Below are 57671 nucleotides of genomic sequence, written 5' to 3' on the forward strand. Positions count from 1 at the left end.
AACTGCTTTATTTTAACTGCTGAAGATCTCTCCCCCACATTTATATGAAAGAACTTCTAAACAAAACTGTTTAGCCCATCAATGGTTAATACATTAATATCCCCATAAATATAAAGGATAAATTTGCTCAACCATATCCCCTTGCATTCATAGAGTGAACCTTCAAAGAACGCCTCATCTATGAGTTTTGAGGGTTTGAGAAACCTTCAAAACCTATAAGCAAAATTCGCAATAAAACCTATCAAAATAATCATTATGATAATTTAAAAGCACATGCTTCATTTGTCTTTTTTCCATAAAACGAATAGCAGATTTCACTATTTTGCTGATCTTATCCCATGTCATGGGCTGTGGATAAGCAGCATTTAAAAAACCTTTTGAAAAAAATTTATCCGCTTTGAATGACTTTACCTCTTCTGATACTCGCTATTTATTCTAAATGGATTTAATTGAATTCATTATTAAAGCATTAAAAGATTTTGCTGATATCAAAGCAGGTACCTTAGGCGGCTTTATTGAAAAGGAAGATAACCTCTCTCATGAGGGCAATTGCTGGGACTATGATGAGGCTCTTGTGTTTAAAAATGGTCACGTTTATGAAAATGCTAGGGTTTATGGCAATGCCAAGGTCTGGGGTAAAGCCTATGGCAATGCAAAATTAAACAGTCAAAGTAAAGTAAGTGTCGTTCCAAAAAAATGTAAGGTTTATGAAAACGATAATGTTGTCAATATAACTGATAAAACAGAATAAAAATAGATATGGGGGGCGTGCCTTTTTATGGTGTATAAACGCATATAAAACGCATTGCTATAAACATATCATAAAAGAGAGAGTAAAATAAAAAAAAGCCGCGCCAAGTGATATGACGCGGCTTTCAAATAGCGATTCTTATTGATTAAAATGAATCATCCACAATGGAGTAATCAGTGCATATATACAAAACGTATCATATTACAAGTGCTTTATGAGAGATATAAAACTTATCAAAAGGAATGTAAATGTTGCGTATGATCTTTAATCACTCATTTGAATGAGAGAGCCTATAAACGCTTTTATGGCTATCAAACGTATCAATCATAACGTCTTTATCTTTAAAAAATAAAGCACATTATCAAAATGCTTGGTAGCTTTATCAAAACCCGCTTTTTACATTTACGAGCGTTGGTTTTCAAAACAATCTCTCATAAGACAATAAACAACTGATTTTATCAAACGCAAGGCTTTAAAAACTGTTATAAACATCAGTTTCAAACGTTTAAACATGCATTTAGAAAAGCTTTCATAAGCGTATTTTCATTTTGCACTCAAATGTAACTTCTTTGCAATTAATTGCTCTATATTTGGCTAGCAAAATTAAGTAAAATCCCATGCCTTATGATGTTAAAATATTTTTGAATTTTGCTTGCTTATCTTTGTCTCAATAGCTGCCCCCAATTTTGGGGTGAGTAAATCACTCAGTCCATATTTGGGCTCTGTGCTTTTAAACGGTAACTTTTAAAACATTTTTTAGTACCATGTCTAAGTAGATAGTATTCTACTGCTATTGCATTGTTCGTTTCCATTTTTTTGTGGAAGTGAATACAGTTTCGTTTTTAAAAATTAGCATAGCTGTTGTGATGATACTATATTTATGCTGCTTACTTATCGTTTCTAAATTTTTAGAAAGCGTTTTTAAAAGCGATCTTGTCTTTAAATCCTTTTATGTAATCTTTAAAATGTTCGGTGTTATGATGATGCTGTTATAACAGCTTTCTATTTTACGCTTCTCAATTTTGAGAAGTGTAATTTTATGTTTTTATCATGTGATAACAATCCAATCTTTAAAACAAGATGTGATCTTTAAACGTATGTTATCGATAATTCCAAACAATTAAATTTTAAAACAATGTAATTTGTGCTGTGATAAAAACGTATCATAAATTTATAAACTGTTATGAATGATATCTGCTTTTCATTTGAATGACACATGCGTTATAACATTTACATGATGATTTGCTTTTTATGGTCTATTTATACATAGCAATCTTATATAAAAAATAGTCAAATGAATCATGCATAAAAGTGTGGATTCTTATAAAAGAATTACACTCCAACTATTGACTTTATTGTGTTTTTTAGTATTACATCTTATATGACCGATAAGAGATGACCTTCGATCTCACCAACATCCGCACATAGCGTATGAAATCCACCGATCTTTTCAGAATTATCCTTTGTATAGCCATCAGGAGCCGTCGGATTTTGCGAAAGCTCAAAGGATAGCTCATTCGTCTGATCTTTTAAGATGAGATATATATAATAATCCTTTCCTGCTTCAAGATCTTCGTCAAAAGTCATCCTTCCACGCCCTAGAACGCGGTAAAAGATGGACCTATCCCCATTCTCTCCACCATGATAAAAGCGAAAACATGCCCCGTCATTGATCACAACACCTTTTCTATTTTTCGGATCGGCTTCCAGAATTCTGTCAGGTTGATGAAAACGCACATTCTCTAAAAAATTAGTGGAAAGAGAACCTACCTTACTTTGAAGTTCAGAAAGACTGTCACTGTTCCTCTGTGCCTTCTCTTGAACTTCTGTCAATGCACTCTTCGCTTCTTCCGCTAACACTTTTGCCTCAGAGGCGGCTGTATTCGCAGAATTTGTCGTTGCTGTCACCGTGTCTAATGAACTCTTGACCTCTCCAAGCCCTTACTTTGTCGTATCAGCCTCTTCTTTTGCTTGCTCCGCAACATTTATCGCTTCTTCCGCTGTTATCTTCGCAGTCTCAGCTACTTCCTTGGCTTCTACAACCAAAGGTTCTACCTTATCTGCCTTAACCTGCACCGCTTCACAAATGATCAGATCAAATTCTGATAAACCGTATTTCTCTTGCGCATCCGCAATCACTTGGATTAATTGGTAAGTAGCAAACACCACGGTCATTGCATTCGCTAAGACTTTATTTGTTTTTTTTCAAAGCTTCTGAACATCTGTTGGTAGCTGATAGAGCCAAGATCTGAGACATCGAGTTCGACAACAGCATCTTTGTTTTACGACTCTTGCCAACTTATGTATCAGAATACACCACAAAGGAATGAAACAGTACTTCTATATAGCGTGTCCATTCTCTTATCGTTTGTGACATCAAAGCCAGAAAAGGCACGAGAAACAAAACACGCTCTCCAGTTCCGGCTATTTGTTGTGCTATCTTAAAGCTGGTAAAAATCTTCTCCGTTCCAAATGCCATAATAAGTTTGCCACGGTCTGCTTCTTTTTAACCATCACAGACTTTCTCATACTTTTGGATTTGTTGAAAAGTTATCCCTAATTGGTGCCCTAATTGCTTTTACGACATTCCCAGCATTTTTTTGAAAGCGATTTTTTGCCTATAGAAATGTCGTTAAAATGTGGCTTTTTGCTTTTCACTTTCAAGTCCCCCGCCGGTTGCGAGCACCCTCGCATTAGTATTCCGAGAGCCTGAAAGTATTGAATACGAACCAGATTTTTACTTTTAGTGCTCATAGCACCTAGACATAGAAAAATATCCCATAATTCTGAGACACCCACAGAGTAGGCTCATTTATGATCGAACTTTAGGGCTTTCAGCCCCTACTAATCGCTGCGTAGACGAGCAAAATCACTCTTTAAGTAATAAAGTAATTTCAGGAGATTAGCAATCAAAATGAAAATAATCTCAAAGACTATAAGATTGAGCACTCTTCAAAAGAGGATAATGCGAAGGGCTGTCATCGTGGTTAGTCATTAACCCACATAATGCTTCTTTTCCAGAAAACGCAAAACGCGATATAAGAAAAAATGTTGTTTGCAAAGTTTTCTCTTGCCTATACAAAGAGAAAATGAAAAATTTGGAGGGCTCCCATGATAAATGACATCTACTGTGTTGGATACAATTATGTTGAACATGTTCATGAACTAGGTAATGTTGTTGAAGATGAACCCGTTATCTTTAGCAAGCCAAAAAGTTCACTCGTTTTAGGCAATGAAATTTATCTCCCTAATTTTTCCAAAGAAATACATTTTGAAACCGAAATTGTACTCAAAATCTCAAAGGACGCTTTCATGATCATGGAGGAAGAAGCAGAAGAATGCTATGATGCCGTAGCAATAGGTCTTGATCTCACCGCGCGGGATTTGCAAACAAAACTGAAAGAAAAAAAGCTTCCTTGGCTTTTATCGAAAGGATTTAAAGGCGCTGCATACGTCTCTGACTTCATAAACAAAGAAAAAATAAACAACCCAATAACCTTTGCAATGAAGTTGAATGGCGAAACAAGACAAGTTGGCAATACGAAAAATATGATCTTTAGCTTTGAGAAGATAATCTCATTTTTAAGTCACTACATTCAGCTAAGACATGGTGATCTCATATACACAGGCACTCCACAGGGTGTCGGAAAACTTTCTCAGTTTGACAGAATAGAATTGTATCTCGAAAATCAATTAATTTCAGAGCTAAAAGTAAAATGAATCATCAAATACTGACCTTTTTCATTGTTTCATTTTTTTTAGTCATCTCACTGGGGCCGAATATGGCCCTTATCATCGATAATGCAACGAGATTGGGAAGAAAGAACGCATTTGTAAACGTTTTAGGATTGTGTACAGCAACATATGTGCATGGGGCATTTTCCATACTAGGTGTATCAGCGCTCATTCTCAACAACAAAACGCTGTTTTTTTTAGTAAAACTCATGGGTGGCAGCTATTTATTATACATGAGCTTTAAATCAATTAAATCTGGAATACACAGCTTAAATTCAAAAGAAAGAAGTTCAACGAATGAAAAGCATGCTACGAGTGAAACAAAGCTTTTAACCAGCTATATGGACGGTTTTCTGACACAAATACTAAACCCCAAAGTATCTATATTTTACATAGCAGCTTTTCCAAAATTCTTAGCTTCTGGAGGTAGCATTAAAAAAGGTTTTGAACTTGTCACAATACATTCTTTCAACATCTTTGCATGGTTTACTTTAATGACCATTTTTATATCATTTGCCAGTACCGCCTTAAAAAAGCAGCGGGTAAAAGGCTCGATTAACATTGCGACAGGAACAGTTTTATCTCTGTTTTCTTTTTTCATTTTCTTTGGATAGTTTTATCTTTGATTACAAATTGTAAAGTTAATAGAGCAATCTTTTCCTGATTCTGTCTCTCACTATGAATAGCTCAATCTCTAACAGAGCTTATACAATCCCCAGTTCTTTTTTTCTTTATATAACTGAATTACGTTGCATTTCTTTATCATACTCTCAAGGACGTTTGTGTAAACAATGTGAGTTTCTCGCAATATTTTATAAAATGTTACCAATATCTAAACAAAATCCTTATTCATCACTTTTAAAAAAATAAGCTATGATATTCCTCTTTTCGTTTATGAAACAAAAGTAACTTTTTGATTTATGATAGCACCATACAAACAAAAAAATGATTTAAAAATCATTTTAATTTTCCATTAAAAATTGTTTCTTAAACTAAGATGAGAACTCTCGAGTGCTATTTGAGCAAAAAGTAAACTCTCACCATTATGAATAATAATAAATAATGCACTGATTACAAATAATAAGTTTCAAAAAATTATAAAAACTCCTGACAACTTTCTGAAATAATTTTAAAAGCCCCACGTCTTTTAATGAACAATTAATTTGTTATTCATAACAATAAAAAGCTCCCCATTCAAATATCTGTTACGTTATTTAAGAGGACAACATTCTCTTTTTTCAAAAGCATATTCCTAAAACATATTCTTTTCTTTATCCACACAAAATCATAAAAAACGTTTTTTTCCTTTACACCTCATTTATATCATGCTTCGATACAAAATAATGCTTTTTTAGTGTAATTTAATCTCAAAATAATTAAAGGGAACCCCCAAAAAATGAGCTACAAACAAAATTTAAAAGATAATTCTCAGAATAAGTTACAGCGTGGACTACACAACCGACATGTACAACTTATAGCCATTGGTGGTGCTATTGGAACAGGTCTCTTCATGGGGGCAGGAAAAACAATTAGTGTAGCAGGTCCTTCCATCATACTCGTTTATGCTATTATCGGTTTTGCTCTATACTTTGTCATGCGTGCTATGGGAGAATTGTTGCTTTCTAATTCACAATACCGATCTCTTATTGATTTTTCAACCGATATGCTAGGACCGGGAATCGCTTTCTTTGTTGGCTGGAGCTATTGGTTGAGCTGGGTTGTAACTGGAGCTGCTGACATTATTGCCATCATCACTTATATGAACTTTTGGTGGCCAACACTCAATCCATGGTTTACCGTTTTTACCTGCATTAGCGTCTTTTTAATCTTTAACCTCTTTGCCGTAAAACTATTCGGTGAACTTGAATTCTGGTTTGGTCTTATCAAAGTCGTCGCAATTTTAGCATTAATTGTTGTGGGATTTTATATGATCGTTACGGGCTTTACCTCTCCCAATGGTACGGTTGCTTCTCTCAATCACGTATGGAACGATGGCAATATCTTTCCGCGAGGAATGACAGGTTTTTTTGCTGGATTTCAAATTGCTATTTTTTCTTTTGTTGGTATAGAAATTGCTGGAACAACCGCTGCTGAAGTAAAAGAACCTAAAAAAGTGCTCCCCAAAGCAATTAATGCAATACCGGTCCGTATTGTACTCTTTTACATTTTTTCTCTCGCTGTAATTATGTCTGTCACACCTTGGGATCAAATTGTTCCAGATAAAAGCCCCTTTGTCTCGATGTTTTGGCTTGCAGGCATTCCGATAGCTGCTGGCTTGGTAAACTTTGTCGTTATCACCTCAGCTGCCTCTTCAGCAAATAGTGGTATTTTTTCTACCAGCCGTATGATATATGGACTTGCAACACAAAAAGGTGCCCCTCCAATTTTAGGTAAACTTTCCAGATACCATGTTCCAGCCAATGCTCTATTCTTTTCCTGTTTATGTATTTTAATAGGGTATACAATTGCCTCACTCTCTCCAAGCCTCATAAGTGCTTTTACAATTGTGACAAGCATTTCAGCTATTGCATTTTTATTCGTATGGTCTGTAATTTTGATTAGCTATATTGTGTATCGTCGCAATCGCCCTCATCTACACGCTGAATCCATTTATAAAATGCCAGGAGGTGTTATCATGTGTGGGATAATTTTAGTTTTCTTTGTTTTCATGCTCTATTTGTTGACATTAGAAGCTGATACTCTACTAGCCTTAAAATATAGTATATTCTGGTTTGTTTTCTTAGGTATAATGTATTTTATGTTTGTAAAGAAAAAAATAACTCAAGGTAACAAATAAAGTCTATACATAAAAACATCTCAAAAAAGGGTAATTTTAGTTACCCTTTTTCTACTTAACCTCCTCCCCAAACATCAAAAAACGACGATTCCTACCGGCACCGGTTTGTAAACAATCCGGCTTATTAAGGGGGAATGCTGCTGATCATTTATATGGTTCACCTACATAAGGCTCTATGGGCTAGCCCTGCCCTGAACACTCACCACCCATTCTAAAAATACTTAATGCGTAAAATGTTATATGCTTTATATCACTACTCTACACAACAGTATTTTACTGCACAATAGGATAAGAAACGAGCTATTCTGTAAAAAATTCTCTATAAACTTCACTGACATTGTTTACTAATAAAACATGAGATTTATCTAAAACTTTCCCCCCCCAAAAATTTATATTCAATTTTTTATCAAAATTAAAAATATAGCTCTAAACAGAATATATCTTAATAGCTATCTGCAATAAAAAAAGATTCTATGAAAATATTTTTCTATTTGTAATAAATTTTAAATATTAATACTTAAATGTAAATTTAAAATATATTTTTTAATGTTTCAAATAATAGTTTAAATATTTAAAATTATTTTATTTATATACAAAGTTTTATATTTAATAAGTTTACAATTTTATTTATATTTTTATATAGATAACAATATCTATAAATAAATAAATTTAAATATAAAGATATTTATATAAAAATTAATATAAACAAATATACATAAATATAAATTATTATTTATATACATATAATATAATATATAATATAAATTATATTATATATTATATATATTACTTATGTATAAAACATAAAAAATCAAAAAAATATAATACAATTTATCTTTTGTTTCTTATATATAAAATAATTATTCCATTAATTAATAATGTTTTTGCTTTATTCACATATAGTCATAGAAAAAAATTCCTTTACTCCTTAACCATAGCGTGTTCCGATAGAAGGAATTACCTTTTTTTAGGGTAATTTTTATTTAAAAATAACTAAGGAGAACTCCCCAAAAATGAACAAACAAAATTTAGAAAAAAAACCTAAGAAGAAATTGCAACGTGGACTACATAACCGACACATACAACTTATAGCCCTTGGTGGAGCGATTGGAACAGGTCTCTTCATGGGATCAGGAAAAACAATCAGTGTAGCAGGCCCCTCAATTCTACTCGTTTATGCAATTATTGGTTGTGCTCTATACTTTGTCATGCGCGCTATGGGAGAGTTATTGCTTTCTAATACACAATACCGATCTTTTATTGACTTCTCAACCGATCTTCTAGGGCCATGTGCCGGATTCTTTATCGGCTGGACATATTGGTTGTGTTGGATTGTCACTGGAACTGCTGAAATTATTGCTATTGTCACTTATACACACTTTTGGTGGCCTGAGCTCAATCCGTGGATTCCTGTTATAATTGGTCTTATGTCCTTTTTAATTCTTAACCTCGTCGCCGTAAAACTATTTGGCGAACTTGAGTTTTGGTTTGGTTTTATCAAAATCGTAGCAATTCTAGTCCTAATCGTTGTAGGATTTTATATGATCTTTACCGGTTTTGTCTCTCCAAACGGTACGGTTGCTTCTCTTAGCCATATATGGAACGGTGGGAATATTTTTCCGCGAGGAATTACAGGCTTTTTTGCTGGATTTCAAATTGTTATTTTTGCTTTTGTTGGCATTGAACTCGCTGGAACAGCTGCTGCTGAAGTAAAAGAGCCTCAAAAAGCTTTACCACAGGCTGTTAATTCAATACCAATCCGCATTGTATTCTTTTATATATTCTCTCTTCTTGTGATTATGTCTGTGACGCCGTGGGATCAAATCAGTCCAGAAAAAAGCCCATTTGTAACAATGTATGCACTTATTGGTATCCCAACTGCTGCAGGTTTGATGAACTTTGTTGTCCTCACAGCTGCCGCCTCTTCAGCAAATAGTGGAATTTTTTCTACCAGCCGTATGATATATGGGCTAGCAACACAAAAAGGTGCTCCTAAATTTTTAGGAAAACTTTCTCGTAACCACGTTCCAGCCAACGCATTATTCTTTTCATGTATATGCATCTTATTTGGTTATGCCGTTGTATCGTTATCTCAAACACTCATAGCTGCTTTTACAATTGTTACGACAATTGCCGCAACTTTGTTTATATTTGTATGGTCTATCATTTTGATCAGCTATATCGTCTATCGCCGCAATCGTCCTCTCCAGCATACTGTCTCTCCTTATAAAATGCCAGGAGGTGTTGTTATGTGTTGGGCGCTTCTTGTTTTCTTTGCATTCATTATCTATTTATTGTCATTAGAAGCTGACACTGCCATAGCTTTAAAATACACTCCAGCATGGTTCATATTTTTAGGAATTGTATACTTTCTTTTTGGGAAAAAGAATTATGCAAAAAATTAAAAAATAAAGCTTATATTACAAAAAACATATAAACAAAAAACATATAAAAAGGGTAACTAAAGTTACCCTTTTTATATTTATCTATAAAATTATAAAAGCTATTGACAAAATATCTCTGTAGAATCTTCAATTACGCTCTTTATCAACCAAAGCATTCGATTTTATCCAAGGCATCATAGAACGAAGTTTTTTACCCACTTCTTCAATAGGATGATTATCATTTAAACGCCGCATACTTTTAAAATGAGCAGCACCAGCTTTATATTCTTGAATCCAATTCGATGTAAATTTACCCGTTTGAATATCTTTCAATATACGTTTCATTTCTGCTCTGGTTTCATCCGTAATCACACGTGGACCAGACATATATTCACCCCATTCAGCTGTATTAGAAATCGAATAATTCATATTTGCAATGCCCCCTTCATACATGAGATCAACAATCAGTTTAACCTCATGCAAACACTCAAAATAAGCCATTTCCGGTGCATAACCTGCTTGTGTTAATGTTTCATAACCTGCTCGAATCAATTCAACAAGACCACCACAAAGAACCGCTTGTTCACCAAAAAGATCAGTTTCGCACTCTTCTTTAAATGTTGTTTCAATCACCCCAGCACGTCCACCACCAAGTCCACATGCATAAGATAATGCTACATTATGTGCATGCCCTGAAGCATCTTGCGCCACCGCTATTAAGCAAGGAACACCACAACCCCGTTGGTATTCATGACGAACTGTATGCCCTGGACCTTTAGGAGCAATCATCACAATATCAACGTTTTTTTTAGGTTCAATCAAGCCAAAATGAATGCTCAAACCATGCGCAAAAGCAATCGCTGCCCCATCGTGTAAATGATCATGAATATGTTCCTTATAAATATCAGCTTGCAATTCATCTGGTGTTGCCATCATGATGAGATCTGCCCATTTTGCTGCTTCAGCAACACTCACCACTTCAAAACCATCAGCCATGGCTTTTTTAACTGTTTCCGACCCTGAACGCAAAGCTATTTGCACATTTTTAACACCAGAATCTTTCAAGTTTAAAGCGTGCGCACGCCCTTGAGAACCATAACCAACAATGGCTACTTTTTTCCCTTTAATGAGATTAACATCCGCATCACGATCATAATAAACACGCATAAAAAATTCCTTCTTTCTCTATTTAAACTGGATTTCAGATTATTTTTATTCAATAAGAAACATTATCTACAGTGCATCACACACTTATAAAGACAAAAAAAACCGCTTATAAGAACACAGCAATTGAATAATTTTAAAGTTTACATATTGCATAGAAAAAACTGTAGTCCCCAAACATTCCTAAAACATATACGGATCCCCAAATAAACTTCAACTGCTATTCTACAAAAACAATAATTACACAAAATAAGATTTCTAAAGAAAATTTAGCTAATATTCTACTCTTTTATCGTGCAACAACGCTATATTCTAAAAATTAAGATACAACATACAATCTTTAACATGAACCAAATCAATACGGATAGCAAGAAAAATTACAAAATAACAAGTATTGTTTTAATACAACCTTCAAAAGCATATACAACAATATCTTTAGAATAATAGAGAGGATGTTTTTACTTTTTACGTTCTTTTAATATCCACGCCTCTCACACGAAGAAGCCCCCATACGGCTATTATGTTATCCATTTATGGCGCCTTATAAAAAAATTTTAATATGCTCAAGCCCTTTTCAAGAATTCCCTATAATAGTGTAAGATTTATTGCACATCACTCTCTTTACTTCATAAAGCTACAAGTCGATATCATCATTCTATTTAACAGCTCCTATTGCATTAAGCTTATTCATAAGGAGATTTTACGTTATACTATTTACAGATAACCCAAAAATGAGCTCAAATATCAAGAAAATTTGTGTATTGATCCATTAAAATCCTACGCACTCCTTTATAAGGGAAATACTTTCAAAACCCTACTTCTTCTCCATTCAAAGAAATTATAATAAGAAGATTTTAAAACTTCCTCATAATGGATAGTACAAATAAAAAACATCGCATGCACTCAAAAACAAAAGATAGAAAGCAACCAATAAATAGAGGAACAATAGAATATTTATAATGCACGATAATAGTGCTATTTATCTCAACATATATAAAATTGTTTTTTAAGATAAATTGGCAAACCTCTATAAAAATTTCTTTTCCAATTTTTATAGAGAGAAAAAGATTACGATAATAACCGGATAAAACGCTGAACAGTCTCATGTATTCCATACTCTAATGCATCAGCAATGAGCCCATGGCCAATAGAAACTTCATCAAGCCAAGGAATATTTTTGACAAGAGCAGGAAGATTCATAAGTGTCAGATCATGCCCTGCGTTTATACCTAACTGCAATTCTTTTGCTCTTCTTGCTGCTAAAACAAGTTTATTGAGCTCTTGATCTTGTTTTGTTTTATCCTGAAATGCACCACCGTAAGGTCCCGTGTAAAATTCCACACGATCAGCGCCCATTGCTTTAGCAATATCAAGACCATCGACAGTAGGATTAGCAAAAAGGGATACACGAATCTTTCTTTTTTTTAAATTCTGAATAATAGGTGCTAAAAATTCTGCATCATGAGCAAAATTCCACCCATGATCAGACGTTGACTGATCTGGATCATCAGGAACAAGGGTAATCTGGTCCGCATAATTTTCAGCGATATCCAAAAATTGATCACTTGGATAACCTTCAATATTAAACTCAGCAGTAGGAAAAGTGTTCTTTATTAAACAGTATATATCTGGCAAATCCGAAAAACGAATATGCCTTTCATCAGGGCGCGGATGAACCGTCAAACCTGTTGCTCCAGCAGCAAGCGCTATATGCCCAATATTCGTTATACTTGGCCACGGAAGATTACGTCGATTACGCAAAACAGCAACAGCATTAAGATTAACCGAAAGTTTTACCGCCATGCCCATTTCCATTTTTTATAGTGTGTAACAAGATAGAAAAAAGGCATTTTCCATCTGAAACTGAGATGATACACATATTTTCTCTATCGAACAATCGTTAAACGCTCTGCTGCGCGGGTAATTCCCGTATAAAGCCAGCGCGCATACATATCACGAAATGCAAAACTTTCATCAAACAAAACGACATTATTCCATTGAGAACCTTGCGCCTTATGAACCGTTAATGCATACCCATAATCAAAATCATCATATCGCTTTTTTAATTGCCATGAAATTTCTTGATCAGGGTTTTCAAACGCTGCTTTTAAAAGTTTAATCTTTGCTACCCCACGCTCACTTTCTTCTGGTTTCACAAGAAGATTAATACTTGGTTTAACGGTCTCCTTCTGTGAAGTCATCACCTTCCATAAAGAGCCATTCAACAAACCTTTAATCGGATCATTTCGCAAACACACCAGCTTATCTCCCGCTTGTGGATAATCTGCTGTAAATCCCTTTAACACACGCAAACGCTGATTATAAAGGTGGCGTGTACGATTAACCCCTACCAAGACCTGATCAGCATCCAAAACCAATTGTTGATTGACCTCTTTACGTGTCACAACGCGCGCTTCTCCATAGTCACCATAAGCAATATCGCGTCCTTCACGTACATCCATAGCAAGACGTATAATCGGATTATCTCGCGCTTGCCGATGAATTTCTGAAAGAAGAAAATCTGGTTCTCCATTAGAAAAAAAGCCTCCACCTGATATAGGAGGCAATTGACCTGGATCACCAAGAACAAGAATTGGCGTTCGAAAACTCATTAAATCACGGGCCAATTTTTCATCTACCATCGAGCACTCATCAACAATAATGAGTTTAGCTTGTGCAGCAGCACTTCTTCGATTTAACGTAAATGTTGGAGCAATAGACTTTTTTCCTGTTATTTCATCGGAAACTTCCTCTTCTCCACGCGGACAATAAATCAGCGAATGAATCGTACAAGCATTGCTTGCACCTTTAGAACGCAAAACCTGCGCCGCCTTCCCTGTAAAAGCAGCAAATTGAACAGAACCATCAACTGTCTCTGCAAAATAGCGTGCAAGCGTCGTCTTACCCGTCCCCGCATAGCCAAAAAGGCGAAAAAGAGGAAAACGCCCTTCCTTCAACCACGCGGCAACAGCCTTCAATGCATTATCCTGTTCCGGCGAAAACTGCATAGCTTACCAACATAAGATTTGCATAAAAAGAGCAGTATTTTGAAAAAAAACGACTATCAAGAAAAACCTTTTTATTAAGAATTGCTGACACACGCCCATCTAACAACTTTCGTAGCACAATTATCAATTATTTACCCATTGTTTTTTCAAGATATTGTAACAATCTAAATTTTATCTATACATCGATCTTCTTGGTAACACCTTATGCGTATCAAATAAAATATCATTTTTTACAACAGTAACACCAACAATGGAAGATGCATATCTTAAATTTAAAATAACACCTATATACGCTTTTTCTAACCAAAATTTAGAATGAGAAAAAGAGCATTGCAATTGCAAAACCCTCACTAGAAAAAATGTCCTTAACAGGATAAGAATAATGTAATTTTTGAACGCTATTTTACACAATCAATCAGCTTTCTTGCACATAAAAATAAAGTACATCCACTATTACGAAAGAATAATTAAATATATCAAAAACCTTTTGGCAAAAATAGAAATAGCTCTCAACAAAACGACTTAATCCTATGATGATACACCTATAAAGTTCCTATCTCCCTCTCATCATGATTTTAATAAATTTACTCTTCATGCTACAAATAAGTGATATCTCAACGAATAAAGAGAGACATCACACTTATATGAAGCACGCTTTATCTCGCACAAATACGTAGCTTTTTCTGTTTCAACAATAAAATATGGTTCGTAAGTATGGCCTTCTTGGTGGTCTATTATAGAAAACTGGGACATGGCTTTAGTCCAGCGTAGCACTTCAGGTTCGTCCTCTAGAATATGAGAAAAGCGCAATTCTCCATCTACTGAGTCAAACTTTTTCTTTTTGTCGCAATGTTTTAAAGTTTATAAAAACTAACTGATTAATGCTATTCTTATTGCTAGAAATAACAATAAATCAAGGGATATAATTTGTTAATAGGCTTGGCGTTATGTCAAAATATCAGCGATGAGATTGCTTTTTGGTTGTTTTAGAAATGAAATAATGAGCTCAAATATTGATGAATGAAACGGGAGGTTTAAATTGAAAATATTAATTCCAGATGACTATCAAAAAGCCACCCTAACATTACAGTCTATTACAAAATTAATGACATCACATGAAGTGCTGGTTATAAATAATTTAGCTAAAGAATGTGATTTAGAAGATAAGCTCAAAGAGATAGATATTCTTATCTTAATCAGAGAGCGGACTATAGTTGATAGAAATCTTCTCCTGAAACTGCCAAATTTAAAATTAATCTGCCAAACAGGCCCTATAGGTTCACATATTGATATAGAAACTTGTAGAGACTTAGGAATTGAAATATTAGACGGTGGTGGAGATCCAACTTCTGCTGCTGAATTTGCGTGGCTCTTAATTATGTCTGCGCGTAGAAAACTCTGTAAATCTGTATCTGATATGAAAAAAGGACGATGGCAAACAACATTTGGCAACCAAATGAAAGGGGCTACTCTTGGAATATTCGGGTTTGGCCGTATTGGTAAAATGGTTGCTCAATATGCTCAAGCTTTTGGCATGTCCATTTTGGTTTATGGGAGCGAGCGTTCAACGCAAGAAGCAAAAAATTTAGGTTATCATTTTACGCATTCAAAAGATGAATTTTTTACACGTCCTGACGTTATATCCGTCCATTTACGTTTAAGCGATAAAACCAGAGAAATCATAAAATTAGATGATCTATTGAGCATGAAACCTCATGCTATTTTTGTCAACACAGCGCGTTCAGCTTTGGTTGAAAAAGGGGCGATAGAAAAAATACTAAGTTTGGAAAATTCAATTTACTTTGCACTGGATGTTTATGACAGCGAGCCAGTATATGAAAGCAAATTATTGCAATCAGATAGAGTTCTTTGCACACCGCATCTGGGCTATGTGACTGAAGAAAGCTTTGAGAATTATTTTGAAAAAGCTTGCCAAAATATAGCATCTTTTATAAAGAGCACTTAATGCCGGCTGAGCCAATGTTTGTAAAATTATCTTATATCACTAGCATATCAAATTTGTACGACACATAATAGCTTATTTCCTTAAATTAAGCATATTCCTTAGCTTTCATATTCATACCAATCGTATTGACAGATTTTTATGTAATCAGCATAAAATACCTCATTTATTATTGCAATCATTATTAAAAAAGGCTACTTCATTGGAATACACTTTAATTGGAGGGGGCATAGTGGGCAATAATAAATTTATAGAAAAAAATTATTATAGATGGATTGTATTACTTGTTGCCACGATCGCTCAAGCATCAGCCTGCTTCTTTGTTCAAGGGATTGGTCCTTTAGCTGAATTTTTTAAGAAGGATTTCTTGCTTAGTGACTCTCAGATAGGTTTACTATCTTCAGCAGCACAGTTCCTACCTATTATTGGATTACTTGTAGCTGGTGAATTACTAGACAAGTTTAACGAGCACTATATTATTGGAGTTGGCGCGATCGGCGTTTCTGTCGCTCTTTTGTTGGAAGCAATCGCAGATAACTATATTTCCCTTTTGGTTTGTTTGCTAATTGTAGGGGGATTTATAGTTCTGCTCAACTCGGTAGTGCTAAATCCGTTTCTTCATGGTTTCCACAATCGCAACGCGGATTTGCAATGGGAATAAGGCAGGCGGGGCTACCATTAGGTAGAGGCATTAGCTGGGTATAGTTATTCCTGCGAGTGCCCTTGTCTATGGCATACAAGGTGCGTTTTTGGTCGGTACCATAGTTTCTTTTTTAGGTGGATGTATATTTATTATTTTTATCACTCACCAGCAAAAGTTATCACTATCGTTCCAGAAAGCAAGGCAAAAGTTTCGTTCTATGCAAATGTAAGGTCACGTCTTGCGATGTGGCTGCGCCGCATATGAAGAATAATATTTTTTCAAACGTTTCACTTGTGATCGTTTAATATGTTTTAACCATTTTTATAACGATTTATTTTTATAGAATCTATCACCTGTCTCTAGATAAAAGTGCTTATTTATTTTTTGTTTCACAGGCTTCTGGTGCCTTAGGAAGAATTATTTTAGCAGCGTGGAGTGATCATTGTAGAAAAGGACGATTTTTTCCTGTCTTGTTTTGCATGATTGCAATCGTTTTTGGATTTTTAATATTAATTTTGAGCATGAGTGGATCGATAATTTATTTAACTATTTTATCTGCTTGGTTAGTTTTTGGAGGAATGGGATAGTATGGCCCTTGGGTTGCTTATATTGTAGACTCTTCGCCGAAAGAAAGCGTTGGCTTTTCTCTGGATTTAGGAATGTCTATAAATCAAATCGCAATCATTACTGCTCCACGATTATTTGGATTAATCCAAGATTTTACAGAAACTTATTTACTAACATGGCTGATTTTAATTATTGTTTTTTCACTTTTCTTAATAAGAAAGTAGGGAAATATAATTGGGGAGGAAATTATAATGATAAATGAAAATACTTTTGAGTTGAGCAATATCGAAAGAGACAAACTTTGAGAGGCTTTAGACCATGTTATTTATGATCCATACGGGTGGTATTGAATATTCGGTTGAGCTAAAAAATAGCATTTTCGCTGCTACCCCATAGAATATTAACAATTCTTATGAACCAAAAGGTGTCTATTACTCCCAGACCATATCTAATCTTTGAAAATCTTCCAATTGATAGACAAATTAATACGTCACCTAATCCTTATAATTTAGATGCGTCTTGTAAAAGTGGCTATATTAGCGAAAATTTAATTATGATGTTTTCTTTATTGATCGGAGAGCCTTATTCAATTAAGTTTGAAGGCGAACATATAGTAAATAACATAGTTCCTTTAGAGGATAATAAAAAAGATTATACAGGATTAGGATCTGAAGTTGAGTTAGATTTTCATACAGAAAATGCTGCACTAAAATTTATAACGAGTTTAAATTTATCTCCTAAAGGGGATAATTTTATCTGGTGTTCGCAATGGTGTTGATGGCCCGTTAACGAGAATATCTGATACACGTCTAGCTTTAAAACTTTTAAGTGAGGAGGATTTGAGGAGCTTAAGGGATAATTTATATATAATTAATGTTCCCTATAGATGGAGAAAAAATGGGGTAACCTCTACAAGTAAAGTGCCCCTAGTTCAAGGGGACGGTGAATTCCCAGATATCAGCGCTGTTTTTTATCCAGGCATGTTAGAGCCACAGTCAAAAAAGCCAAGAAAGCTTCAGATCATTTTTATGAAGCTATTAAGGCTGTATCTTTTGGAATTGATGTACAACCCATAAGATTATTATACATTGATAACAGAATGGCTCTACACTCTAGAGATAAATTTTATGGATCATTTGATCGTTATGAAAATCCAATGCGGTGGATTCAAAGAGTGTTTGTGTCTGCAGATTTATGGAATCATAGATATGTAGAACAAATAAAAGAAAGAGTATTTGATTTTCAATGCTAATGTCCTGATAATGATATAATGGTGAGTATTATTCTGATTTATATATATTGACTACATATCTCATATGTATAGATTCCTCCCGCATAATCAGGTGAGGCTACTACCTGATTATAGGCTATGGTGGCCAATTGATTTTCTATGACTGCATTTGCTTTTTGTTATATTTGCCCTTCTTTTCAAGTCGCTAGGGGATTCTCCTATCAAGCCCTTGAAAGAGTGATTTGGAGTAATTTCATAATGCGAAACCAAAACATAGTGACAAACTTTTCTATTGTTTTCACAAATATGACGGTTTGCATGGTTGCACCCTTCAAGCAGTGTGGCTTTTTTTCTTGCACGATGAAATCATTCATATATGAGACAACATAATTAATTTATAACAGATAATTCAATGTATTATCTAAAAAATGCAACGAAATAGCTATTAATGTGAACATATGAATTAAAAAAACAAACATCGCGTACAAATAAATTCAAACATACTTGTGCACACGACTTATAACATTTTTTAGATGAACAAATAATAATACACCCCATGTCTTTAAACAAAGAATGAAAATCATAAAATGAGCTCTAAGGATAATAAGAACTCTCCACAAAGAAGTGACAGAGATGAAGACTCCAAAGACTTCATCATCACCATCCTTCAGCATTTTGTTAACATATTCATTTTATACAAGAATCTTTCCCGCGGAAGAAATAGCATTTGCAATAGCTTCTTCGCTTGCCTCATCGGGTAATAACATCTCATTATGAGCACATCCCGATGGGATCATAGGAAAACAGTTTTCTAAATGATAAACACGACAATCAAAAAGAACAGGCTTATCACAGTCAATCATCTGCTGAATTTTATCATCAAGTTCATCGGGTTTTGAACAATGAATTCCCACGGCTCCATAAGCTTGTGCCAATTTCACAAAGTCAGGCATAGATTCCGTATAAGAATGAGAAAGACGATTACCATGCAGCAATTGCTGCCACTGGCGGACCATTCCCATATACTGATTATTTAAAATGAAAATTTTCACCGGTGTGTCATGCTGAATAGCTGTTGCAAGCTCTTGAATATTCATCTGAATGGAGGCATCACCAGAAATACACACAACAAGCGCATCAGGATGCGCTATTTGAACACCTATAGCAGCAGGTAAACCATATCCCATCGTTCCAAGACCACCAGAAGTCATCCAATGTTTTGGTTCATCAAAATGATAATACTGCGCTGCCCACATCTGATGCTGCCCGACATCCGTTGTAATATAAGCATTCGCATCTTTGGTAAAAGCATACAGCCGTTCAAGAGCATATTGCGGCATAATGACATCTTTTTTCTCCGCATATGCCAATGAATTACGAGCTTTCCAACGGTTAATTTGCGTCCACCACGCCTCACGGACTTCACTGTTAAACGCTGGTTGCTGTATCTTTAAGAGTTGCGTCATATCTCCTAAAACACAAGCCACATCACCAATAATTGGAACTTCTGCTTTTACAATTTTATTGATAGAAGAAGGGTCAATATCAATATGAATAATACGCGCATGAGGTGCAAATGCATCAAGGCGCCCGGTGATACGATCATCAAATCGTGCTCCAACAGCTAACATGACATCACAATCATGCATGGCCATATTAGCCTCATAGGTTCCATGCATTCCAAGCATTCCAAGCCAATTTTTACCGGAAGCAGGATAAGCACCAAGTCCCATTAATGTTGAAGTAATCGGAAAATCCCCCAATTGAACCAAATTACGTAAAAGCTGTATAGCTTTCATCCCCGATGAAATAACACCACCACCAGAATAAATAATAGGGCGTTTTGCCTCAACTAAAAGAGAAACGGCAGATTCAATAGCCTTAGTATTCCCTTTCAACGATGGAAAAGAATGTAAAGACTCCTGAACTTGAGGTGCTCTATAAAATCCTGAAGCAAATTGAACATCCTTAGGAATATCAATCAAAACCGGCCCAGGACGACCTGATTGAGCAAGAAAAAAAGCTTCATGAATAATAGCCGCAAGATCATTGACATTTTTAACCAGCCAATTACGCTTCGTACAAGGCTTTGTAATTCCAACTGTATCAGCCTCTTGAAAAGCATTTGTTCCAATCACCGTTGTTGACACCTGCCCAGAAAAACAAATAAGAGGTATCGAATCCATAAGAGCATCTTGCAAAGGTGTAACAGCATTCGTTGCCCCTGGACCAGAAGTCACAAGCATAACCCCTACCTTCCCTGTGCTGCGTGCATAGCCTTCAGCTGCATGCCCTGCGGCTTGTTCATGGCGCACCAAAATATGCTGGAGTGTATCTTGGTGATAAAGAACATCAAAAATAGGCAAAACAGCCCCACCAGGATAACCAAAAATATGTTCAACGCCTTGATCTATAAGAGCTTGAACCACTATTTCAGCGCCCGACATTATTTTTCCATCTGCACTCTCTTGCTTTCTTGGATCATTTCTCATTTTTCCCACTCACCTACTTTATAGGACAATAAAAAAGCCCCTAACGGAGCCCATAAAAAAAGCCCCCAAAGGAGCCCATTACACAACACATACTGTATGATTACCCCCATTATTCCAACGTATAAAATATATAAAAAATTCCTTGTAGAGAGATTTCTAATTCCATTGATACCATTCGTCAATAAAAAATTATATTTTCTAAAAAATTTCTTTTTCACGAATTATCTTTTATCTTTCGATAAGTTTCTTTGCAAAGCTCTAACTCTTTTATCAAAAAGTAAGCATCCATTCTTCATCAAATTGATTACGAAACCATGTCATTTGTCTTTTTGCATATCTCCTCGTTTGTATTTTTACCGCTTCAAGAGCATTCTCAAAGCTTCTATATCCATCCAAATAAGCCATAAATTCAGGTATACCAATAGCCTTCATTGCTGGTAAAGAAGGGGAAAGTTTAAGTTTTTTCATAGCCACCACTTCTTCTAAAGCTCCTCTTTCAATCATAGAATCCAAGCGTTTATGAATACGTTCATAAAGCAGAGAACGTGGTGGCATGAGAAGAATTTTTTCGGTCAAATTCGGCGCAATGATAGGTGTTGTTTTTTGTTTCTGCCACCAACTGAGCGTCTTACCGGTTGCATCATAAACTTCCAAAGCACGGACAATACGCTGTCTATCGTGCGAAGAAATTTTTTCAGCAACAACAGTATCAATCTGCAACAACTGGCGATAAAGACTTTCAGGTCCCTCTTTATCAAGCAGCAAACGCCACTTCTGCCGCACAACATCTGGAACATAAGGAATTTTTGAAATCCCCTCTAAAAGAGCACGAAAATAAAGTCCTGTCCCACCAACAAAAATAACTGATCTTAAAGAAAAAGTAGTCAATAGCTTCTCGACATCACACAACCATTGCCCTACCGAATAATTCAAAATAGGACTCACATGACCATAAAGATAATGGGGAACAATCGCGGTATCAGCCTCCCCCGGCCGTGCCGTTAAAATATTTAAAACATCATAAACCTGCATTGAATCAGTATTAATAATGAGAGCATTTTTTTCTTGAGCCATTTGCAAGGCAAGTTCTGACTTCCCACTTGCCGTTGGCCCCGCTATTAATGTAACTGTTCTCTGTGCCATGAATAGCAATTTCTCCCAATCAATAATTTATTACAACATGCAGACACCCCCAAAGCCTTCCTGTATTTTCTCTCCATTATCATAGAGTAAATACTTCAAACAAAAAATACGAACACAAATTCCCCTTAAGACAAAGCCCCTTATGAAACTTATAAAAAAGAAAAAATGGACTTAATAACAACACCAAAGGAATTTCCAAGCATTTTTTGCTATCGTAATTCAATAACAAACCACAGCTATAATAATTCTGTCCGTTAAGGCCATTAAAAATATACTCTTTGTCATCATTTATGAAAATAATACTAAGTTTAATCTATACAATCAAATAGCTTTATTTTTTCCTATAAAAATAGCATGCTACGCCGGTTTATAATAAGAGCCTCATAAAGTATCATATCAATACCATTTACTTGCGCATCACAAGCAGAGATAAAAATGGACTTAAGAAAGGTGTACCAATATCTCTTATGCAGCACTTCAAAGTCTAGGCTGTTACAATATTGAGAACTGAAAAATACTATGATGACACCAATTTATACTTTGATATTCAGCATAAAGATATAATGATTTCCAATGGATTTTATATTGCACACCCCATACTCTCTATCGTGAAATGAGCTTGAGAAATATTGGACATCACATGGCTGACTTGCAAAATATCCCACACACTAAGGCTGATAAAAAACAAAAAATAATTTTTTAAGGATCAATCCATTAGGAGCGTTACGAACCGTAACTCTCCATCTGGACGCGCTACAATAAATAGAGCATTTTTGCGTCCAGCTTCACGTAATTTATGAATACGTTTTTTAGCCTCATCAATTGTTGTGATAGAACTCTGATTGATATCAACAATCACTTCACCAACGCGAATACGCTTTTTATCCGCTGCACTATTTTGTGCAACAGATGTCACCACTAGTCCTCGAAGTTTATCTGAAATTGAATAACGATGACGCAAATCCTCTGTCAGTTCAGATAACGTCATTCCCATAAATTGCATTGTCGCGTTTTTCGACAGATCTTGATTTTTTTTATCATCAACTTCTTCTGTATCTTCATTTGGATCTGTTTCAATCAAACGTCCAAGCTTAACTTTTACTGTTGCTTCTTGCCCATTGCGTAAAATAGTAACGTCCACCACTTTTCCTTCTGAACTTTCTGCAACTAAACGCGGCAAATCACGTGCATGCTTAATTTTGGAATTACCAAAGGAAAGAATAACATCTCCAGTTTGTAACTGGCTATTATCTACATTATTTTCTTCCGTCTGTTCTATTTTACCAGCCACCAATGCTCCCACAGCATTGTCCAATTTTAAACTTTTTGCAATATCCTCTGTTACCGGCTGAATACGAATAGCCAACCAACCACGCCTTATTTCTCCAAAATCACGCAATTGATTAATAACAGAAAGAGCCATATCCGATGGAATAGCAAATCCAATACCGATAGATCCTCCCGAAGGTGAAACAATTGCTGTATTAATGCCAATGACTTCACCATTTCTATCAAATAACGGCCCACCAGAATTTCCCCGATTAATTGCTGCATCTGTTTGAATAAAATTATCATAGGGACCAGCATTAAGATCACGGTTACGTGCAGAAATAATACCAACCGTCACACTTCCACCAAAACCATAAGGATTACCAATAGCCATAACCCAGTCACCAATACGTGCTTTTTCTGAGTCACCAAAACGCACAGCTTTTAATTTTTTACTTCCTGCATCGACTTGAAGCAACGCCAAATCAGTTTTGCTATCCTTTCCAAGAAGCTTTGCCTTTAGTTTTGTACCATCCGTAAAATTAACTTCAATATCATCAGCATCTACAATAACATGATAATTTGTAACAATAATCCCTTTTTGCGCATCAATCACAAAACCAGAGCCTAAAGAACGCACCTTTTGAAATTGACTATCTTTTTGACCATCCTTGGGTGTAAAAAAATCACTGAAATATTCCTCCAGCAATGAATCTTTTGGGATAACGGGTACCGAGGTGTTTGCATCCTGTTCTGTTCCTTCAACAGTCTGCGCCGTGGAAATATTCACAACTGTTTCCAAAAGCTCAGAAGCTAAATCAGGAATAGAAAGCAATGCCTTGCTTGTCTCGGCTCCCCAAGACAAACTCACTGATCCTGATAGAAACAAAGTCACACAAAAAACAACTCTTGTGATAAAAAACTTTAAAAACGTATTTTTACTCACGATACTTCTATCCATGACATGCCTTTAATCAAAGATGCAAAGAGCCCCACTAAATTTATCTACGTAAAACCAGCACGGCTCGATACTCTCTACCACTTTTACCATAAAAGAAAATGGTCACAGATCATTCTTTTCATGCAAAATCTCGTATCTGCAATCCATTATTTTATCTATTCTCTCCCGATTTTGGATCAGTTTTACTGAGGCCAGTATTCATTGTCGGTAAGAATGCTTTATTTGCCTGCGGCGGATTACGAAAATAGAAAAAGAAATCCTCATTTGGAGAAATTACCATCGGTGTTTTCTCTAAATTCTTGTATTGTTCCATCGCCAACCAAAAATCGTAAAAAGACGGATTAGCCTCCCTCGCATTCAATAAAAGACGAATACTTTCAGCTTGACCTTCACCACGGGTAATTTCAGCATCACGCTTTGCAGCTGCTACAATTTCTTCATATTCACGATTAGCTTCTGCCACAATACGATCTCGCTCCTGCTGACCACGAGCCCGGATATTTTCCGCAGCAGCTTCACGTTCAGCTGCCATTTGCCGATAGACATCTTCTGAAACAGCATCAGTCAAATCGGTTTTACGAATACGCACATCAACAATGGTAATACCCAACGAGCCTGCATCTACAGAAAATTGCTTCTGTACTTCAGCCATCATCGCGCCTCGTTCATCCGATAAGGCTGCTTTAAATTCTCGCTTACCATAAACAGCACGCAAAGCGTCAATAAACCGTGGTGCAAGGTTTTCACGTGCCGCAATTTGTGGACGCCCAGAAGCAATGCGCTGTAAAAACAACTTAGGATCTGTAATACGGTAAATAAAGAACGCATCCACCTCATAATACGCACCACCACGAACCTGTACAGATTGTGTAGGAACATCGTAACGCAATAACCGATTATCAACAATGATCATCTTATCGATAAAGGGCGCCTTGAAATAGATTCCAGGATTAGATTCTACCTGAACAATTTGTCCAAAACGCTTAATTGCTACTTGTTGACGAGGATAGACGATAAATACGGACATCCACAAAATCATCAAAACAAACACTATAGCACTAAAAACAAACAAAAAGCGAGATTGCTGCATAATTAATCTCCTCCAGAAATACGAGAATCTAAGAGTAACGCAGGACGCGCTGCTGTTGCCTTTACTTTTTCCGATGACTTGCTACGCAACAATTCATTCAAAGGTAAATAAGGCACCGCTGGAGAATTTGCCTGATCAAGAACCAGCTTATTTGGTGAAGAAAGAATCCGCCCCATCGTCTCCATATAGAGACGGTAGCGAGCAGCTTCTGGTGAAATCGCAGCCTCTCGAGCTATCGCCTGAAAACGTTCAGCACGCCCTGTTGCCTCTTCAACCATTTGTGCCTTTTCACCTTTTGCGATTTCCCGTGTGCGTGAAGCTTCACCATTTGCTAAACCAATTTTCGTAAAACGCACACGATTCCCCTCTTCAATCATTCTTCCACGTTCCTGCTCCGCCTGCTGAACAGAATTAAACGCAGCAGCAACCTTTGTCGGAGGAGCAGCTTCACTGATAGAAACACGGCTTATTTCGACACCAAGTTGATATTTATCCACAGTCAACTGGATAATCTTTCTAACGTCATTAGCAACTTCTTCTTTCTTGTCACGTAAAACATCATCAACCGGCCGCGAACCAATGACCTCACGCATTGCACTCTCAGCAACTTGGCGGACAGTTCCCTCTTGATCATTCACATTGAATAAAAACTGACTAGGGTATGAAATCCGATAATAAACGGAAAAATTAACATTAACGATATTTTGATCACTCGAAAGCATTAAACCATCACTTTGTTGCGCCTGACCGGGCTTCCCACCAATCGCGATTGTTTTTTCCGTTAAAGGGACTTTCATATAGGTCTCAATTGGCCAAAAATGAAAATGCAACCCATCACCAATAATGCCTTCTTTAGGGATGCCAAAGCGCAACTCTACCGCTTGTTCATTTTGCTGAACAATATAAATTGACTGGTATAGCCAAAAAAACACAATAAGCAGAAGGAATAAAACAGAAAAACTGCTTCTCCCGAATTGTTTAAACTGATCCTGCCCTTTGCGCAAAATTTCATTAAGATTAGGACCATTTTCGCCACCATTACCGCCACCAGAACCAAAGAGATTCTTAGCTGGTGTTTTTTTGTCACCACTGTTTTTATCGCCACTCCACGGGCCACCACCATTTTGATTTGTCCAGGGCATTATCACCTCTTTAACTGATTACCACTACTCGAACACCAACCATTTGCTTGATCTTATAGGGTGTCTCTTACCTCATTACAATACAACTGATAAACCCTTCCACTTCATATTACAAAAAATTATTTCCGCTCATAAACAACAAAACGTGTCGGATGACTATCTTTATCCCCTTTTGGAATATCTTGTGTTTGCACAATAGTCCACTTTTCTTTATCAAAAACAGGAAAAAAACTATCACCTTCTATAGAAGCTAAAACTTCTGTAAGAAATATTTTATCAGCCATATGCAACCCTTGTTGAAAAATTGCACCACCACCAATAATAAAAATTTCCTCTACATCATTTTGAGAAGCAACGCTTGTTGCAAGAGAACAAGCTTGCGATAAAGAGTGAGCAACAACAGCCCCCTCAGCACAAAAGGTACAATCACGCGTAATGACGATATTTGTACGCCCTGGTAAAGGTCTCCTAATAGAATCCCAAGTTTTTCTTCCCATAATAATGGGCTTACGCAACGTCAAAGCTTTAAAGCGTTGCAAATCCGTCGATAAATGCCACGGCATGGCACCTTCACGACCGATAACACCATTTTCTGCAACAGCAGCAATTAAACAAATGGAAATCGTCATATTGCTACCGGCGCTTTAATATGGGGTTGTGCTTCATAATTAAGCAACTCAAAATCCTCAAATTGAAAAGAAAAAAGATCTGTTACCGCTGGATTTATGCGCATACATGGCAAAGCATTTGGTATACGAGACAATTGATATTTTGCCTGTTCAAAATGATTAGAATAAAGATGAGCATCTCCCAGAGTATGAATAAAATCGCCTACTTTAAGACCGCTTACTTGCGCAATCATCATCGTTAGCAATGCGTAGGATGCAATATTGAATGGAACACCTAAGAAAATATCCGCCGAACGCTGATAAAGTTGACAAGATAATTTCCCCTCCGCAATGTAAAATTGAAAAAGACAATGACACGGAGGCAACGCCATTTCCTCTATTAATGCAGGATTCCAAGCTGATACAATCAAGCGACGAGAATCTGGCGTTTCCTTAATCATCGTTAAAAGATTGTTAATTTGATCAATATGGCGTCCATCAGGAGCGGGCCAAGAACGCCACTGATAACCATAAACAGGACCAAGATTTCCCTTTTCATCAGCCCACTCGTCCCAAATTGACACACCATGCTCTTTCAACCAAGCGATATTTGTATCGCCTTTAAGAAACCACAAAAGTTCATAAATAATTGAACGTAAGTGTAGTTTCTTTGTTGTCAACAACGGAAATCCTGCTTGTAAATCAAAACGCATCTGATACCCAAAGATAGATCGCGTTCCAACACCCGTTCGATCTGTCCGATCAATACCCTGATTTAAAACATGAGATAAAAGAGCAAGATATGATTTCATGAGGGTATTATGTCCGATTCTTCTTATTATAGAAAATAAAAACTGTAAAATCCGTACAAACATAATTCAAATCTTTTTCCAAAAACATCTTACACAAGAAATTATCATGATCTAACTAAATTTTTGATGCAAAAGATAAAATACTATAGACAGCTTCTAAAAAAATGACATAAATGAACAAAGATGGATGAACATCAAATAAAGGGATCGACTATGGAAAAACAAGAAGCTTTAAAACCACATGATACAAGAAAACGTATCTGGGCTATCGTGTCCAGTGCATCAGGTAATCTAGTAGAATGGTATGACTTTTATGTTTATTCCTTTACATCTATTTATTTTGCATCACAATTCTTTCCCTCAGATGGCAATGACGTTACGCAACTTTTAAAAGCGGCGGGTGTTTTTGCTATTGGTTTTCTTATGCGCCCAATCGGCGGATGGCTTTTTGGCTTCATTGCCGATCGTTACGGACGCAAACGCTCAATGCTTATCTCTGTTTTTATGATGTGTGGTGGTTCGTTCTTAATCGCCCTACTTCCTACCTATGAAACCATTGGAATGGCAGCAGGAATTCTTTTACTTTTACTCAGAATGCTTCAGGGGCTTTCTGTTGGTGGTGAATACGGTACAACAGCAACTTATATGAGCGAAATCGCCCTCAAAAATCGCCGCGGATTTTTTAGCTCTTTCCAATATACCACACTGATTGGTGGTCAACTTCTAGCCAGTCTCGTTATATTCATTTTAGCGCTTTATCTCACCGAAGATCAGCTAAAAGCGTGGGGCTGGCGTATTCCATTTGCCATTGGTGGATGCGGCGCAATTGTTGCGATTTATCTACGCCGCACACTCCATGAGACAACGACCAAAGAAAGTCGTTCTAGTGCACAAGCTGGTAGTATTAGGGGACTTCTGAGCAACCACCGAAAAGCTTTCTTTCTGGTTATTGGCTTTACAGCTGGAGGATCGCTCACATTCTACACCTATACGACTTACATGCAGAAATATCTGATCACAACCACTGGCTTTGATAAACATACAGCCACAACAATCATGACGGCTGCACTCTTTGTTTTCATGTTACTCCAACCCCTCTTTGGTGCTCTTGCAGATAAAATTGGAACAAGAACTTCACTCCTTATTTGGAGTGTCTTATCTATTATCTTTACCATTCCTGGACTTAATATGATTGGTAGTACTGATAGTACATGGATTGCTTTATCAGTCATTACTGGAATGCTCTGCATTATGAGCTTTTATACATCTATCTCTGGCATTGTAAAATCAGAAATGTTTCCTGCTTCAGTACGAGCAATAGGAGTTGGGCTCTCTTATGCTATTGCCAACGCACTGTTTGGCGGTTCTGCTGAATATGTCGCACTTGGATTAAAAGATCTTGGATATGAATCTGTCTTCTATTTTTATATAACCGGCATGATGATTATTGCATTCATTGCTGTTCTCTTAATGCCAGATGCTCGCAAAAAAGGGTATTTACAAGGAGACGATATTCATTAACCTTTAATGTTAACAAACAAGGATTTTAACAAAAAAGCCCAGAGTACTGGGCTTTTTTTATATCCTTTCCGATAGAAGTTTAAAGCTCACAATTTTTTATCCCTTCAAACACTCTAAAGAAGCAATGTTCCCTCCTGCACACGCCGCTTATAAAAATAAATGGCTTCATATTATTATGTAATAAATACTTCTTTAGCTGAATTTAATTCACTGAAGATAAAAAACGTTTGATTTATTTTAATATTCCCATGCCCACTCAAAATCGAAGAAAAGTGATTATCTTTCAAGATAATTTTATCAATAATAAAGATTACACTCATGATTTTGTTTAATACGTTCTTAATAGTACCCCCTCATGCAAAACAAATTCTTTCATGAAAATAGAAAATACCATTATATTATGAATTCGCACACTTTTTTGAGAAACATTTCTCAATGCACCCAACTCCATTTCACAACGACACCCGTGAATGACATAACGTAAAAGCCCCGTAAAATATAAACATGAACATTACTCTCTTTACACTTAATAAAAGTGCAAGCCGCTATCATTATACTTTTGACGAACTCTTAATATTGTACTCCCCCTTAACACTTAAGCTCATTCATAAAAAGTATTTTAACAGATACACCAACCTCGCATGAAATAGTCAATAACATCATTTTACGAAACAACATCAAGCATATAAACTAAAGAGTATCATATCTTCATAAACACTCTGCATATGCAAATAATTCACAATCAAACAAAAAATAATATTTCCTTAAGGATAGTAAAAAGCGTATGATTTACGCAATGTAACAACACCATGAGCCCAAAACACCACTGATAGCTCTAGAAAAAATCTTTATGTTTCCCTAAAAAATTATCATGATACAATGGCGTTTTTATAATGCACATCGTAAATAGCTTTAAAAAGAAGAAAAGTTATAAATCTAAAAGGGGAATACTTCATGAATAATCAAACAACTTTAGATCCACATGATACAAGGAAACGTATTTTTGCTATCATATCCAGCGCATCAGGAAATCTGGTAGAATGGTACGACTTTTATGCTTACTCCTTTGCATCGGTTTATTTTGCATCACAATTTTTTCCTGAAGATGAAGATATTGTTACACAACTGTTAAAAACGGCAGGAATCTTTTTTATTGGCTTTCTTATGCGTCCAATTGGAGCATGGCTCTTTGGATACATTGCGGATCGTTATGGACGTAAACGCTCAATGCTTATTTCTGTTTTTATGATGTGTGGTGGCTCTTTTCTCATTGCCATACTTCCCACTTATAAAACCTTGGGAATAACAGCAGCATTTCTTCTCCTTTTAGTCCGTATGTTTCAAGGACTTTCCGTTGGCGGTGAATATGGTACAGCAGCAACTTATATGAGCGAAGTTGCGCCCAAAAATCGTCGTGGTCTCTTTGCTTCTTTTCAATATGCAACAACGATCTCAGGTCAACTTCTCGCAAGTTTTATAATATTTATTTTAGCCATTTACCTTAACGAGGATCAGTTAAAAGCATGGGGATGGCGTATTCCCTTTGTCATTGGTGGCTTTGGAGCAATCGTTGCAATTTATCTGCGTAGTTTGCTTCATGAAACAACAACCCACAAAAGCCGCTCTGAACAACACGCTGGTAGTCTTCGAGAACTTTTTCGCAATCATAAAAAAGCTTTCTTTTTGGTTGTTGGCTTTACAGCTGGTGGATCTCTCACATTTTATACATACACCACTTATATGCAAAAATATCTGATCACAACCACGGGCTTTGATAAACAAACCGCAACAACGATAATGACTGCCGCCCTCTTTGTTTTTGTGCTACTCCAACCCCTTTTTGGTTCCCTAGCCGATAAAATTGGAGCAAGAGCTTCACTCATTAGTTGGGGGGCATTATCCATTATCTGCACCATTCCTGTACTTAAAATGATCGGTAATGCCCATAATCCATGGACAGCACTCTTAATTATTATTGGAATACTCTGTGTTATGAGTTTTTATACGTCCATTGCTGGTATCATAAAAGCAGAATTGTTCCCTGCTTCAATCCGAGCAATTGGTGTTGGATTTGCTTTTGCCATTGGCAACGCACTCTTTGGCGGTTCTGCTGAATATGTAGCGCTTGGATTAAAAAATATGGGATACGAATCTGTTTTCTTTTTTTACATCGTTGGTATGATGGTCATTGCACTCATCTCTATTCTTCTTATGCCCGATATAGATAAAGGAGGATATCTCGATAAAGACGATAGACTTCATTAAACTTATTTTCTGGATAAAAAAAGCCCAAGAAATTGGGCTTTTTTTGATCTCCTCTCCACCCTAGTAAAGAACGAAAAGCCCGCCCCGCATTCGTCTTACAAACAACTCAGTTTCTTTTAAATTGTCTATAGTTACTGCCCTCTTTATGTAATTTACTTGATAAGATTCTATGGGCAGCCCTGCCCTAAATATTTATCACGATATCTAAAAAACACCTCATACGGAAAACCTTATCTGAGGCTTACCTCACCCTCCTAAATGATGATGTGTTATGATACAATAAGATAATTAAGGACACAAAATCCCCTTTTACATTACTTAAGCTTTTTGAAATATTTTCAGTTTTGGGGCTTTCTGCTCATAAAGACCATCTCTTCTATAATCTTCCGGTATGCCAATAATTGCATTCTTCTCATAAAGTTTAAAGGTATCTTGATCTACTTTTCAATGTCCTCTCCCTTTAAATGCAACGTGATAACTTTTTATTCTATAACACAAGTAAAAATCTTAAAACGAATGACAACATAACTCTAATAAATCATCTTAAAGAGTTTCCCTAAGAAATTGTTATAATACCATTGAATTTTTCTGGAAATCATAAACAATTATGTTTAGAAAATATGAACTATAAATCCAAAAGGGGAACAATTCATGAAAAATGAAACAACTTCAGCATCACAGGATGCAAGAAAACGTGTTTTTGCTATTATAGCAAGCGCATCAGGAAATCTCGTAGAATGGTATGATTTTTACGTGTACTCATTTGCATCAATTTATTTTGCATCACAATTCTTTCCCTCCGATGGTGATACGATTACACCACTGTTAAAAACCGCGGGTGTGTTTTTTATTGGCTTTCTTATGCGCCCTATTGGAGCTTGGTTTTTAGGATTTGTCGCCGATCGTTATGGACGTAAACGCTCGATGCTTATATCCATTTTTATGATGTGTGGTGGCTCTTTTTTCATCGCCATACTTCCCACCTATGAAACCTTAGGAATAACATCAGCAATCCTTTTACTTTTAGCTCGGATGATGCAAGGACTTTCAGCGGGTGGTGAATATGGTACAGCAGCCACTTATATGAGCGAAGTTGCTCTCAAAAAACATCGTGGGCTTTTTGCTTCTTTCCAATCAGCCACCCTTATTACAGGTCAACTTCTTGCCAGCTTCATTATATTTATTCTAGCATCTTATCTCTCTGAAGATCAGTTAAAAGCATGGGGATGGCGTATTCCTTTTGTAATTGGTGGATTCGGGGCAGTGATTGCGATTTATCTGCGTCGTTCTCTCCACGAAACAACCACGAAAGAAAGCCGCTCTCACAAACACTCTGGCAGTCTTAAGGAACTTCTCACCAAGCATACAAAAGCCGTTGTCGTAATTGCATGCTTTGCATCAGGAGGATCACTCACCTTTTACACCTTTACGACTTATATGCAAAAATATCTGATCACAACCACCGGCTTTGATAAACATACCGCAACAACGATTATGACAGCTGTACTATTCATTTTCATCCTATTCCAACCCATAGCTGGTATCATAGCCGATAAAATTGGAACAAAAACTTTACTTATTATTTGGAGTATACTCTCTGCCATCTTTACATTTCCTGGACTCTGGATAATCGGTAATACGCATAGTATATGGGTTGCCTTTTCCGTCATTATTGGCTTGCTCTTCATTATGAGCATGTATACATCCATCTCTGGTGTCGTCAAATCAGCAATGTTTCCCTCTTCAATACGCGCATTAGGCGTTAGCATCTCTCATGCCATTGGCAACGCCTTATTTGGTGGTTCTGCTGAATACGTTGCGCTTGGATTAAAAAAGTACGGTCATGAATCACTCTTTTATTTTTATATAACCGTCGTGATGATCATGGCATTCATTGCTCTTCTCTTTGTCCCGAGTATGCGTAAAGGAGGCTACCTCCAAGAGGATGAAAAACATTAACCCTTTTTATCAACGAAAAAGCCCAAGAAATTGGGCTTTTTTTTATCATTATCACAAATTTAATATTGTTTAAATTTTATGAAGTGCATTAAGGTGCTTAGCAACTAGATAATAAAAAGTCACACGACTTTTTCTACGCTCTCCAGACATCATCTCAGCCACTTTTGAAACAGCCATTTTAGCACTCTTCTCATCGGCTTCTAAAACATCTTGAACCCATTTTTCAACACGTTCTAACTCTTTTGGATCCGATGTAGCAACAAGCGCTGCATCCTGCTTTTTCATCACTAAAGCTAAACGACGGCTAAGTCGTTCTACTGCTGCTTCATCGGGATTTGAATCATATAGTTTAATATCTGCTAGATTATTTGTCATTTTGCATCATCTCCTCTCCAAAAATGAGCGGACTATACTTTACAGCCGCATCATATAGCTCCATAAATAATTAGAGGATTAAAAATATTAACAACCCCCCTTTTCCTAAGACTGTTCTTCATCTATATTTAGAGGGCTGGTTTACCAGCTATGGTAATAAATGGACGGTGAAATAAACCTATTGGACCCGGGGGCGGTACCCGGCGCCTCCACCAAAATATAAAAAATCAAAATTATATTTTGGTGGGGGCGAAATAGGATCGACAAGGGTGTAAAGATCGCTCTTTTACTCGGCATTGTACCACCGTTATCGGGCTAAATGAGTAGTTGCAAATGACAACTATGCGGAAGCACGTCTCGCCGCTTAAGGTGGTGTGAATGTTTCAATTTAAGTCTTAAACCGTCGCAGGTTTAAGCGGGGTTCGGAGGCACCTGGCAACAGAAGCCTTCACTTTTTTAAATGTTGTTGATTGATCTTTCAGACATTATCAGACATTATTTACCATAGAGTTTCGTATTTATTCGATTTATTGAGGTGCATCGTAGAAAAAATCTGCTAATTTAAAATATATTCTGTCACACAATATCAATACGCCCCATTCTGCTACGTGAAATAAAAGGAATAAACTTCGATGGTTAAAGATCAAATCCGTTACGATATTCTCGTTCAGGATGCGCTTCGTGGAGTTATCCGTAAAGTTTTATCGGAAGTTGCCAAAGCAGGTCTTCCGGGAAATCATCATTTTTTTATAACTTTTTTGACAAATGCCCTAGGCGTTAAAATTTCTCCTCGGCTAAAAAATCGCTATCCCGAGCAAATGACAATCGTCTTACAGCATCAATTTAGAGATCTCAGTGTTTCAGAAACAGCTTTCGAAGTAACTCTCTCTTTCAGGGAAATAACCGAAAAGCTCGTGATTCCTTTTACTTCCATTCAGGTCTTTTATGATCCTGTAGCAGCATTTGAAGCAGCATTTGATCTGCCCTCAAATCTGACCTCTGGAGAAAGTGAAAATTCAGAAAATACCTCAACTACGCCTATTACCTTATCAAACAAACAAAAAATAGAAAATACGCTTACAAAAGAACAAAATCTCAGTACAAATAAAGAACCTTCAAATAACGATGCAAAACAAAATCAAAGTGCTGATGTTGTCTCTTTAGATTCCTTTCGGAAAAAATAATTTTTCTCATGACTGAATTGATTAATCTTCGCCAATTTCGAAAACAAAAAAAACGTACAGAAAAATCTCTTTGTGCTGAGCAAAATCGTTATCGTTTTGGACGAACAAAAACTGAAAAAAATTTTGAGCAGCAAAAATCTTTAAAAATGCAAAAATTTCTTGATCAAAATCGTTTGCGAAACGACGAATAAAGGTGGAAAAATGCACGAAAATAATTCTATCGATTGGTCAAAAGTCATTCCACGAAAGATATCTGTTCGCGTTGATGGACACGCAACAAGCGTCTCTTTAGAACCACCATTTTTAGATATTCTAAAAGATATAGCCCGCAAAAAAGGACAATCTTTAGCCTTTATTATTACCGATATTGATAGCAAAAGACCACAACAAGTAAATCTTTCGGCTTCGTTACGCGTTTATGCCCTTCAAAGCGTTCTCACCCAAAGCCTTTAATGGTTGTGCTTATTTTTTACGTTCTCTTTCTGTCTGTTCAACTGAAACTGTTGTGACTTTTTAAGAGAAGTTTTTTTAATCTAGAACTTCAATAAAAAAAAGACTACAAAAGAGATATAATGAGTAATTTTTCTGATCATACCATACCTTTCTTTGAAGAAGATTCCCCTCCAGACCATGATAAGAAGAGCTCTGGTTTTTTCTCCCATACTCTAAAAGAACAAAAATCATATAACACAGACTATTTAGAACAACTCAATCCAGAACAGCAACAAGCTGTTATGAATACTGAAGGACCTCTTTTAGTTCTTGCAGGTGCTGGTACAGGAAAAACACGCGTTTTAACAACCCGTATTTCTCACATTTTACGCTCTGGACTTGCTTCTCCTCAGCAAATACTTGCTGTCACTTTCACCAACAAAGCAGCCCGTGAAATGAAAACACGTATTGGTGAACTTATTGGAGAAGTTGTTGAAGGTATGCCTTGGCTTGGAACCTTTCATTCCACTGGAGCTAAAATTTTACGCCGTCACGCAGAGCTTGTTGATTTAAAAAGAAACTTTACAATTCTCGATAGCGATGATGTTCTTCGACTTTTAAAACAACTTATTCAAGCTGAAGGATTAGACGATAAGCGTTGGCCCGCACGAAACCTTGCCATGATGATTGATTCTTGGAAAAATCAAGGACTTTCACCAACACATATCTCAAAAAGTGATGCTCATTCCTTTGGTAACGGCATGGGACGTGAACTTTATCACAGTTATCAAAATCGATTAAAAGATCTTAATGCTTGTGATTTTGGTGACCTTCTACTTCATTCTATCTCTATCTTCCAACATAATCCAGATATTCTTCGCGAATATCATTCTCAATTTCGTTATATTCTTGTCGATGAATATCAAGATACAAATACAGCACAATATCTTTGGCTTCGGCTTTTGGCCCAACATCCTCAAGGTCAACATGTTAATCTTTGTTGTGTTGGCGATGATGATCAATCCATTTATGGATGGCGTGGTGCAAAAGTCGAAAACATATTACGTTTTGAAAAAGATTTTCCTTCTGCTAAAATTATTCGTCTAGAACGCAATTATCGCTCAACATCTCATATTCTTAAAACCGCCTCCCATCTCATTGCTCATAATGAAGAAAGACTGGGAAAAGTCCTTTTTTCTGCTCACGTAAAGAGTGAGGAAGAAAAGGTAAAAATTCATTCAGCATGGGATTCGGCAGAAGAAGCACGAGCAATCGGAGAAGAAATCGAACGTGCACAACAAACCGGTCATGCATTAAATCATATGGCTATATTGGTACGCGCATCATTTCAAATGCGTGAATTTGAAGATCGCTTTGTAACGCTTGGCCTTAATTATCGCGTCATTGGTGGTCCTCGTTTTTATGAGCGAATGGAAATACGTGATGCCATGGCTTATTTACGCGTTGTTGTCCAACCCACTGATGATTTAGCTTTTGAGCGTGTTATTAATACACCCAAACGCGGCATAGGAGATGCAACCCTGCGCATTCTTTATGAGAGTGCACGTGCACGTGCTGTTCCTCTCTTTTCTGCTGCCGCTGACATCATTGAAACAGATGAATTAAAGCCTAAGGCACGCAGTGCGTTACGAAGCCTCATTGAAAACTTCCGCCGCTGGCAAAATATGCTTCAAGACACTCCTCATAGAGAACTTGCCGAGATCGTCCTTGATGATTCTGGTTATACAACCATGTGGTTAGAAGATCGCTCACCAGAGGCTCCTACAAGACTAGAAAATCTTAAAGAAATGATTCGTTCCATGGAACAATTTGAAAATCTTCAAAGTTTTTTGGAACATGTTGCACTCGTTATGGAAACGGAAAATAATGAAAATATGGATGCAGTCAACATCATGACACTTCATTCAGCCAAAGGACTTGAATTTGAAACAGTTTTTCTTCCAGGTTGGGAAGAAGGACTCTTTCCCCACCAGCGCTCATTAGATGAAGGTGGACGTTCAGGATTAGAAGAAGAACGGCGTCTTGCTTACGTAGGTCTAACAAGAGCAAAAAAACATTTGCATATATGGTTTGTATCGAATCGAAGAATTCATGGACTTTGGCAACCTGCTCTTCCCTCCCGTTTTCTAGATGAATTACCAGCAGAACATATAGAAGTTGTAGAAATGGAAACATCCTATGGTGGTTATGGAAAATCTTCCTTTCAATATCACGATTCTTTTTATAATGACTATGCAACACCAAGACAAAAGCGTGCACAAAAAAACAAGAATATTGAAGGAAAAATTATCACGCAATCAATCTCTCATGCACCATCAGATTTTTCTGTCAATGATCGGATTTTTCACATAAAATTTGGTTATGGTTATATTACAGCAATAGACGATCATAAATTGACAATAATGTTCGAAAAAGCCGGAGAAAAGCGTGTACTAGATAATTTTGTAAACAAAGCTTAATTACAAGCAAACCATGATCCGTTTTTCCAAGAGATCATTTTGTTTTATTCTGACTATCATTTCCATTTGCGAACAAAGGCTTCAATGGGCAAATTTTGCATATCAGGCAATGCGTCGTGAATTTTATCAAGTGGCCAATCCCACCAAGCCATATCTAAAAGGCATTCTATCACATGATTGGGAAAACGCATCCGCAATCGCTTAGCAGGCACCCCAACGACAATCGTATAAGGCATAACATCTTTCGTTATAACAGCGTTCGCGCCAATGATAGCGCCATGACCAATTGTCACTCTAGGCATAATAACCGCACCATGTCCAATCCACACATCATGCCCAATAATAACACGTTTTGCACAACGCCTTTCACGAAAACCACTATCTAATGCCATATAACGAAAATATTCGTTTGGACGATAGGTTATTTTATGCGTTGAAACGCGCTCCATAGGATGCTCCAACGCATTCATCCGTACATGAGATGCAATAGAACAAAAACGCCCAATATCGCTATAAATAGCCTCACTATTACGCTCTAAATAAGAAAAATCTCCAACGGTTACATCCCGTAAAATCACCCGCTCATTAATTTCCACATAGCGCCCTAATTTACAACCATGCAGCCGCGCTGTCGTATGGATACGAGGTTCACTTTCATGAAATCGAAGATCTTTCTCAATATTCATACATCTTTCACCAATGTTTTATCAATAGATATGGAAAGACATACCAATCAAGCCAATAAAATCAACCATGAAACAAACATTGCAAAACAAACCTGCCGATGTTACAATTTCTCGATCTATCTAAGAGAGTCAAACTATGAAAAATGTAATACGCATCTTGGGGCTGACAATCATATTTCTTGCAGGTGTTTTTATTTATGATACGCTGACAAATAAGCCTTTAGGTGATAACTTTACTCTCACTGATTCTAATGGAAAAAATATTACTGAGGCTGATGTTCGAAGCAAGCCTTCAATAATTTTTTTCGGCTTCACTATGTGTCCTGAAAGCTGCCCTACCACACTGATGAATCTTGATCGATGGCTTACAGCCCTTGGGCCTGAAGCTGATAAATTAGGTATATGGTTTGTGACTGTTGATCCTGAACGTGACACACCAAAAGTACTCCATGATTATCTCAGTAATTTTAACAATAAAATTGTTGGCATTAGTGGAGATCCTGATAAGGTTCATAAAATGGTCAATTCTTTCAACATCGTTGCTGAAAAAGTTCCTGAAACAGATGGAAACTATACATATAACCATACAGCAGCAATTTTTTTACTTAAAAAAGGTGGAAAATTAGCTGGCGTTATCCGTTATGACACGAAAGAAAGCGATAGCGAATTAAAAGATGAAATCGCCATTGAACGGTTAAAAAAACTCGTCTTAAACTAAAAAAACCGATCAAAAGAAAGAACAGCATGTCGCAACAAATTCGCCTCTATTATACTGCTTCTAAAAATGAAGCAGAACGGTTCTATACCCTTATAGAAACAGCCTTTGACGAAGAAGGTTATCCTCTTGCTCTTACAGAGATAGATGAACAAAATGCTGTATATGAGCTTTCTCTATATGTCGATCAAGACAATCAAGAGAACGCATTAAAACATTTTGCAAGCGTTCTCTCTATAGATTTTGATAAAATTAATATGGAAGTTTTACCCAACATTGATTGGGTACAAAAAAGCCTAGAAGGACTAAAACCTGTGCAAGCTGGTCCTTTTTTCCTTCATGGAAGTCACAACCGAAACGCCATTCCAGCAAATGTTCTCCCTATTGAAATTGAAGCTAATCAAGCTTTTGGCACCGGACATCATGGAACAACAGCCGGTTGTTTAGAAATGATTGCCAAAGTCATGAAACACGAAAATCCAAAAAATGCCCTTGATCTTGGTACTGGGAGCGGTGTACTAGCCATTGGTATAGCAATGCTCAAACCAATTACTGTGCTTGCATCCGATATTGACCCAATTGCTGTTCAAGTTGCACAACACAATATCGAATTCAATGGTGTCAAGGAATATATTACAGCTATTACAGCAACAGATTTTGCCCATGATGCAATTGCATCACGAACCCCTTTTGATCTCATCGTTGCCAATATCCTTGCTAATCCGCTTATTGAACTTGCGCAAGAAGTGGTAAAGGCACTTCAAAAAGGGGGATCACTTATACTCTCTGGAATTCTTGAAGAACAACATGCCCATGTTTTGGAGACTTATATAAAACAAGGAATGAAGCATATCGAAACATACCACCGGCAAGGATGGGTTACGATACATCTGAAATAAAATAAAAGAAAAGGACGTCGTTATGTATCAATCTTTTGAGGCGACAACAAATCCTGCTTATGCAGCAGAACGCATTTCTTGCCTTCGTAAAGAACTCGATCACCTTGGACTCGATGGTTTTCTTGTTCCGCGGTGTGATGAGCATCAAGGAGAGTACGTCCCTCCTCATGCTCAACGCCTTAGCTGGTTAACCGGCTTTACTGGATCAGCTGGGATTGCACTGATTTTAAAAAACAAAGCCATCATATTTACAGATGGGCGATATAAGCTCCAAATTCGCCAACAAACTGATCCTGATATTTTTAATTATGAAGATCTCATAACTTGTCCTCCCTCACAATGGCTTGAAAAAAATGGTCAAAAACTTTCTATTGGCTTTGATCCATGGCTCCACACGATTGCTGCCACCAATGCATTGAGAAATGCATTAGAAATGAAAGCAGGTGGAAAACTTGTAGAAGTTCAACATAATCCCATTGATTTGCTCTGGCATAATCAACCAAAATTACCACAATCTGCCTTATCAATTCACCCTCTCAAATATGCTGGGTGCGATACAGATGAAAAACTCGCTTTGATTTACAAAGATATACAGCAAACTCATGCAAATGCTTTTATTTTTACAGACCCCTCTTCCATTGCATGGACATTCAATATACGGGGCAATGATGTTTCCAACACGCCTTTTTCCCTTTGTTTTGCTCTCATTCCACTTAACGAAACACCAGCTTTATTCATTGACAGCAAAAAACTTGGTGTAGAACAGAAACAATATCTAGAACGTTATGCAAAATTATATGAACCAGAACAGCTTATTCCCAAGATCAAAGAGTATGTTCAAAAAGGGACAGTGTTTGCCTTAGATCCACAGCTAACATGCGAAAAATTACGAACTGTTATTGAAGAAAAAAATAGCTTTTTTATCACACTTACCGATCCTGCTTCTCTACCACGTGCCATTAAAAATGACACAGAACTCAATGGCGCACGCAAAGCGCATCTACGCGATGGTGTTGCCCTAACCCGTTTTTTTTCTTGGTTAGATAAACAAATACCAGGGTCAATAAGTGAAATTTCTGCTGCTCAAAAATTAGAAGAATTTCGCATAAATACAGCAAAAGAAATGGGAGAAAAACTTAAAGATCTTTCTTTTGATACAATTTCAGCAGCAGGAGAAAATGGTGCCATTATTCATTATCGTGTAACAACGCAAACAAATAAACAACTCAAAGCCGGTGAACTTTACCTCGTTGATTCAGGTGGACAATATCGTGATGGCACGACTGATGTCACACGCACCGTAGCAATTGGGAATATTGGAGAAGAAGAAAAACGCTGTTTTACGCTTGTCCTCAAAGGCATGATTGCTCTTTCAACTATCAGATTTCCAAAAGGCACACGAGGGCAAGACCTTGATGCTCTTGCACGCATTGCATTGTGGAAAGCTGGTTTTGATTATGCCCATGGCACCGGTCATGGTGTTGGATCTTATCTTTCTGTCCATGAAGGACCGCAAAATATTTCTCGCAAAGGGTGCCAAGAACTCATCTCCGGTATGATTCTTTCAAACGAGCCAGGCTATTACCGCGAAGGCGCTTTTGGTATCCGTCTTGAAAATTTGATGATTGTGAAACCAGCACAAAAAATTGATGGCGGAGATATAGAAATGCTCTCGTTCGAAACACTCACACATTGCCCCATTGATCGACGGTTAATCCTTCCAGAGCTTTTGACACAAGAAGAACGACAATGGCTCAATGATTACCATGCGCGCGTTTATCAGATGAATGCACCTTACTTAAATGAAGAAGATAAAAAATGGGCAAAAGAAGCAACAATGCCCCTTTAAATGAAGCAACCTATAACTTTTACTCTTTCTACAAAACACAGGATTTTCTCTTTTTAAGGGAAAAATATGTATCTGCGTCAGGAAATATGAAAAATATTTCTACAAGATACTTCAAGTTTTTTGCTGGTATGGTAAACGCTAACCTAGGTGAAGCAAGATGAGATACACCTATACGTGGTAATACTTATCTTGGCGATCTCCATCTAGACATTATTATATCCCTATTTCCTTTATATGGAAACTTTCGTTATATTTTGTAATTTTCCGCGTTATATTTCTATTACGTCATTATAATTGGTTTATTACGGCATTTTGGATTAAATTATACATATTTATTTACAATTTTTACCTTGCTTCACAATGATAATTTATAAATTTTACTAATAATAACCTTGTATATTCTTCATCATAATAGTTTAAGTTTAATATTTAAGCTCAACGTTAATTATTTTAAATAACGTAATAAATATTAAAATATATGGCGCTCTGTTTTTGCAAAAAACAGCCACTATTATCCCTCTTTTTGATTTCATCCCCCAAAAAATGTAAGAGAGATAATCATACAAACAGCATACGATCTTCTAGAAAACATCCTCTAAACATTATGTTTCTCAATCAGCTGTAGCCAAGCCTCTTCATCGATAACCTCAACACCTAATTCCTCAGCTTTAGCCAATTTGGAGCCCGCTCCAGGTCCTGCAACAAGAAGATCTGTTTTTTTAGAAAGTGAACCAGATGTTTTAGCCCCCAATCGCTCTGCCAATGCTTTTGCTTCATCACGTGACATATGCGCCAAAGTTCCTGTAAAAACAATGATCTTCTCCGCTATTGGTGAAGAATCTGCTATGATAGGCTCCTCATCAAGAGGAGTTACTTCTTCAAGCAAAACAGATAAAATCTCACGGTTATGCTCTTCTTGATAAAAATCAACAATTGCGCTCCCTACCTGTGGTCCAATTCCTTCGATATTGGTAAGCTCTATCCAAGCCTCATTTCCTTCTTCATTTTCCTTATCACATGGCATAAATGCTTCCATAGCCGCAGTCTCAAAAGCTGTATAATTTTTATAAGCACGTGCAAGGCGGCGTGCATTCACTTCGCCAACATGACGAATCCCCAATGCAAACAAAAAACGGCTCAAAGGAATTTCTCGGCGCGCATTAATGGCATCATACAATTTCCGCACTGAAACAGTACCAAAACCTTCCATATTTTCCAAACGTATCAAAGACTTTTCTTGGCGCCGTTGTAAAGTAAAAATATCGGCTGGTGTATGAATACAAAGCGCCTCATCTTGAACATGGAAAAAAAACTCTACCTGTTTTTTACCCAAGCCTTCAATATCAAAAGCATTGCGTGAAACAAAATGACGAATACGTTCAATTGCTTGTGCAGGACAAATAAGCCCTCCTGTACAGCGACGCACGGCTTCTCCCACTTCACGAACAGCATGACTCCCACAAGCTGGACACAAATGAGGAAAAATAAAAACAGCAGCATCTTTCGGGCGTTTTTCAATGATAACATCAATAACTTGAGGGATCACATCACCAGCACGTTGTACAATCACGCTATCACCTACACGGATATCACGTCCTTCACGAATGGGCTCTCCTTTATGACCAATTCCCTTAATATAATCCTCATTATGCAAACTAGCATTGGTCACCACCACTCCACCAACAGTAATAGGCGTAAGACGTGCAACAGGTGTCAAAGCTCCCGTGCGACCAACTTGAATGTCAATATCTTCCAAAAGCGCTATCGCTTTTTCTGCTGGAAATTTATGGGCGATAGCCCAACGCGGCGAACGAGAAACAAACCCCAAACGCTTTTGGAGCATCAAATCATTAACCTTATAAACAATGCCATCAATATCATAGCTTAAAGAATGACGGCCTTCTTCGATATCGTGATAATACGAAATAATTTCTTTTACTGTCTTAAAGACTTTTGTTAATGGATTGATAATAAAGCCATATTCTTTTAGCTTTTTCATCATCTCCATTTGACTTTCTGCCAATATTTCACTCACCTCACCACAAGCATAAGCAAAAAATTGAAGTTTTCTGCTAGCGGTTATCCGTGAATCAAGCTGACGGAGTGAACCAGCCGCCGCATTTCGAGGATTGGCAAAGGTTAACTTGCCCTTCTCTTGTTGGTTGATATTCAGTGCTTGGAAATCTTCCCGCCCCATATAAACTTCACCACGCACCTCAATGATATCAGGAAAATCACCTTGCAAAACTTGTGGGATATCAGCAATTGTTCGGGCATTTGCCGTCACATTTTCACCGACAGTTCCATCCCCACGCGTTGCCGCACGCACAAGCCGCCCCTTTTCGTAGCGTAAAGACAAAGATAAACCATCAATTTTTGGCTCCGCTGTTATTTCCAACACTTGTGTTTCTGGAAGCCGTAAAAAACGACGAATACGCTCAACAAATTCAGTAACATCTTCAGAGCTAAACGCATTATCAAGTGAAAGCATAGGCTGTGCATGAACAGATTTTTCAAATTTTTCAGAAATTGGTGCTCCAATTTTATGTGAAGGAGAATCAATACGTATAAGCTCTGGAAAAAGAGCTTCAATTTCTGCATTACGACGACGTAAAGCATCATATTCTGCATCAGAAATTTCAGGCTGATCATCACGATTATAAAGCACATCATGACGTGCAATCTCTTTTGCCAACCACTCTAATTCACGTTCTGCTTCAACAGCTGTGAGATTTTTATATGCATCTTTGTTCATAAAATCTATTCCACATTACAAGCGCTGCCACAAGGGCCTCCCACGCCTCCTCATCAAGTGAATCTCAATAAATATAAGCTTTCTAGTATTTTTATCGCTGACTAATTACCTTTATGCTAGAAGCTTTTGAGCCGCTGCACGCGCTTCTTCAGTAATCTGTTCTCCAGCCAACATACGGGCAATTTCTTCTGCACGCTCATGTTCTTTCATTTTATGAATCGCAGTAACAAAGCGTCCTTTATCATGACTCTCAATTTTTGAAATAAGAAAATGACCATGCGCTTTCGATGCAACCTGTGGAGCATGCGTAATAGCAAAAACTTGGACATGTTCTGATAAGCGTTGCAACCGATGCCCAATAGCCGCTGCAACAGCCCCCCCAACGCCTGTATCAATTTCATCAAAAATCAGCGTCGGTGCTGATCCTCGATCAGATAAAACAACTTTTAATGCCAGCAAAAAACGAGATAATTCACCGCCAGAAGCCACACTAAGCATCGGCCCAGCACGTGTTCCAGGATTTGTTCGCACCCAATATTCAATACGATCACATCCCTCTGCACTCCGCTTTTCCATATCACTTTGCATTTCAACAATAAATTCAGCCCTCTCTAATTTCAATGCCGGCAACTCAGCCATAACACTTTCAGATAAATGCTTTGCTGTCTCCCGACGCTTTATTGTTAAGGCTTGCGCCAATGTATCATAATTTTTCTTTGCCTGCTCTGCCTCATCTTCAAAACATGTCAATATAGTCTGAGCCTCTTCAAAATCAGCGAGTTCTGCGTCCATTTTATCGCGTAACTGAATCAATTCATCCGCAGAAACTTGATATTTACGAGCAAAACCCCGAAGAGAAAAAAGACGCTCTTCTATCCGTTCCAATTCATCAGGTTCAAAATCTAATGCTCGTATTGCCGTCTCAATACCTTCTTGTGCTGTTGCAAGTGCATGCAATGCCTCATCAATAGATTTCACCACTGGTGCAATAAGTTCTTGCGCCTCAGGAATTTTCCGCTCCAAACGCCTCACCAAATTAGAAAGCACTGGGATTGGTGATTTTTGACCCGTTAAAAGATCATCCGCTTCTTTAATATCTGTCGCTATTTTTTCTAATTTAAGCATATCAGCACGACGAAGAGAAAGAGCTTCCTCTTCACCAACTTTAAAATCAAGCTTTTCAAGCTCTTCTACACACGCACGAAGATAATCAACCTCCCGTACAGCACTCTCTACTTTAAGACGCTGCCGTTGCAAACGCTCCTCAAATTCACGCCATGTGTGATAACACTGACGCAAATTTTCCACTTCATCTTCAAGACCACCAAAGGCATCTAATAATTGGCGATGTGTAGCAACATCAACAAGCGCACGATCATCATGTTGTCCATGGATTTCAACCAGCAAACGGCCAACACTCCGCATCAATGCAACACTAGACACCTGATCATTGATAAAAACACGGCTACGTCCATCACTTGATTGCACACGTCGTAAAATAATATCACCCTCATCATCAAGACCATTCTCACGAATAAGTTGACGTGCAGGATGTGAAACAGACACATCAAAAACAGCTGTGACCTGCCCGCGGTCAGCCCCATGACGCACAAGCGAAGCATCACCCCGCCCCCCTAGAGCAAGTGATAAAGCATCAAGGAGAATAGACTTCCCCGCACCCGTTTCTCCAGTTAAAACCGTCAACCCCGCTGTAAAATGAATATCGAGCGTTTCGATCAAAACAATATTATGAATCGAAAGCTGTACCAACATAGAGAATCAACGTACCCTCTTCTTGTCACCACCTAAAGCATTTGAGATCCAAGAAGATTTATGCTCACGTGGTGATATTTTATTCTTCTGCAAGAGATTATAAGAAAATTTATACCACTCACTTTTGGGATAATTACGTCCTAAAATAGCTGCTGCCGTCTGTGCTTCCGCCGTTAAGCCGAGAGCAAGATTAACCTCAGTCAAGCGGAAAAGTGCTTCTTCAATTTGATTTGTATCAGAATACTCTTCAACCACGGTACGAAACCGTCTACTTGCCGCAAGATAGCGCCGCCCCTCTTCATAATAACGGCCAATCTGCATTTCTTTACCAGCCAGTTGTTCGCGACCAAAACGGATTTTATCCTTAGCATCCTTGACATACTCAGAATTAGGATAACGCTCTATAAGAAGCTGCATAGCAGCAATAGCACGTTTCGTGTCACGTTGATCACGCGTAACATCAGGAATCCGACGGAAAGAAGAAAGACCAATAATATAGTATGCATAAGCCGAGTCAGTCGACCCTGGATAAAGAGTAATATAGCGTTGAGCCATACTAATTGAATCATCATACTTTCCGAGTCGATAATTAGTAAAAGCACCCATGACCAAAGATTTACGTCCCCAGTCTGTATAAGCGTACTGTTTTTCAATCTTCAAAAACTTCTTCGATGCATCCCCAAGCCGCCCACTTTCAAGGCTAGCAAGCGCCTGATTATATAAAACATCTGGTGGATCTATTTTTAAAACATAAGCAGATGGATCAAGGGTATTTTTCTCTTTAAAGAAGCATCCCGCTAACATAAAAGTGCTTCCCAAAAGCAGCCCCCCCAATATCTTGCGTACAATGTTAGATTTTCTATATGTCATATTTCCAATGCACACATGAGATTTTTTCATAGTTTTTCCGGCCTCCACAGAATATCACCTTGTAGCAAAAACAATTTATCAAAGGTTTTATACCATATCACTTTAAAATCCACATAACCAATTTAGCAGTTTAGGTCAATCATCCCCTTAAAAATCAAATAAACGATAAAAAAATCTTGCCAATTTTTTTACTTTTTCTCTAAAAAGCTTTTTTCATAATATGATTCGTCTGCCAAAACAGCCTTCACCAATTGCGCATTAATTCTATGCCCACTACAATAAGAACGAAATAATCCAATAAAAGGTGCCCCAAGCAAAGCAGCATCACCAATCGCATCAAGCATCTTGTGCCGAACACATTCATTCTCCCAATAAGGACCATCGGGATTTAAAATTTTATCATTAAGGTCGATAACAAGAGAATTTTCCAAAGAAGCGCCTCTCGCCTTTCCAGAAAGCCTTAATTCTTCCACGTCTTTGATAAAACCAAAAGTGCGCGCACGTGACAAATCATCCCTAAACCCTCGTGTGGTAAGATCAAAACTGAAATGTTGCTTACCAATAGCAGAAGAAGGAAAAGAGATCGTTATATCAAAACGACGTCCATCGAATGGCAAAAGCTCTGCAACACCATGAGCTCCTTCAACCCGCACCGGCTTTTTTATAATGAAATAAGAACGCAACGCATTTTGCTGTACAATACCAACATCTTCAAAAGCTTGGCAATATAGCCACGCTGAACCATCCAAAATAGGAATCTCATTATGTGACACTTCAATAACAAGATTATCCAAATTATAAGCAGCAATTGCCGCCATCAAATGTTCAATTGTTTCAACCCTTACATCTCCATCTCCAAGTACTGTTGATAATTCAGTTTTTCCTGTTTGCGATGCATGGGCTTGAAATACTTTCTCTGTTCCGTCTAATCCACAACGCTTAAAAACAATACCACACCCAACATCCGCTGGACAAACCTTTACCACTGATAAACAGCCACTATGAACGCCAATCCCCTTAAATGTTACTGCTTTTTTAAGAGTAGACTGATATTTTGGTACTAAATTCATCATATCATTTTATTAAATTGCTTGTACATCTTTTAACAAAATTTATAAAACTATAAAAAATATTCATAGTAAATAATAAAAAAAACCGCTTATTGTAAGCGGTCTTTTTAAAACAAAGTATTTTATCCAAAAAACAGTAATATATTTTACTGTATAATTTTTGACTGAGCATTAAAGAAATAATAAAATTTCTTACTTTACCTCATTTTTCATCAATTAATTTGCCTGACGACGTAAAAATGCTGGTATTTCCAACTGATCTTCTTCACTTATAAAAGTACGCTGATCTTGTGGTACCTGAGGATGCAGCTCACCAGAACGACGTGGAACATAAACAGAAGCATCTTGAGAAAGCGTCTGAGAATTTTTATTGTAAACATGAGAATCTTTCTGCTGAGACGATCTAACAGCAGGCTCCAGCCTCGCTTCTGGCTCAGCTTCTTCACGATGTGTCAAGCTCTGTTTCAAACGCTGCCAAAGATTACGAGGACCTTGATCAGTCACAAATGTTCTTTGACTTTGTCCATGAGCAACAGGTGGAAAATCCTTTAACTCAGGCATACGCATTGGAGCGCGCGCTTGCATTTGTTGCATTTGTTTTGGTTGCACTGGCTTTTCTTTTTGCTTCACAAGCCCTGTCATCTCATCAAGAACATGCGCTGTTGCCTCCATACTCACAGGAGCCGTCATCGCCTGTTGAGAACCACGGCTTACTTGCATACGAGGCACATTGGATCTCTGTTCCTGAACAGCATTTGAACCATACGCAACAGCATTCGTGGCACTTCGTGTCGTCATTGCTTCTGCAGGTTGTGCAAAAATTTGACTTTTGGGACGGAACTGTTCTCCGGTTGATTTACCCTTCTCTATTTCAAGTGATTCGATCACTTCTACCATTGACTCAGAACGCAGAGGCGATGATTGAACATGAAAAGAACTGTGTGACGTTCCAGGATCGCTCTTGCGTATTGAAGAAGCAGGCCTTTGAATCTGAGGATGAGAGGACTGAACCACATCACTAACTTCACGATCAATACCGGTGGCAACCACAGAAACACGAATAACACCTTCCAATGACTCATCATCAATAGCGCCAAAGATCACATTCGCATCAGCATCTACTTCTTCACGAATACGATTAGCAGCTTCATCAACCTCAAAGAGAGTCATATCACGACCACCCGTAATAGAAATCAATAAACCACGCGCCCCACGCATAGAGGTATCATCCAACAATGGATTTGCAATAGCAGCTTCAGCCGCAGCCAAAGCACGCCCATCACCAGATGCCTCACCCGTTCCCATCATGGCTCGACCCATTTCGTGCATAACAGAACGAACATCAGCAAAATCAAGGTTAATCAAACCCTCTTTAATCATCAAATCCGTAATGGAAGCAACACCAGAATAAAGCACTTGGTCAGCCATAGCAAAAGCATCAGCAAACGTTGTCTTATCATTTGCAATACGGAAAAGATTTTGATTGGGAATAACAATCAATGTATCGACAGACTTTTGTAATTCTTCAATACCTGCCTCTGCCGTTTTCATACGACGTGCGCCTTCAAACTGAAACGGCTTTGTCACAACACCAACAGTCAAAATACCTTTTTCACGCGCTGCGCGAGCAACAACGGGAGCAGCCCCTGTTCCAGTTCCTCCTCCCATACCAGCAGTAATGAAAACCATATGAGAGTCTGCAAGATGATCAATAATTTCATCAATACATTCCTCCGCCGCCGCTTGTCCAACTTCAGGCAAAGCCCCAGCACCCAAACCTTCTGTCACAGCTGCCCCAAGTTGGATAACACGTTCAGCCTTTGACATAGCCAAAGCCTGTGCATCCGTATTTGCAACAACAAAGTCAACTCCCTGAAGACCAGCATTTATCATATTATTCACGGCATTCCCGCCACCACCTCCAACACCAAAAACGGTAATGCGTGGCTTCAATTCCGCGATATCTGGCCGATGCAGATTAATCGTCATTTTCTTTTCCTTCTCATAAGACACCGCAAGCCAAAGCGATGAAATTTATCCAACTAGACTTAACTAAAAACTCTCACGCAACCACTGACCAACACGCTGAAAATATCCACGCGTGCCCATCGATAAATGATTTCCTGCCGCCTGCATTGTTTTTTCTTCAAAACCCACCAATTGCGGATAAATTAACAACCCAACAGCAGATGTAAACGCCGCCCCTTTTGCAAGAGAAGGAAGCCTCGAAATACCTAAAGGCCGCCCGATACGAACATTTCTTCCTAATATAGTACGTGCCATTTCTGGCAATCCTGTTAACTGGCTTGCTCCCCCAGTCAAAATAACACGTTTACCAATGATGTGACCAAAACCAGAACGATTTAAACAATCACGGACCATTTCTAAAATTTCTTCAACACGCGCACGAATGATACGCCCAAGAACCGCGCGAGGATATTGAGTTTCACGCTGTTCACTCCCAATTTCTGCTACATTAATCATTTGCCGCTCATCAGCACTTGTTAAAAGTGCTGAACCATAAACAACTTTTAAACGTTCCGCCTCTGTTAAAGACATAGAAAATCCGCGCGCAACATCAAGAGTGACATGATGCCCCCCAACAGCAAGAGCATCTGCATGAATAAATTTCCCCTCAAAAAACACTGAAAATGTTGTTGTTCCACCACCAAAATCAATACATGCAGCCCCTAAACGCGCCTCATCATTCATCAAGACAGCAAGACCACTTGCAAAGGGAGTAGCAACCATTGCTTCAACACTCAAATGTGCACGATTAATACAAGTTTCCAAATTACGCAAAGAGGCTGTTTCTGCTGTTACCACATGCACGTCGACACCAAATGTTTCCCCTGCCATGCCAATAGGATCAAAAATTCCTTTATCTCCATCCAATACATACGAAACTGGAACTGAGTGCATAACATGACGTTCAGCATCAAAGGCTTTACGCGAAACATCTGAAAAGGCCATACGCATATCACGCTTGGTGACTTCACGACCATTCAAATGAACCTTTCCATTAATCAAAGCACTTTGTAATCGACTTGAGGAAAAATTCACAATCACTGAATCCACCACCAAACCCGCCATTTTTTCTGCCGCATCAACAGCCAATCTTATTGATTGTTCTGCTGCAAACATATCCATGACAACACCAGATTTAATACCACGTGAACGCTGCACTCCAAAGCCTAGAATTTCCGTAGAATGTGTACGACCATGTAAATAGTGCGCATGCTTCAAAGGACGCAAACAAGCAATAAGACAAACAATCTTACTTGAACCGACATCAAGTACCGTTAAAAAACGTGTTTTACGCCCCTTCAAATGATGTGATCTGAGTAGCATCATAGGCTTCCTGCCTTTCGCGCTTTTAAAATACGTTCTTCTTCTGCTACAGTAGCATGATAACGCTCCAACGTTTCATCTGATAAAGAAACAGTAATTCGATCAGCAAGACGTAAATCAACACTGAGAATATCGCGAGATAAAAGATCTTGCATTATACCGGAAGAAAAAAGAGAAGAAAGCCTTTCAAGAGCACCATTTTCAGGCAACATAACGCGCATTCCATTATTCAAAACAAGATCCCAACGTCTATCACCTACCCGCACAAAAGCACGAATACGATCATATACTTCCGGATAGACTGACAGCGCTTGAATAAACACTTTAGCAGCATTTTGTGCACCCTGCCCAACCACAAGAGGTAAATCCCGAACAATTTCTCCTTTAAAAGGCACAATGACACGACCTGTATTATCAACAATATCCATTATGCCATCATGTTGCCAAATGGCATAGGGTTCACGCTCCACGATGGAAATGCGCATTCTATTGGGATAAATTTTCTGAACATTAGCCGATTGCACCCAAGCCTGTTTTTCCAACAGAGAACGCGCTCTTTCAACATCAAAAGTGAATATAGAAGGCGCAACATCAAGTTTTAAAATTTTAAAAATATCCTGCTTTGCCAAGCGCTTATTACCGCTTATATCGACATGAGTGACCACAAAACTACTATCCAATATGATCGTATTTACGATCACAGCCATCTGACCACTTGATGAAAGTCCATAAAAAGCCGTAACAAAGAAAAACCACACAACAGCAAAAGAGCCGAAATGGCGTGGAATATGAATATTGACAAAAACAAACTCAAACATAAACCGAAGAAAACGACGATAAAGACGTGGCAAAGCCGGCACTGAAAGCACCTTCATCGGAACATTTGTTTTATTAACATTCAACGCATACATGATGCGTCCTCCACCATCCATTGAACAATATCGCCGTAAGTACGGCCGCTCGCTTTTGCAATATCAGGAAGAAGAGACGTCGAGGTCATACCTGGTTGCGTATTAATTTCAAGCCAAACCAATTCTCCCGTTTTTTCATCAAAACGAAAATCAGAACGGCTAACACCTCGACACCCTATCGCCTGATGGGCTGCTAAAGACATTCTTTGCACACTTTGGTAAATATTTAGTGAAAGTTGTGCAGGACAAATGTGAAGAGAACCACCCGTTTTATATTTTGAGTCATAATCGTAGAATGGAAAGTGTTTATCGGGAAGAATTTCACACACATCCAGCACTTCATTCCCCAAAACAGCACAAGTCAATTCACGACCAGGAATATATTTTTCAATCATCACCTCATCGGCATACCCCCACTCAGCTCCCCCAATATTATGCGGCGGTGCAGCTTCATTTCCTTGAACAATGACAACACCAAAACTTGATCCTTCACACACAGGTTTAATTACATAAGGAGGCTCCATGGGATGCGTTCGGCCCAAAGCAAAGCGGCTCATGATACGAGAAGGAGCAACACAAACCCCAACATTTGCAACGATAATTTTTGCACGTCCCTTATCCATTGCCAAAGCAGATGCCATCACGCCAGAATGAGTATAAGGAATTTTTAAATATTCAAGAATCCCCTGAATCCGACCATCTTCACCAAATGGACCATGCAATGCATTGAAGGCAATATCGGGCTGCAACTGTTCAAGAACAGAAGCAATATGAGCATCAACATCCACGCGGCTCACGCGATACCCCTGCACCTCTAAAACATCAGCACACGCCGCCCCTGAAGATAAACTTATAGACCGTTCAGAAGAAAAACCTCCCATTAACACAGCTATATGTTTATCTTTCATAATAAATCACCCTCTTTCGCATACTATATGTAGCCTATATAGAATACATCAGCACTACATACAGGAAAAACAAAGTTTATCCTTGCGAATCAATAACCTAGCATTTTGCATAATGAATCAGACTCAAAAGCCTGATGCAAGAGATTCTTTGTTAATTTATTGATTCTTAATAGAAATTTTTTATTATCTCTTTGAAATGACTCAATTTTTTATTTTCACTTTTTAGTGAACAATAAATCAATGAAATGGATCAAAAGGAGAAACACTTCGACCACGCTCAAATTGACCAATACGCTCTATTTCCCATTGTAAAAGGTGGGCTGAATTTGCAAAAACACGCGCACGCACTGTTTCTCCCAATGCTTCAAGATCATATCCTGTTGCTTGCCCTGTATTAATCATAAAATTACAGTGCATTTCACTCATTTGAGCGCCACCAATCTGTAAACCACGACACCCTGCTTCATCAATCACGCGCCACGCGGATATATTCTCAGGATTTTTGAAAGTTGATCCCCCTGTTTTTTCGCGAATAGGTTGCACTGTTTCTCTGTGGAGGGCAACTTCATCCATAGCAGCACGAATATCATCTTTATTGCCGAGTTTTCCTTCTAATAAAGCAGCCGTAAAAATAAAATCTTTAGGAATATCACAATGGCGATAGGAATAATGCATATCTTTCACACTCAAGATATGACGTTGCCCTTTACGATCCAGCGCATAGACCTCGACAACACGCGCTGCGGTTTCAACACCATTCGCACCCGCATTCATTTTGAGAGCTCCCCCAAGACCTCCAGGAATACCATGATAAAAATGAAAACCTGCAATCTCAGCTTCTAAAGCGGCAGCAGCTAAATGTTTATCCGCCGTACCAGCACCAACTAAAAAGCCTTTTGGAGAAACTTGTTTCACTTGCCCAAATTTTTTTGGCGAAAGACGAATCACAACACCAGGAACCCCCCCATCACGCACCAGAAGATTAGAACCAATACCGACAATTGTTACAGGAACAAATTCAGGCAAATTTTGAAGAAAGAGAGCCAAATCTTCTTCATCAACAGGCTGATAAAAAAGCTCTGCCAACCCGCCCGTGCGAAACCACGTTACCTTACGCATCTCAACATTAGGTGTAAGCTTTCCTCTCACGCCACCCAACAGTGGTTGCAATTGCGCCAATAGCGCCTCACCATCAATGTGCTGAAAATTTATCATGACCATCCAATACCGCTAACTGATGAGGCAACGCACAAGCCCATTGTGTGATATTGCCAGCACCAAGAAAAACAACATAATCCTCTGCCTGAGCAAATTTTGAGACAAGAGACACAACATCTTCCAAACCATGTATCAAGCGCACATCACGATGACCCGCCATTTTAATATGCTCTACCAATTCTTGAGAACCAAATCCTACAATAGGCTCTTCACCAGCCGCATAAACGGGCGTAATCAACACTGTATCTGCATCATTAAAACAAGCAGCAAAATCATCAAATAAATGATACAAACGCGAATACCGATGGGGTTGTGCAATCGCAATAACACGCCCTTTTGCACTCTCACGTGCAGCACGCAAAACTGCCTTTATTTCAACAGGATGATGTCCATAATCATCAAATATTTCAATGCCACGCCAACTTCCTGTTCGCGTAAAACGCCGTTTTACTCCGCCAAATTCTGCTAAGCCCCTTTTTATAGCTTCATTTGAAATACCAAGTTCATGTGCAATAGCAATCGCCGCCGTTGCATTGGCAACATTATGCTGCCCTGCCATGGGCAAAAGCAAATTTTTCAACTCAATCTTTCTTCCTGTTTTGCGTGAGCGAACAAGAACATCAAAATGCGTTTTTTGACCATCCATCGAAAGATTAAGAAAACGAACATCCGCTTGTGGATTTGCACCATAAGTGATCACCCAACGATCATCAATACGGCCCGCCAATGACTGAACCTCTGGATGATCAAGACACAAAACAGCAAAACCATAAAAAGGAACATTTTCTATGAATTGCCGAAAAGCCTCACGCACAGCATCAAAACTTCCATAATGATCCAAATGCTCAGCGTCAATATTAGTAATAACAGCAATATCAGCAGGCAGCTTTAAAAATGTACCATCACTTTCATCAGCTTCAACAATCATCCAATCGCCATCTCCTGTACGAGAATTCGTACCATAAGCATTAATAATACCGCCATTAATCACCACTGGATCAAAATGACCAGCATCAAGAAGGGCTGCGACCATTGATGTGGTTGTTGTTTTACCATGTGTACCACCCACCGCAATTGCACGCCGAAACCGCATCAGCTCCGCCAGCATTTCTGCACGTCTGACAAGCGGCAAATGTCTTTCCTTTGCAGCAATATACTCAGGATTTGTTTTTTTAACGGCAGTAGAAAAAACAACAACCTCTGCATTCCCTAAGTTTTCAGCACAATGACCTATATGAACGTTAATTCCTTTTTTCCGCAAACGTTCAACATTTGCACTTTCAACTTGATCTGACCCTTGAACTTTATAGCCAAGATTATAAAAAACCTCCGCAATTCCACTCATACCGATCCCCCCGATTCCGATAAAATGGATAACGCCTATATCAAGTGGCATTTTCATTAAAAAGCTCCTCTTTTATATCTGACAACAATCGCCCTGCAATTAAGGATTCAGCCATATCAGCAAGGCGACGGGTTGCATGAGGTTGTCCAACTTTTTTTGCAGCAAGCGCTTGTTTTTCCAATAAATGGGGCGCACAACAAGCGTGCATTAAAAGAGAAGAAAGCTTTTGTGCATTTAAATCTTTTTCTGATATAATTTGCGCTCCCCCCACACGAGCAAGCAAAGCTGCATTGGCAGCCTGATCATGATCTAAAGCATGGGGATAGGGAACAAGCAGAGCAGGTCTACCAATCACCGCTATCTCACAAACGGACGAAGCCCCAGCGCGCGACAAAATAAAATGAGCATGTGCCATACGTTCAGCCATATCATCAAAGAAAGGAGCAACTTCTGCTTGTACCCCCATATCACGATAGATTTTGATCAACCTTCCTGCTTCACCGCGGACTTGCTGTACAATTCGTAAACGTTTACGGTTCTTATCATCAAATAAAGCAATAGCTTCTGGAACAATATGTGAAAAAGCAGAAGCCCCTTGGCTACCTCCAAAAATCAAAAAATTAAATGGCTTTTCTCCCTCTGAAGAATGATAAGGAATTTTGGCCGCCTTCAACACAGCCTCACGGACAGGATTCCCCGTCAAAAGTATTTTATGAGCATAAGCGCCATTTGGTGACAACAAACCACCAGCGATTGCACGCACAAAAATTGCCAACATCCGATTGGCACGCCCCATAACAGCATTTTGTTCATGAATAAATGTCACACGCCTCGTTAAAGCCGCAATAAAAAGAGGAGGAAAGCTCGGATACCCCCCAAATCCTCCAACAAGAACAGGACGTAATTTATAAAACAACGCCAACGATTGCCCCATACCCCTTAGCAAAGACCAAAACGTCTTTATCAGAGCAAAAGGATGGCGTCGTGTAAATGTTGCCGATGAAACGATATGAATATGCTCTTCATCAAAACACCGAACAAAAGAGCGTGCTCTTTCATCTGTTATTAAATGAACATCATATCCACGCTGCCTTAATTCAACAGAAAGGGCTTCAGCAGGAAAAAGATGTCCACCTGTACCACCAGCCACCAAAATAATAACTTTTTTATCATTCATAAGGGGTATCCAAGACAGAAGAGGAAGAAAAAGCTGAAAGGCGCGCTTCTGGCCAACGACGTGTTAAACTAAGCAAAATGCCCATTGAAAACGCAATCGCCACCATCGAAGAACCACCATAAGAAATAAAAGGCAATGTCATACCTTTTGGAGGAATTAAGTGAAGAT

44 protein-coding genes, 1 other RNA gene and 1 pseudogene (1 of these 46 running past the window's edge) are annotated in these 57671 nt (G+C 38.0%); 19 read left to right on the forward strand and 27 right to left on the reverse strand.

What is annotated here, in order from left to right; all coding sequences use genetic code 11:
• Positions 1-439: 439 nt before the first annotated feature.
• Positions 440-661, forward strand: a pseudogene (locus ACFING_RS03440) (hypothetical protein); the annotation flags it as partial.
• 1467 nt (positions 662-2128) lie between these two features.
• On the opposite strand, the gene ACFING_RS03445 reads toward ACFING_RS03440, so the two are convergent.
• The 3 genes from ACFING_RS03445 to ACFING_RS03455 all read right to left on the reverse strand — a co-directional run bounded on the left by ACFING_RS03445 (position 2129) and on the right by ACFING_RS03455 (position 3230).
• Positions 2129-2659 (reverse strand): hypothetical protein, encoded by a 531-nt coding sequence (locus ACFING_RS03445; RefSeq protein ID WP_375629905.1) that lies wholly within the window; start codon positions 2657-2659, stop codon positions 2129-2131.
• A gap of 33 nt (positions 2660-2692) precedes the next feature.
• Positions 2693-2926, reverse strand: a complete 234-nt coding sequence (locus ACFING_RS03450; protein ID WP_375629908.1) for a hypothetical protein — start codon at positions 2924-2926, stop codon at positions 2693-2695.
• Positions 2927-3050: 124 nt separating this feature from the next.
• On the reverse strand, positions 3051-3230 hold the full coding sequence (locus tag ACFING_RS03455) for a DEAD/DEAH box helicase family protein (protein ID WP_375629911.1): 180 nt from the start codon (positions 3228-3230) through the stop codon (positions 3051-3053).
• A gap of 632 nt (positions 3231-3862) precedes the next feature.
• On the opposite strand from ACFING_RS03455, the gene ACFING_RS03460 reads away from it, so the two are divergent.
• The 4 genes from ACFING_RS03460 (at position 3863) to ACFING_RS03475 (ending at position 9688) form a co-directional block, all read left to right on the forward strand.
• A complete protein-coding gene (locus ACFING_RS03460) occupies positions 3863-4471 on the forward strand; it encodes a fumarylacetoacetate hydrolase family protein (protein WP_375629914.1) in 609 nt (202 codons plus the stop codon).
• Positions 4468-5100 (forward strand): LysE family translocator, encoded by a 633-nt coding sequence (locus ACFING_RS03465; protein ID WP_375629917.1) that lies wholly within the window; start codon positions 4468-4470, stop codon positions 5098-5100. Before ACFING_RS03460 ends, ACFING_RS03465 begins: the two co-directional genes overlap by 4 nt.
• A 782-nt stretch (positions 5101-5882) precedes the next feature.
• On the forward strand, positions 5883-7283 hold the full coding sequence (locus ACFING_RS03470; protein ID WP_375612030.1) for an amino acid permease: 1401 nt from the start codon (positions 5883-5885) through the stop codon (positions 7281-7283).
• 1013 nt (positions 7284-8296) lie between these two features.
• The gene (locus ACFING_RS03475) at positions 8297-9688 is read left to right on the forward strand and encodes an amino acid permease (protein WP_375612029.1); all 1392 of its coding nucleotides are present in this window, start codon (positions 8297-8299) and stop codon (positions 9686-9688) included.
• Positions 9689-9814: 126 nt separating this feature from the next.
• On the opposite strand, the gene ilvC is transcribed toward ACFING_RS03475, so the two are convergent.
• From ilvC to ACFING_RS03490, 3 genes are all read right to left on the reverse strand, one after another.
• Complete coding sequence (ilvC, locus tag ACFING_RS03480; protein ID WP_375612028.1) at positions 9815-10834, reverse strand: ketol-acid reductoisomerase; 1020 nt, start codon at positions 10832-10834, stop codon at positions 9815-9817.
• Positions 10835-11899: 1065 nt separating this feature from the next.
• The gene (locus ACFING_RS03485) at positions 11900-12634 is read right to left on the reverse strand and encodes a pyridoxine 5'-phosphate synthase (RefSeq protein WP_375629920.1); all 735 of its coding nucleotides are present in this window, start codon (positions 12632-12634) and stop codon (positions 11900-11902) included.
• 83 nt (positions 12635-12717) lie between these two features.
• A complete protein-coding gene (locus tag ACFING_RS03490) occupies positions 12718-13839 on the reverse strand; it encodes an ATP-dependent RecD-like DNA helicase (RefSeq protein WP_375629922.1) in 1122 nt (373 codons plus the stop codon).
• Positions 13840-14878: 1039 nt separating this feature from the next.
• Here ACFING_RS03490 and ACFING_RS03495 point away from each other — a divergent pair.
• From ACFING_RS03495 to ACFING_RS03505, 3 genes are all read left to right on the forward strand, one after another.
• Entirely contained in the window at positions 14879-15805 is a 927-nt protein-coding gene (locus tag ACFING_RS03495; protein ID WP_375629925.1) for a D-2-hydroxyacid dehydrogenase family protein, read from the forward strand.
• A 229-nt stretch (positions 15806-16034) separates the two neighbouring features.
• Positions 16035-16463 (forward strand): MFS transporter, encoded by a 429-nt coding sequence (locus tag ACFING_RS03500; RefSeq protein WP_375629928.1) that lies wholly within the window; start codon positions 16035-16037, stop codon positions 16461-16463.
• Positions 16464-17424: 961 nt separating this feature from the next.
• Positions 17425-17790 carry a hypothetical protein gene (locus ACFING_RS03505; RefSeq protein ID WP_375629930.1) on the forward strand — a complete coding sequence of 122 codons (366 nt, stop codon included), beginning with the start codon at positions 17425-17427 and terminating at the stop codon, positions 17788-17790.
• Between the two features lie 1145 nt (positions 17791-18935).
• Here ACFING_RS03505 and ACFING_RS03510 read toward each other — a convergent pair.
• The 7 genes from ACFING_RS03510 to ACFING_RS03540 form a co-directional block, all read right to left on the reverse strand.
• Positions 18936-20735: an acetolactate synthase 3 large subunit gene (locus tag ACFING_RS03510; RefSeq protein ID WP_375621344.1), complete on the reverse strand. Its 1800-nt coding sequence runs from the start codon at positions 20733-20735 to the stop codon at positions 18936-18938.
• 270 nt (positions 20736-21005) lie between these two features.
• Complete coding sequence (gene miaA / locus ACFING_RS03515; RefSeq protein WP_375629933.1) at positions 21006-21878, reverse strand: tRNA (adenosine(37)-N6)-dimethylallyltransferase MiaA; 873 nt, start codon at positions 21876-21878, stop codon at positions 21006-21008.
• Between the two features lie 706 nt (positions 21879-22584).
• Entirely contained in the window at positions 22585-24108 is a 1524-nt protein-coding gene (locus tag ACFING_RS03520; protein ID WP_375629936.1) for a Do family serine endopeptidase, read from the reverse strand.
• Between the two features lie 151 nt (positions 24109-24259).
• Positions 24260-25198 carry a protease modulator HflC gene (hflC, locus tag ACFING_RS03525; protein ID WP_375606990.1) on the reverse strand — a complete coding sequence of 313 codons (939 nt, stop codon included), beginning with the start codon at positions 25196-25198 and terminating at the stop codon, positions 24260-24262.
• A gap of 2 nt (positions 25199-25200) precedes the next feature.
• Positions 25201-26340, reverse strand: a complete 1140-nt coding sequence (gene hflK, locus ACFING_RS03530; RefSeq protein ID WP_375612019.1) for an FtsH protease activity modulator HflK — start codon at positions 26338-26340, stop codon at positions 25201-25203.
• Between the two features lie 119 nt (positions 26341-26459).
• The gene (locus ACFING_RS03535) at positions 26460-26969 is read right to left on the reverse strand and encodes a dihydrofolate reductase (protein ID WP_375629938.1); all 510 of its coding nucleotides are present in this window, start codon (positions 26967-26969) and stop codon (positions 26460-26462) included.
• Positions 26966-27760: a thymidylate synthase gene (locus ACFING_RS03540; RefSeq protein WP_273722957.1), complete on the reverse strand. Its 795-nt coding sequence runs from the start codon at positions 27758-27760 to the stop codon at positions 26966-26968. Before ACFING_RS03540 ends, ACFING_RS03535 begins: the two co-directional genes overlap by 4 nt.
• Before the next feature lie 213 nt (positions 27761-27973).
• Between ACFING_RS03540 and ACFING_RS03545 the strand changes: the two genes are divergently transcribed.
• The 3 genes from ACFING_RS03545 (at position 27974) to ACFING_RS03555 (ending at position 33505) form a co-directional block, all read left to right on the forward strand.
• Positions 27974-29281, forward strand: a complete 1308-nt coding sequence (locus ACFING_RS03545) for an MFS family transporter (RefSeq protein ID WP_375612016.1) — start codon at positions 27974-27976, stop codon at positions 29279-29281.
• Between the two features lie 954 nt (positions 29282-30235).
• On the forward strand, positions 30236-31546 hold the full coding sequence (locus ACFING_RS03550; RefSeq protein WP_375629940.1) for an MFS family transporter: 1311 nt from the start codon (positions 30236-30238) through the stop codon (positions 31544-31546).
• A gap of 651 nt (positions 31547-32197) precedes the next feature.
• A complete protein-coding gene (locus ACFING_RS03555) occupies positions 32198-33505 on the forward strand; it encodes an MFS transporter (protein ID WP_375621352.1) in 1308 nt (435 codons plus the stop codon).
• Between the two features lie 69 nt (positions 33506-33574).
• Here the strand turns inward: ACFING_RS03555 and ACFING_RS03560 are convergent, their stop codons facing one another.
• Positions 33575-33880 carry a DUF2853 family protein gene (locus ACFING_RS03560; protein ID WP_375612013.1) on the reverse strand — a complete coding sequence of 102 codons (306 nt, stop codon included), beginning with the start codon at positions 33878-33880 and terminating at the stop codon, positions 33575-33577.
• Between the two features lie 96 nt (positions 33881-33976).
• Between ACFING_RS03560 and ssrA the strand changes: the two genes are divergently transcribed.
• The 5 genes from ssrA (at position 33977) to ACFING_RS03585 (ending at position 37976) form a co-directional block, all read left to right on the forward strand.
• Positions 33977-34333, forward strand: a transfer-messenger RNA (tmRNA) gene (ssrA, locus tag ACFING_RS03565).
• A gap of 179 nt (positions 34334-34512) precedes the next feature.
• Complete coding sequence (locus ACFING_RS03570) at positions 34513-35064, forward strand: SspB family protein (RefSeq protein ID WP_375629941.1); 552 nt, start codon at positions 34513-34515, stop codon at positions 35062-35064.
• Between the two features lie 8 nt (positions 35065-35072).
• Positions 35073-35255 (forward strand): DUF4169 family protein, encoded by a 183-nt coding sequence (locus tag ACFING_RS03575; protein ID WP_375612011.1) that lies wholly within the window; start codon positions 35073-35075, stop codon positions 35253-35255.
• Between the two features lie 10 nt (positions 35256-35265).
• The gene (locus ACFING_RS03580; protein WP_375612010.1) at positions 35266-35517 is read left to right on the forward strand and encodes a ribbon-helix-helix domain-containing protein; all 252 of its coding nucleotides are present in this window, start codon (positions 35266-35268) and stop codon (positions 35515-35517) included.
• A gap of 119 nt (positions 35518-35636) precedes the next feature.
• On the forward strand, positions 35637-37976 hold the full coding sequence (locus ACFING_RS03585) for an ATP-dependent helicase (RefSeq protein WP_375629943.1): 2340 nt from the start codon (positions 35637-35639) through the stop codon (positions 37974-37976).
• A 56-nt stretch (positions 37977-38032) separates the two neighbouring features.
• Here ACFING_RS03585 and ACFING_RS03590 read toward each other — a convergent pair whose 3' ends face one another.
• Entirely contained in the window at positions 38033-38662 is a 630-nt protein-coding gene (locus ACFING_RS03590) for a chloramphenicol acetyltransferase (RefSeq protein ID WP_375629945.1), read from the reverse strand.
• 136 nt (positions 38663-38798) lie between these two features.
• Between ACFING_RS03590 and ACFING_RS03595 the strand changes: the two genes are divergently transcribed.
• From ACFING_RS03595 to ACFING_RS03605, 3 genes are read left to right on the forward strand one after another with little or no spacing between them, the layout of a single operon-like run.
• The gene (locus ACFING_RS03595; RefSeq protein WP_375621357.1) at positions 38799-39380 is read left to right on the forward strand and encodes an SCO family protein; all 582 of its coding nucleotides are present in this window, start codon (positions 38799-38801) and stop codon (positions 39378-39380) included.
• Between the two features lie 26 nt (positions 39381-39406).
• On the forward strand, positions 39407-40276 hold the full coding sequence (locus ACFING_RS03600) for a 50S ribosomal protein L11 methyltransferase (RefSeq protein ID WP_375621358.1): 870 nt from the start codon (positions 39407-39409) through the stop codon (positions 40274-40276).
• Positions 40277-40298: 22 nt separating this feature from the next.
• Complete coding sequence (locus tag ACFING_RS03605; protein WP_375629947.1) at positions 40299-42125, forward strand: aminopeptidase P family protein; 1827 nt, start codon at positions 40299-40301, stop codon at positions 42123-42125.
• Positions 42126-42720: 595 nt separating this feature from the next.
• Here the strand turns inward: ACFING_RS03605 and ligA are convergent.
• The 12 genes from ligA to ACFING_RS03665 all read right to left on the reverse strand — a co-directional run.
• Positions 42721-44880: an NAD-dependent DNA ligase LigA gene (gene ligA / locus ACFING_RS03610; protein ID WP_375629949.1), complete on the reverse strand. Its 2160-nt coding sequence runs from the start codon at positions 44878-44880 to the stop codon at positions 42721-42723.
• Positions 44881-44991: 111 nt separating this feature from the next.
• Positions 44992-46653, reverse strand: coding sequence for a DNA repair protein RecN (recN, locus tag ACFING_RS03615; protein ID WP_375629951.1), 1662 nt, complete (start codon positions 46651-46653; stop codon positions 44992-44994).
• 6 nt (positions 46654-46659) lie between these two features.
• Positions 46660-47553: an outer membrane protein assembly factor BamD gene (locus ACFING_RS03620; protein ID WP_375629953.1), complete on the reverse strand. Its 894-nt coding sequence runs from the start codon at positions 47551-47553 to the stop codon at positions 46660-46662.
• A 158-nt stretch (positions 47554-47711) separates the two neighbouring features.
• Positions 47712-48596 carry a UDP-3-O-acyl-N-acetylglucosamine deacetylase gene (gene lpxC / locus ACFING_RS03625; protein ID WP_375629955.1) on the reverse strand — a complete coding sequence of 295 codons (885 nt, stop codon included), beginning with the start codon at positions 48594-48596 and terminating at the stop codon, positions 47712-47714.
• A gap of 213 nt (positions 48597-48809) precedes the next feature.
• Entirely contained in the window at positions 48810-50582 is a 1773-nt protein-coding gene (gene ftsZ, locus ACFING_RS03630) for a cell division protein FtsZ (protein ID WP_375621364.1), read from the reverse strand.
• Between the two features lie 63 nt (positions 50583-50645).
• Positions 50646-51947 carry a cell division protein FtsA gene (ftsA, locus tag ACFING_RS03635; protein WP_375613372.1) on the reverse strand — a complete coding sequence of 434 codons (1302 nt, stop codon included), beginning with the start codon at positions 51945-51947 and terminating at the stop codon, positions 50646-50648.
• Positions 51944-52855 (reverse strand): cell division protein FtsQ/DivIB, encoded by a 912-nt coding sequence (locus tag ACFING_RS03640; protein ID WP_375621366.1) that lies wholly within the window; start codon positions 52853-52855, stop codon positions 51944-51946. Before ACFING_RS03640 ends, ftsA begins: the two co-directional genes overlap by 4 nt.
• The gene (locus tag ACFING_RS03645) at positions 52843-53763 is read right to left on the reverse strand and encodes a D-alanine--D-alanine ligase (RefSeq protein ID WP_375611998.1); all 921 of its coding nucleotides are present in this window, start codon (positions 53761-53763) and stop codon (positions 52843-52845) included. Before ACFING_RS03645 ends, ACFING_RS03640 begins: the two co-directional genes overlap by 13 nt.
• A gap of 237 nt (positions 53764-54000) precedes the next feature.
• A complete protein-coding gene (gene murB, locus ACFING_RS03650; RefSeq protein WP_375621367.1) occupies positions 54001-54978 on the reverse strand; it encodes a UDP-N-acetylmuramate dehydrogenase in 978 nt (325 codons plus the stop codon).
• Positions 54956-56383: a UDP-N-acetylmuramate--L-alanine ligase gene (gene murC / locus ACFING_RS03655; RefSeq protein WP_375621368.1), complete on the reverse strand. Its 1428-nt coding sequence runs from the start codon at positions 56381-56383 to the stop codon at positions 54956-54958. Before murC ends, murB begins: the two co-directional genes overlap by 23 nt.
• On the reverse strand, positions 56367-57503 hold the full coding sequence (murG, locus tag ACFING_RS03660) for an undecaprenyldiphospho-muramoylpentapeptide beta-N-acetylglucosaminyltransferase (RefSeq protein ID WP_375621369.1): 1137 nt from the start codon (positions 57501-57503) through the stop codon (positions 56367-56369). Before murG ends, murC begins: the two co-directional genes overlap by 17 nt.
• Positions 57496-57671, reverse strand: the final stretch of a protein-coding gene (locus tag ACFING_RS03665; protein ID WP_375621370.1) for an FtsW/RodA/SpoVE family cell cycle protein. The gene runs 979 nt beyond the window's last position; 176 of the gene's 1155 nt are visible here — the last part of the coding sequence; its start codon lies beyond the right edge, outside the window; the stop codon is at positions 57496-57498. The genes murG and ACFING_RS03665 overlap by 8 nt, the downstream gene beginning before the upstream one ends.

It is taken from the genome of Bartonella sp. AP150HLJHH (assembly GCF_042196385.1).
Lineage (GTDB): Bacteria > Pseudomonadota > Alphaproteobacteria > Rhizobiales > Rhizobiaceae > Bartonella.

Excerpts from the sequence above, each read along its gene's own strand:
- ACFING_RS03450 (WP_375629908.1), bottom strand. The coding sequence starts at position 2,926 with ATGACCGTGGTGTTTGCTACTTACCAATTAATCCAAGTGATTGCGGAT.
- ACFING_RS03455 (WP_375629911.1), bottom strand. The coding sequence starts at position 3,230 with ATGGCATTTGGAACGGAGAAGATTTTTACCAGCTTTAAGATAGCACAA.
- ACFING_RS03460 (WP_375629914.1), top strand. The coding sequence starts at position 3,863 with ATGATAAATGACATCTACTGTGTTGGATACAATTATGTTGAACATGTT.
- ACFING_RS03465 (WP_375629917.1), top strand. The coding sequence starts at position 4,468 with ATGAATCATCAAATACTGACCTTTTTCATTGTTTCATTTTTTTTAGTC.
- ACFING_RS03470 (WP_375612030.1), top strand. The coding sequence starts at position 5,883 with ATGAGCTACAAACAAAATTTAAAAGATAATTCTCAGAATAAGTTACAG.
- ACFING_RS03475 (WP_375612029.1), top strand. The coding sequence starts at position 8,297 with ATGAACAAACAAAATTTAGAAAAAAAACCTAAGAAGAAATTGCAACGT.
- ilvC (WP_375612028.1), bottom strand. The coding sequence starts at position 10,834 with ATGCGTGTTTATTATGATCGTGATGCGGATGTTAATCTCATTAAAGGG.
- ACFING_RS03485 (WP_375629920.1), bottom strand. The coding sequence starts at position 12,634 with ATGGCGGTAAAACTTTCGGTTAATCTTAATGCTGTTGCTGTTTTGCGT.
- ACFING_RS03490 (WP_375629922.1), bottom strand. The coding sequence starts at position 13,839 with ATGCAGTTTTCGCCGGAACAGGATAATGCATTGAAGGCTGTTGCCGCG.
- ACFING_RS03505 (WP_375629930.1), top strand. The coding sequence starts at position 17,425 with ATGAACCAAAAGGTGTCTATTACTCCCAGACCATATCTAATCTTTGAA.
- ACFING_RS03510 (WP_375621344.1), bottom strand. The coding sequence starts at position 20,735 with ATGAGAAATGATCCAAGAAAGCAAGAGAGTGCAGATGGAAAAATAATG.
- miaA (WP_375629933.1), bottom strand. The coding sequence starts at position 21,878 with ATGGCACAGAGAACAGTTACATTAATAGCGGGGCCAACGGCAAGTGGG.
- ACFING_RS03520 (WP_375629936.1), bottom strand. The coding sequence starts at position 24,108 with ATGGATAGAAGTATCGTGAGTAAAAATACGTTTTTAAAGTTTTTTATC.
- hflC (WP_375606990.1), bottom strand. The coding sequence starts at position 25,198 with ATGCAGCAATCTCGCTTTTTGTTTGTTTTTAGTGCTATAGTGTTTGTT.
- hflK (WP_375612019.1), bottom strand. The coding sequence starts at position 26,340 with ATGCCCTGGACAAATCAAAATGGTGGTGGCCCGTGGAGTGGCGATAAA.
- ACFING_RS03535 (WP_375629938.1), bottom strand. The coding sequence starts at position 26,969 with ATGACGATTTCCATTTGTTTAATTGCTGCTGTTGCAGAAAATGGTGTT.
- ACFING_RS03540 (WP_273722957.1), bottom strand. The coding sequence starts at position 27,760 with ATGAAATCATATCTTGCTCTTTTATCTCATGTTTTAAATCAGGGTATT.
- ACFING_RS03545 (WP_375612016.1), top strand. The coding sequence starts at position 27,974 with ATGGAAAAACAAGAAGCTTTAAAACCACATGATACAAGAAAACGTATC.
- ACFING_RS03550 (WP_375629940.1), top strand. The coding sequence starts at position 30,236 with ATGAATAATCAAACAACTTTAGATCCACATGATACAAGGAAACGTATT.
- ACFING_RS03555 (WP_375621352.1), top strand. The coding sequence starts at position 32,198 with ATGAAAAATGAAACAACTTCAGCATCACAGGATGCAAGAAAACGTGTT.
- ACFING_RS03560 (WP_375612013.1), bottom strand. The coding sequence starts at position 33,880 with ATGACAAATAATCTAGCAGATATTAAACTATATGATTCAAATCCCGAT.
- ACFING_RS03570 (WP_375629941.1), top strand. The coding sequence starts at position 34,513 with ATGGTTAAAGATCAAATCCGTTACGATATTCTCGTTCAGGATGCGCTT.
- ACFING_RS03575 (WP_375612011.1), top strand. The coding sequence starts at position 35,073 with ATGACTGAATTGATTAATCTTCGCCAATTTCGAAAACAAAAAAAACGT.
- ACFING_RS03580 (WP_375612010.1), top strand. The coding sequence starts at position 35,266 with ATGCACGAAAATAATTCTATCGATTGGTCAAAAGTCATTCCACGAAAG.
- ACFING_RS03585 (WP_375629943.1), top strand. The coding sequence starts at position 35,637 with ATGAGTAATTTTTCTGATCATACCATACCTTTCTTTGAAGAAGATTCC.
- ACFING_RS03590 (WP_375629945.1), bottom strand. The coding sequence starts at position 38,662 with ATGAATATTGAGAAAGATCTTCGATTTCATGAAAGTGAACCTCGTATC.
- ACFING_RS03595 (WP_375621357.1), top strand. The coding sequence starts at position 38,799 with ATGAAAAATGTAATACGCATCTTGGGGCTGACAATCATATTTCTTGCA.
- ACFING_RS03600 (WP_375621358.1), top strand. The coding sequence starts at position 39,407 with ATGTCGCAACAAATTCGCCTCTATTATACTGCTTCTAAAAATGAAGCA.
- ACFING_RS03605 (WP_375629947.1), top strand. The coding sequence starts at position 40,299 with ATGTATCAATCTTTTGAGGCGACAACAAATCCTGCTTATGCAGCAGAA.
- ligA (WP_375629949.1), bottom strand. The coding sequence starts at position 44,880 with ATGAACAAAGATGCATATAAAAATCTCACAGCTGTTGAAGCAGAACGT.
- recN (WP_375629951.1), bottom strand. The coding sequence starts at position 46,653 with ATGTTGGTACAGCTTTCGATTCATAATATTGTTTTGATCGAAACGCTC.
- ACFING_RS03620 (WP_375629953.1), bottom strand. The coding sequence starts at position 47,553 with ATGAAAAAATCTCATGTGTGCATTGGAAATATGACATATAGAAAATCT.
- lpxC (WP_375629955.1), bottom strand. The coding sequence starts at position 48,596 with ATGATGAATTTAGTACCAAAATATCAGTCTACTCTTAAAAAAGCAGTA.
- ftsZ (WP_375621364.1), bottom strand. The coding sequence starts at position 50,582 with ATGACGATTAATCTGCATCGGCCAGATATCGCGGAATTGAAGCCACGC.
- ftsA (WP_375613372.1), bottom strand. The coding sequence starts at position 51,947 with ATGATGCTACTCAGATCACATCATTTGAAGGGGCGTAAAACACGTTTT.
- ACFING_RS03640 (WP_375621366.1), bottom strand. The coding sequence starts at position 52,855 with ATGTATGCGTTGAATGTTAATAAAACAAATGTTCCGATGAAGGTGCTT.
- ACFING_RS03645 (WP_375611998.1), bottom strand. The coding sequence starts at position 53,763 with ATGAAAGATAAACATATAGCTGTGTTAATGGGAGGTTTTTCTTCTGAA.
- murB (WP_375621367.1), bottom strand. The coding sequence starts at position 54,978 with ATGATAAATTTTCAGCACATTGATGGTGAGGCGCTATTGGCGCAATTG.
- murC (WP_375621368.1), bottom strand. The coding sequence starts at position 56,383 with ATGAAAATGCCACTTGATATAGGCGTTATCCATTTTATCGGAATCGGG.
- murG (WP_375621369.1), bottom strand. The coding sequence starts at position 57,503 with ATGAATGATAAAAAAGTTATTATTTTGGTGGCTGGTGGTACAGGTGGA.